The 48,974-nt window shown below is 70.5% G+C and carries 40 protein-coding genes and 1 pseudogene; 21 read left to right on the top strand and 20 right to left on the bottom strand.

Features of this window, described 5'->3' with window-relative positions:
* Nucleotides 1-156: 156 nt before the first annotated feature.
* The 3 genes from GAS53_RS57815 to GAS53_RS42925 all read right to left on the bottom strand — a co-directional run bounded on the left by GAS53_RS57815 (nt 157) and on the right by GAS53_RS42925 (nt 3,890).
* A complete protein-coding gene (locus tag GAS53_RS57815; protein ID WP_263974217.1) occupies nt 157-282 on the bottom strand; it encodes a hypothetical protein in 126 nt (41 codons plus the stop codon).
* A 186-nt stretch (nt 283-468) separates the two neighbouring features.
* Nucleotides 469-708, bottom strand: a complete 240-nt coding sequence (locus GAS53_RS42930; RefSeq protein ID WP_151483210.1) for a hypothetical protein — start codon at nt 706-708, stop codon at nt 469-471.
* Nucleotides 709-923: 215 nt separating this feature from the next.
* Nucleotides 924-3,890, bottom strand: a complete 2,967-nt coding sequence (locus tag GAS53_RS42925) for an AfsR/SARP family transcriptional regulator (protein ID WP_151483209.1) — start codon at nt 3,888-3,890, stop codon at nt 924-926.
* A 235-nt stretch (nt 3,891-4,125) separates the two neighbouring features.
* Between GAS53_RS42925 and GAS53_RS42920 the strand changes: the two genes are divergently transcribed.
* From GAS53_RS42920 to GAS53_RS42895, 6 genes are all read left to right on the top strand, one after another.
* Nucleotides 4,126-5,388, top strand: coding sequence for an amidohydrolase family protein (locus GAS53_RS42920; protein ID WP_151483208.1), 1,263 nt, complete (start codon nt 4,126-4,128; stop codon nt 5,386-5,388).
* Nucleotides 5,389-5,408: 20 nt separating this feature from the next.
* The gene (locus tag GAS53_RS42915; RefSeq protein ID WP_151483220.1) at nt 5,409-6,311 is read left to right on the top strand and encodes an LLM class F420-dependent oxidoreductase; all 903 of its coding nucleotides are present in this window, start codon (nt 5,409-5,411) and stop codon (nt 6,309-6,311) included.
* Nucleotides 6,312-6,426: 115 nt separating this feature from the next.
* Nucleotides 6,427-7,203 (top strand): SDR family NAD(P)-dependent oxidoreductase, encoded by a 777-nt coding sequence (locus tag GAS53_RS42910; RefSeq protein WP_151483207.1) that lies wholly within the window; start codon nt 6,427-6,429, stop codon nt 7,201-7,203.
* 108 nt (nt 7,204-7,311) lie between these two features.
* Nucleotides 7,312-8,430, top strand: a complete 1,119-nt coding sequence (locus GAS53_RS42905) for an LLM class flavin-dependent oxidoreductase (RefSeq protein ID WP_151483206.1) — start codon at nt 7,312-7,314, stop codon at nt 8,428-8,430.
* 133 nt (nt 8,431-8,563) lie between these two features.
* The gene (locus tag GAS53_RS42900; protein ID WP_151483205.1) at nt 8,564-10,294 is read left to right on the top strand and encodes an N-acyl-D-amino-acid deacylase family protein; all 1,731 of its coding nucleotides are present in this window, start codon (nt 8,564-8,566) and stop codon (nt 10,292-10,294) included.
* A gap of 19 nt (nt 10,295-10,313) precedes the next feature.
* Nucleotides 10,314-11,777: an aldehyde dehydrogenase family protein gene (locus GAS53_RS42895; protein WP_151483204.1), complete on the top strand. Its 1,464-nt coding sequence runs from the start codon at nt 10,314-10,316 to the stop codon at nt 11,775-11,777.
* A 44-nt stretch (nt 11,778-11,821) separates the two neighbouring features.
* Here the strand turns inward: GAS53_RS42895 and GAS53_RS42890 are convergent, their stop codons facing one another.
* Entirely contained in the window at nt 11,822-12,073 is a 252-nt protein-coding gene (locus GAS53_RS42890; protein WP_151483203.1) for a hypothetical protein, read from the bottom strand.
* Between the two features lie 69 nt (nt 12,074-12,142).
* Here GAS53_RS42890 and GAS53_RS42885 point away from each other — a divergent pair, with 69 nt between their 5' ends.
* The 5 genes from GAS53_RS42885 (at nt 12,143) to GAS53_RS42865 (ending at nt 17,173) form a co-directional block, all read left to right on the top strand.
* Nucleotides 12,143-12,526, top strand: a complete 384-nt coding sequence (locus GAS53_RS42885) for a hypothetical protein (RefSeq protein ID WP_151483202.1) — start codon at nt 12,143-12,145, stop codon at nt 12,524-12,526.
* Nucleotides 12,527-12,685: 159 nt separating this feature from the next.
* A complete protein-coding gene (locus GAS53_RS42880) occupies nt 12,686-13,459 on the top strand; it encodes an SDR family oxidoreductase (protein ID WP_151483201.1) in 774 nt (257 codons plus the stop codon).
* A 59-nt stretch (nt 13,460-13,518) separates the two neighbouring features.
* Entirely contained in the window at nt 13,519-14,418 is a 900-nt protein-coding gene (locus GAS53_RS42875; RefSeq protein ID WP_151483200.1) for an SDR family oxidoreductase, read from the top strand.
* A gap of 35 nt (nt 14,419-14,453) precedes the next feature.
* Nucleotides 14,454-15,272 carry a TetR/AcrR family transcriptional regulator gene (locus GAS53_RS42870; protein ID WP_151483199.1) on the top strand — a complete coding sequence of 273 codons (819 nt, stop codon included), beginning with the start codon at nt 14,454-14,456 and terminating at the stop codon, nt 15,270-15,272.
* A gap of 218 nt (nt 15,273-15,490) precedes the next feature.
* Entirely contained in the window at nt 15,491-17,173 is a 1,683-nt protein-coding gene (locus GAS53_RS42865) for a serine/threonine-protein kinase (RefSeq protein ID WP_151483198.1), read from the top strand.
* Between the two features lie 31 nt (nt 17,174-17,204).
* Here GAS53_RS42865 and GAS53_RS42860 read toward each other — a convergent pair whose 3' ends face one another.
* Nucleotides 17,205-17,600: a nitroreductase/quinone reductase family protein gene (locus tag GAS53_RS42860; RefSeq protein WP_151483219.1), complete on the bottom strand. Its 396-nt coding sequence runs from the start codon at nt 17,598-17,600 to the stop codon at nt 17,205-17,207.
* Nucleotides 17,601-17,784: 184 nt separating this feature from the next.
* On the opposite strand from GAS53_RS42860, the gene GAS53_RS42855 reads away from it, so the two are divergent.
* Nucleotides 17,785-19,296, top strand: a complete 1,512-nt coding sequence (locus GAS53_RS42855) for an alpha/beta hydrolase (RefSeq protein WP_151483197.1) — start codon at nt 17,785-17,787, stop codon at nt 19,294-19,296.
* A gap of 218 nt (nt 19,297-19,514) precedes the next feature.
* On the opposite strand, the gene GAS53_RS55590 is transcribed toward GAS53_RS42855, so the two are convergent.
* The 3 genes from GAS53_RS55590 to GAS53_RS42840 form a co-directional block, all read right to left on the bottom strand.
* Entirely contained in the window at nt 19,515-20,111 is a 597-nt protein-coding gene (locus GAS53_RS55590) for a hypothetical protein (RefSeq protein ID WP_192583523.1), read from the bottom strand.
* Nucleotides 20,112-20,435: 324 nt separating this feature from the next.
* Nucleotides 20,436-21,884: a CapA family protein gene (locus GAS53_RS42845; protein WP_151483195.1), complete on the bottom strand. Its 1,449-nt coding sequence runs from the start codon at nt 21,882-21,884 to the stop codon at nt 20,436-20,438.
* A gap of 124 nt (nt 21,885-22,008) precedes the next feature.
* Nucleotides 22,009-23,565 (bottom strand): CehA/McbA family metallohydrolase, encoded by a 1,557-nt coding sequence (locus GAS53_RS42840; protein WP_151483194.1) that lies wholly within the window; start codon nt 23,563-23,565, stop codon nt 22,009-22,011.
* A gap of 292 nt (nt 23,566-23,857) precedes the next feature.
* Here GAS53_RS42840 and GAS53_RS42835 point away from each other — a divergent pair, with 292 nt between their 5' ends.
* Both GAS53_RS42835 and GAS53_RS42830 read left to right on the top strand, forming a co-directional pair.
* Nucleotides 23,858-26,449, top strand: coding sequence for a bifunctional FO biosynthesis protein CofGH (locus tag GAS53_RS42835; RefSeq protein ID WP_151483193.1), 2,592 nt, complete (start codon nt 23,858-23,860; stop codon nt 26,447-26,449).
* Between the two features lie 128 nt (nt 26,450-26,577).
* Nucleotides 26,578-27,150: a hypothetical protein gene (locus GAS53_RS42830; RefSeq protein ID WP_151483192.1), complete on the top strand. Its 573-nt coding sequence runs from the start codon at nt 26,578-26,580 to the stop codon at nt 27,148-27,150.
* Nucleotides 27,151-27,184: 34 nt separating this feature from the next.
* Here GAS53_RS42830 and GAS53_RS42825 read toward each other — a convergent pair whose 3' ends face one another.
* Both GAS53_RS42825 and GAS53_RS42820 read right to left on the bottom strand, forming a co-directional pair.
* Complete coding sequence (locus tag GAS53_RS42825) at nt 27,185-27,937, bottom strand: SDR family oxidoreductase (protein ID WP_151483191.1); 753 nt, start codon at nt 27,935-27,937, stop codon at nt 27,185-27,187.
* Between the two features lie 104 nt (nt 27,938-28,041).
* Complete coding sequence (locus tag GAS53_RS42820) at nt 28,042-31,419, bottom strand: S8 family serine peptidase (protein ID WP_225859434.1); 3,378 nt, start codon at nt 31,417-31,419, stop codon at nt 28,042-28,044.
* A gap of 272 nt (nt 31,420-31,691) precedes the next feature.
* Here GAS53_RS42820 and GAS53_RS42815 point away from each other — a divergent pair, with 272 nt between their 5' ends.
* The 5 genes and pseudogenes from GAS53_RS42815 to GAS53_RS42795 all read left to right on the top strand — a co-directional run.
* Nucleotides 31,692-35,027, top strand: a complete 3,336-nt coding sequence (locus GAS53_RS42815) for a BREX system ATP-binding domain-containing protein (RefSeq protein WP_151483189.1) — start codon at nt 31,692-31,694, stop codon at nt 35,025-35,027.
* Nucleotides 35,024-35,194, top strand: a complete 171-nt coding sequence (locus tag GAS53_RS55585; protein ID WP_192583522.1) for a hypothetical protein — start codon at nt 35,024-35,026, stop codon at nt 35,192-35,194. Before GAS53_RS42815 ends, GAS53_RS55585 begins: the two co-directional genes overlap by 4 nt.
* Complete coding sequence (locus GAS53_RS42810; RefSeq protein WP_151483188.1) at nt 35,194-35,745, top strand: GNAT family N-acetyltransferase; 552 nt, start codon at nt 35,194-35,196, stop codon at nt 35,743-35,745. The genes GAS53_RS55585 and GAS53_RS42810 overlap by 1 nt, the downstream gene beginning before the upstream one ends.
* Before the next feature lie 442 nt (nt 35,746-36,187).
* Complete coding sequence (locus GAS53_RS42800; RefSeq protein ID WP_151483187.1) at nt 36,188-37,021, top strand: helix-turn-helix domain-containing protein; 834 nt, start codon at nt 36,188-36,190, stop codon at nt 37,019-37,021.
* Nucleotides 37,022-37,087: 66 nt separating this feature from the next.
* A pseudogene (locus GAS53_RS42795) lies at nt 37,088-37,387 on the top strand (hypothetical protein); the annotation flags it as partial.
* Nucleotides 37,388-37,443: 56 nt separating this feature from the next.
* On the opposite strand, the gene GAS53_RS42790 reads toward GAS53_RS42795, so the two are convergent.
* The 5 genes from GAS53_RS42790 to GAS53_RS42770 all read right to left on the bottom strand — a co-directional run bounded on the left by GAS53_RS42790 (nt 37,444) and on the right by GAS53_RS42770 (nt 41,504).
* Nucleotides 37,444-38,802 carry an outer membrane protein assembly factor BamB family protein gene (locus tag GAS53_RS42790; protein ID WP_151483186.1) on the bottom strand — a complete coding sequence of 453 codons (1,359 nt, stop codon included), beginning with the start codon at nt 38,800-38,802 and terminating at the stop codon, nt 37,444-37,446.
* Complete coding sequence (locus GAS53_RS42785; RefSeq protein ID WP_151483185.1) at nt 38,799-39,386, bottom strand: SigE family RNA polymerase sigma factor; 588 nt, start codon at nt 39,384-39,386, stop codon at nt 38,799-38,801. Before GAS53_RS42785 ends, GAS53_RS42790 begins: the two co-directional genes overlap by 4 nt.
* A 175-nt stretch (nt 39,387-39,561) precedes the next feature.
* A complete protein-coding gene (locus GAS53_RS42780; protein WP_151483184.1) occupies nt 39,562-39,987 on the bottom strand; it encodes a GntR family transcriptional regulator in 426 nt (141 codons plus the stop codon).
* Nucleotides 39,988-39,990: 3 nt separating this feature from the next.
* On the bottom strand, nt 39,991-40,506 hold the full coding sequence (locus GAS53_RS42775; RefSeq protein WP_151483183.1) for a DUF2165 domain-containing protein: 516 nt from the start codon (nt 40,504-40,506) through the stop codon (nt 39,991-39,993).
* Between the two features lie 146 nt (nt 40,507-40,652).
* Complete coding sequence (locus tag GAS53_RS42770) at nt 40,653-41,504, bottom strand: hypothetical protein (RefSeq protein ID WP_151483182.1); 852 nt, start codon at nt 41,502-41,504, stop codon at nt 40,653-40,655.
* Nucleotides 41,505-41,595: 91 nt separating this feature from the next.
* Between GAS53_RS42770 and GAS53_RS42765 the strand changes: the two genes are divergently transcribed.
* Together GAS53_RS42765 and GAS53_RS42760 are read left to right on the top strand one after the other, a co-directional pair.
* Nucleotides 41,596-42,381 (top strand): SDR family oxidoreductase, encoded by a 786-nt coding sequence (locus tag GAS53_RS42765; RefSeq protein WP_151483181.1) that lies wholly within the window; start codon nt 41,596-41,598, stop codon nt 42,379-42,381.
* 154 nt (nt 42,382-42,535) lie between these two features.
* Nucleotides 42,536-44,080 (top strand): sodium:solute symporter family protein, encoded by a 1,545-nt coding sequence (locus GAS53_RS42760; RefSeq protein WP_151483180.1) that lies wholly within the window; start codon nt 42,536-42,538, stop codon nt 44,078-44,080.
* Nucleotides 44,081-44,186: 106 nt separating this feature from the next.
* Here the strand turns inward: GAS53_RS42760 and GAS53_RS42755 are convergent, their stop codons facing one another.
* The 5 genes from GAS53_RS42755 to GAS53_RS42735 form a co-directional block, all read right to left on the bottom strand.
* Entirely contained in the window at nt 44,187-45,101 is a 915-nt protein-coding gene (locus GAS53_RS42755; RefSeq protein WP_151483179.1) for a CU044_5270 family protein, read from the bottom strand.
* Nucleotides 45,098-45,838 (bottom strand): RNA polymerase sigma factor, encoded by a 741-nt coding sequence (locus GAS53_RS42750; protein ID WP_151483178.1) that lies wholly within the window; start codon nt 45,836-45,838, stop codon nt 45,098-45,100. Before GAS53_RS42750 ends, GAS53_RS42755 begins: the two co-directional genes overlap by 4 nt.
* Before the next feature lie 68 nt (nt 45,839-45,906).
* On the bottom strand, nt 45,907-47,061 hold the full coding sequence (locus GAS53_RS42745) for an ADP-ribosylglycohydrolase family protein (protein WP_151483177.1): 1,155 nt from the start codon (nt 47,059-47,061) through the stop codon (nt 45,907-45,909).
* 302 nt (nt 47,062-47,363) lie between these two features.
* Complete coding sequence (locus GAS53_RS42740; protein ID WP_151483176.1) at nt 47,364-47,564, bottom strand: DUF397 domain-containing protein; 201 nt, start codon at nt 47,562-47,564, stop codon at nt 47,364-47,366.
* A gap of 250 nt (nt 47,565-47,814) precedes the next feature.
* Nucleotides 47,815-48,684, bottom strand: coding sequence for a helix-turn-helix domain-containing protein (locus tag GAS53_RS42735; protein ID WP_151483175.1), 870 nt, complete (start codon nt 48,682-48,684; stop codon nt 47,815-47,817).
* Nucleotides 48,685-48,974: the final 290 nt, after the last annotated feature.

Raw genomic sequence — 48,974 nt, 5'->3', positions numbered from 1 at the left:
GGGGGGGGCGATAGGCCTCTGCCGCAGGCTCGGGCATGGTCAGGGATGGCTCAGGCGGTGGTGCGGCGATCCTGAGTAGATCGTGCGGGAGTGGAGCATGCCGATGGGGGCCGAGCCGGGTGGGCTCGGCCCCCATCGGGGAAGTGAAGGGCTGCGTCAGGGCATGGGGTTGTCCAGCGGGGCCACCGGCATGGGGTTGTCGGCCAGTGCCGGGCTCGCGGCCGCTGCGGTGATGCCGAGCATCAGGGCGATCGTGGCGAGGATCTTCTTGGTGCGGGTCATTCCAGCTCCTGTGGGGGAGGGGACTTCCGGGCAAAAAGAGATTCCTGGCTACATGGGAGGAAGTGTTCGAGAGGGCCGCGAACGGTTCGCGTCACCGAATGACCCGAACCGGGCCCCGGACAGACCTCGGCCGCGGTGGCTCCCCCTCCGCGCCACCGCGGCCGATCCCCGTCGGGAGGAAAGTCTCTACTTGCCGCCGTCGAGGTCCAGGGCGGGCGGGGCGGGCATGCCGTTGTCCATCGTCCGGATGTCGTCCTTGGCGGGCTCGCTGGGCATGCCGTTGTCGAGCGGCTTGACGTCCGGGTCCTCGGCCGGCGGAGTCGGCATACCGTTGTCGAGCGTGGTGACGTCCGGGTCCTTGGCAGGCGGAGTCGGCATTCCGTTGTCCTGCGTGGTGAAGTCCGTGTCCTTCTTCTTGTCGTTCATGGGCGTGAGTCCTCCGTTGTGATGACGAGTGAGGAACGCCCGCCCAGAAACTCCCCCGAGGGCCGCTGGACGGGCGTTCGGAGCCGCACACTAACCGGTCGGGCTCCTGGTCAGACCGTCTGCCCCCCGACGCGACGGTGTGACAGGTATGAGAGTGCCCGGTGGAGATAAACGAATGCTGAACGTCCGCAACAGCCCGGTGTGAAGCACGTCGCTCACGCCGCAGTGGCGGGCGTGAGCAGCGCACGTACCTCCTGCGCCTGTGCGGCGCCGCCGTTCTGTTCGTAGAGGTTGATCGCCTCACGCCAGCAGGCCCGGGCCCGGTCCACCTGTCCCAGCCTGGTGAGCGCCCGGCCCAGGAGCGTCAGAACGGTGCCCTGCATCCGATCGCCGCCGATGCATCCGAGCGCGAGTGCCTGCTCGGCGTGCTGGGCAGCTTGCGCGGGGCGACGGGCGGCCAAGTGCACTTCGGCGATACGGAAGTTGGTCGTTCCCTCCCAGAGCCGCTGTCGGTGGTTGCCGAAGACGGACAAGGCGTCGGAGAACTGACTGAGGGCCTCGGTGTGACGGTCGGCCCTGGTCAGAGCGATGCCCAGGGTGAAGTGCCCGTTGGCGAGACGCAGGGTCTGGCCGATCTCGAGGTACGCGGTCAGGGCGCGCTGCGCGATCTCCACCGCCATGGTGATGTTCCCCATGCCCAGGTGAGCACGTGACAGGTTGCACAGGCTGAGCGCTTCGAGGGGCTTGTTGCCGATCGCGCCGTATCCCTCTATCGACCGCTCGAAGAACGTCTTGCCCTCCGCGTACTGTTCCTGGTGGAGGAAGGTGAGCCCCCGGTCGTTGGCCGCCCAGCTCATGGCCATGGCGTCCTGAGCGGAGGCGGCGAGTTCCATGGCGAGCTGAGCCTGCTCGGCGGCCTGTTGGATACGGCCGGAGACCAGCAGGGGGTGGGTGAGCGTCGTCCGTGCCCTGCCCTCCGCGTGAGCGTCCCCCGCGGCCCGAGTGGCATCGCACATCGCCCTGGCCGTCGTCTCGTACTGGTGGGAGTTGGCCCCCGACTCGGTGAGGTCCCTGGCGGCCCACAGCAGGTCCACCGCCCGCCGCAACCGATCCGTACCCGCCGACTGCCGCACGCAGGCCAGCAGAGGCGATGCCTCGGTGTACAGCCAGTCGAGGGCAGCGCTTCCTTCGCCGAACCGCAGCCCCGGATACTGCGTCGCCTCCAGGTGATCCACCAGCCGGTCCCCCGGCCGCTCGATCGCATAGATCCCCGAAGCCGTAGCCAGGTAGAAGTCGAGCAGTCGCGACATCGCCGCTGCCCGCTCGCTCGGCGGCTGTTCGTCCCTCTCCGCGCAAGCACGCGCGTAGAGCCGGACCAGGTCGTGGTAGCGATACCGACCGGGCGCCGCCGACTCCAGCAACGAGGTGTCGACGAGGGACTCCAGCAAGTCCTCCGTTTCCTCGACCGGCAGGTCCAGCACCGCCGCAGCTGCCGCCAGCGAGATGTCCGGCCCGTCCGCCAGCCCCAGCAGCCGGAAAGCCCGAGCCTGCGTCGGCTCCAACTGCCCATATCCCAGCTCGAAGGTGGCCTTCACCGCCAGGTCCCCGGCCTGAAGCTCGTCCAGTCGTCGTCGCTCGTCCGCCAGCTTCGCCGCGAGTACGGAAACCGTCCACGTACGACGAGCCGCCAACCGCGACGCGGCGATGCGGATCGCCAGCGGCAAGAAGCCGCACGCCGCCACCACGTCCAGCGCGGCCTCCCGCTCGGAGGCGACGCGCTCCGTGCCCACGATCTTCGTGAAGAGCTGCAAGGCCTCCTCGGGGGACATCACGTCCAGGTCCACCAAGTGGGCCCCGGCCAGGTCCACCATCCGTACCCGGGAGGTGATGAGCGCCGCGCAGCCCTCCGTCCCGGGCAGCAGCGGACGCACCTGCGCGGCATCGCGCGCGTTGTCCAGCAGCACCAGTACCCGGCGGCCGTCCAGCACTGACCGGAACAGCGCTGCCCGCTCCTCCAGCGAGTCCGGGATGGCGGAGTCGGCGGTCCCCAACGCCCGTAGGAACGCCCCCAGCACCGTCTCCGGCTCGGCCGCGCGCGCTCCGGCCCCTTGCAGGTCCACGTACAACTGCCCGTCAGGGAACGCGCCTCGGGCCTGGTGCGCCACATGCACCGCGAGGGTCGTCTTGCCCACGCCCCCGATCCCGGCCACCGCCGACACCGCCATGACGCGGCCCTCGGCGGAGGCCAGCACGTCGCCCAGTTCGGAGACAAAGGACGCACGGCCGGTGAAGTCAGGGACAGTGGCCGGGAGTTGGGCGGGACGGACGGGAGCGACGGCAGGCTCCGCCACCGGAGCCGACGGTTCCGCCAGCCCGGGGTCCGCCTGCAGAATCCGCTGCTGGAGTTCCTTCAGGCCCGGCCGCGGGTCCACCCCCAGCTCATCCGCCAGCAAGCGCCGCGTGTCCGCGTACACCGCCAGCGCCTCCGCCTGCCGGCCCGAGCGGTACAGGGCGAGCATCAGCAGTTCACGGAGTCGCTCCCGCAACGGATGTGCCGCTGTCAGAGCTGTGAGTTCGGAGACCGCCTCCGCGTGGCAGCCCTGTTCGAGGTCCATGTCCAGGCGGGACTCGATGAGCTGAAGGCGCCACTCCTCCAGGCGGGTGCGCTGCGTGTCCGCGTACGGGCCGGGGACGCTTGCCAGTACCTCCCCGTCCCACAGGCTCAGCGCCTTGTTCAGCATGGCGCGCGCGTGGCACAGGTCGCCGGTCGTCTTCGCCTTCTCCGCGTCCGCCGCCAACTCCTGGGCCAGGGCCAGGTCCAGGGAACCGCCCACGCCGGACCCGTCGGTGAGCCGGATGGCGTAGCCGCCCGACTCGCTGACCAGTACGCCGGGAGAGAGGACCTTCCGCAACCGCGAGGCATACGTCCGCACAGCCGCCAGCGCCTGCGACGGCGGCTCCTCGCCCCACAGCGCGTCGATCAGTTCGGACGCCGTCGCCGTGCGGCCCTCGCGGAGCAGCAGAGCCGCCAGCAGGGCGCGTTGTTGCGGAGATCCGGTGGGCAATGACTCCGCCCCGCGCCAGGCGCGCACCGGGCCGAGCACACTGAAGCGAAGCGCCGCCGATTCCTCGGGACGCCACTGCTCCGGCACCCGCTCGGAAGCTCGCGGTACACCGTCCATCGCTGTCCCCCTGCCGAAACGTCATGACAACCAGGCCAGTTTGCCTTGTTCATGGCGGATACGTCAGCCGTGGGAGACACCGATCACAGGCCGCCATGCCGAGGACCGCAAGCCCTCACAGGGCCCACACCCCGTCCTCGCAACCCCGCGACCCCTTTCCCGCATTCCAGGGACCGCTCGCCCGGCACCGACCAGGGAGCTGACGGACCGTCAGATCAGCGCTACCGTACAAAGCATGGAGACCTTTCCGAAGATCATCTCGGTGGACGACCACACGGTGGAGCCCCCCAGCGTCTGGCAGGACCGGCTCCCGTCGAAGTACCAGGACCGGGGGCCGCGGATCGTCCGCGCCCCGCTCAAGGAAATGACCTTCCTGGGCGGCAAGTTCGCTCCCGTCATGGGTGCGCAGGGGGACGAGGGGCCCATCGGTGACTGGTGGGTCTACGAGGACCTGCACCGCCCCCTCACCCGCCTCGACACCGCCGTCGGGTACGACAGGGACGAGATCAAGCTCGAGATCATCACGTACGAGCAGATGCGGCCGGGCTCGTACGACGTCCCGCAACGCCTCGCCGACATGGACGTCAACCACGTCCAGTCCGCCCTCTGCTTCCCCACCTTCCCCCGCTTCTGCGGCCAGACCTTCACCGAGGCCAAGGACCACGAACTGGGCCTCCTCTCCGTGCGCGCCTACAACGACTGGATGGTCGAGGAGTGGTGCGGGCCCGAGGCCCGGGGCCGGCTGATACCGCTCACCCTCATACCTCTGTGGGACGCGCGGCTGGCTGCGGAGGAGGTACGGCGCAACGCCTCCCGTGGGGTACGGGCCGTCGCCTTCTCCGAGATACCTCCGCATCTCGGACTGCCCTCCATCCATACGGACGACTGGGATCCGTTCCTCGCCGCCTGTGACGAGACCGGCACGGTCATCGCCATGCACATCGGGTCGAGCAGCCGCATGCCCTCCACCTCCGCCGACGCCCCGCCTGCCGTCGGCTCCACCATCACCTTCGCAAACTGCTGCTTCTCGATGGTCGACTGGCTGATGAGCGGCAAGTTCGAGCGCTTCCCGAATCTGAAAGTGATGTACGCGGAGGGGCAGATCGGGTGGATTCCCTACATCCTCGAGCGCGCGGACGTGGTGTGGGAGGAGAACCGGGGCTGGGGCGGCGTCGCCGACAAGGTCCACCGGCCGCCGTCCGAACTCTTCGCCGAGCACGTCTACGGCTGCTTCTTCGACGACGCCTTCGGGCTCCGCAACCTCGACTCCATAGGGGTCGGGAACGTGTTGTACGAGACCGACTATCCCCACTCCGACTCCACCTGGCCCAAGTCGCGGGAGGTCGGCGAGGCGCAGATGGGGCACCTGGACGCGGATGTCGTCGACCGGATCGTACGGCGGAACGCGATCGAGCTGCTCGGGCTGACGGCGGACGGGCTGTGGGCCGGGCTGGGCGGTGCGCCCGGTGGCGACGGTGAACAGGGCGGTGCCCGTTGAGCGCTTCCCTCCAGTACGGGATGCAGCTGCCCGTCCAGTCCCAGAGCACCCTCTACGCCGAGGCCTGGGAGGCGGACGCCGGTCCCGACGACCTCGTCGAGATCGCGCGTACCGCCGATCGTTCGGGCTTCGCGTACGTGGCGAGCTGCGACCACGTGGCCATCCCGCGCCGGCTCGCCGCCGCGATGAGCACGATCTGGTACGACCCGGTCGCCACGCTCGCCTTCCTGGCGGGGGTGACCGAGCGCGTACGGCTGCTCAGCCATGTCGCGGTGGTCGGACTGCGGCATCCCCTCCTCACCGCCAAGCAGTACGCGACCCTCGACCATCTCTCGGGCGGCCGGCTGATCCTCGGGGTCGGCGCCGGGCACGTACAGGAGGAGTTCGAGGCGCTGGGGGTGGACTTCGTGCGCCGTGGAGCCGTCCTCGACGAGTCCATCGACGCGTTGCGGGCAGCGCTCGGGCCGGATGAATTCCCCTCCCATCATGGAAAGTTGTACGACTTCGAAGGGCTCGGCCAGCGACCTCGGCCCGCGCAGGAGCGCGTTCCCCTCTGGGTCGGCGGCTCCTCGCCGGCCGCCGTGCGCCGGGCCGCGGTCAAGGGGGATGGCTGGCTGCCGCAGGGGGATCCGCGGGAGCGGCTGCCCGAGCAGATCGCGCGGATCGAACGGCTTCGCGAGGATGCGGGGGTCGACGAGCCCCTCACCGTGGGCGCCATCACCGAGCCCCTGTACGTGGGCGAGCCCGGCTGGGACGTCGGGCGACGCACCCTCACCGGCAGCCCCGAAGCGCTCGCCGAGTCGCTGCGGGCGTACCAAGCGATGGGGGTGGACCAGATCCAGGTGCGGTTCCGGAGCCGGAGCCGCGCCGAACTCACCGACCAGATGGAGGCGTTCGGGACCGAGGTGGCCGTCCTGCTGTAGGGGCCGGCGGCCGGTGACCCGGTCGGCGGACCTCGGTTGTTCCTGTGCGGCCCCGTTCATATCTGACGGTGTGTCAGATACTGTGATGGACTCCACGTCTGCGAAGGGAGTTCGCATGGGCAAGCTCGACGGACGGGTCGTTCTCGTCACCGGCGCCGCGCGCGGCCAGGGAGAACAGGAGGCGCGGCTCTTCGCGGCCGAGGGCGCCAAGGTCGTCGTCGCGGACGTGCTCGACGACCAGGGGGAGGGGCTGGCCAAGGAGCTGGGCGCGCTCTATGTCCATCTGGACGTGAGCCGGGAGGACGGCTGGGCGGCCGCGGTGGCCGCCGCGAAGGGTGCGTACGGGAAGGTCGACGGGCTGGTCAACAACGCCGGTGTCCTGCGCTTCAACGCCCTCGTCGACACTCCTCTCGACGAGTTCATGCACCTCGTGCAGGTCAACCAGGTCGGCGTCTTCCTCGGCATCAAGGCCCTCGCCCCCGAGATCGAGGCGGCCGGCGGCGGAACCATCGTCAACACCGCCTCGTACACCGGGGTCACCGGCATGGCGTACGTCGGCGCGTACAGCGCGACCAAGCACGCGATCGTCGGCCTCACGCGCGTGGCCGCGCTGGAGCTGGCACCCAAGGGGATCCGTGTCAACGCCGTCTGCCCCGGCGCCATCGACACCGCCATGAGCAACCCTGCGCTGCTCGACCCGGCGGCGGACGCCGAGGCGGCCTCGGAGGGCGTGGCGCGGCTGTACCGCAAGCTCGTGCCGATGGGCCGAATCGGGAAGCCCGAGGAGGTGGCGCGACTCGCGCTCTTCCTCTCCTCGGAGGACTCCTCCTACATCACCGGGCAGCCGTTCGTGATCGACGGGGGGTGGCTGGCGGGGGTGAGTGTGGTCTGACGTGGCGTCAGCTATTGACGCTCCAGGCGGGCGGTGGAACAGTCGGCCTCAGTGGATCTGACGGTATGTCAGATCTCGTATCCAGACTCTCGGGGACGGTGAACCTCCTTGGAATTCGGGCTCTTTGTACAGGGATACGTGGGCAAGCGGGCCGAGACCGATCCGCTCGCGGAACACAAGGCGCTGATGGAGGAGACCGAGTACGTCATCCAGGCGGACAAGTCCGGCTTCAAGTACGCCTGGGCGTCCGAGCACCACTTCCTGGAGGAGTACTCGCACCTCTCCGCGAACGACGTCTTCCTCGGGTACCTCGCGCACGCCACCGAGCGCATTCACCTCGGGTCCGGGATCTTCAACCCGCTCGCCCAGGTCAACCACCCCGTGAAGGTCGCCGAGAAGGTCGCCATGCTCGACCATCTCACCGAGAACCGCTTCGAGTTCGGCAGCGGACGCGGCGCCGGTTCGCACGAGATCCTCGGCTTCCTTCCCGGCATCACCGACATGAACTACACGAAGGAGATCTGGGAAGAGACCATCGCCGAGTTCCCGAAGATGTGGCTCCAGGACGAGTACGTCGGGTTCCAGGGCAAGCACTGGCAGCTCCCGCCGCGCAAGGTCCTGCCCAAGCCGCACGGGAAGTCGCACCCCGCCATGTGGTACGCCGCCGGGTCGCCGCCGTCGTACTCCATGGCCGCCCGCAAGGGGCTCGGAGTGCTCGGCTTCAGCGTGCAGAAGGTCTCCGACATGGAGTGGGTGCTCGAGCAGTACAAGACGGCGGTCGTCGAGGCGGAGCCGATCGGGGACTTCGTCAACGACAACGTGATGGTGACGACCACCGCGATCTGTGCGCCCACGCACGAAGAGGCGATACGGATCGCTGTGGGCGGTGGGCTGCACTATCTGCCCTCGCTCGTCTTCCGGTATCACGACACCTTCCCGCGGCCCGAGGGGTTCCCCGTGTGGCCGGAGACGCTGCCCGAGTACAACGAGGAGTTCGTCGAACTCCTCATCGCCGAGGAGCTGTTGATCTGCGGGGATCCGGACGAGGTGCTCACGCAGTGCAAGCGGTGGGAGCAGGCCGGGGCCGATCAGTTGTCGTTCGGGTTGCCGGTGGGGGTGCCGAAGGAGGAGACGCTGCAGACGATTCGGCTGATCGGGGAGCACGTGATTCCGAAGATCGATACGGATCCTGTGCATCGGACAACTCGGTTCCGGCAGGCCGTCTGAGGTTTGTCGGAGGCTGCGGGTTCGTTGTGGCTTGTCGCGCAGTTCCCCGCGCCCCTGAGGGGCGCCCCCAGTGCGGAGGCGGACAGCGCAGAGAGCCGGACACTGCAGAAAGCCAGAGAGGGGCGTAGGAAGCATGCTTGACCATCTGATCAAGGGCGCGACCGTCGTGGATGGGTCGGGTGCGCCCTCGTACACCGCTGACGTGGGGATACGTGACGGGCGTATCGCCGTGATCGGGAGCGTCACCGAGGCGGCGCGTACGAGTGAGGACGCGTCCGGGCTCGTACTCGCTCCTGGGTTCGTCGATCCGCACACCCACTACGACGCGCAGCTGTTCTGGGACCCGTATGCGACCCCGTCCCTGAACCACGGTGTGACGACCGTCGCCGGTGGCAACTGCGGTTTCACCCTCGCTCCGCTCAATCCGGAGCGGCCGGAAGACGCCGACTACACGCGGCGGATGATGTCCAAGGTCGAGGGGATGTCGCTGGTCGCGCTGGAGGAGGGGGCGCCCTGGAGCTGGCATTCCTTCGGGGAGTATCTGGATGCCCTGGAGGGGCGGATCGCGGTCAACGCGGGCTTCATGGTCGGGCATTGTGCGTTGCGGCGGTATGTGATGGGGCCGGATGCCGTGGGCGGGCAGCCGACCGAGGAGCAGTTGTCGCGGATGCTCGGGCTCCTCCATGAGGCGATGGGGGCCGGGGCCTGGGGGTTCTCCACCACGCAGTCGTCCACGCACTCCGACGGGGACGGAAAGCCGGTCGCCTCTCGGCATGCCGGGCCGGCCGAACTGCTGGCGCTTTCACAGGCGGTGGGCGAGCACGAGGGTACGCAGATCGAGGCGATCGTCGCGGGCTGCCTCGATCAGTTCAGCGACGACGAGATCGATCTTTTCGTGGAGATGAGCGCGGCGGCGGGGCGTCCGCTGAACTGGAACGTCCTGACGATCGACTCGTCCGTCCCCGAGCGCGTGCCGCGGCAGCTCGCGGCAAGTGAACGGGCCCGAAAGGCCGGTGGGCGGATCGTCGCGCTGACGATGCCGATCCTCACGCCGATGAACATGTCGCTCGGTACGTTCTGCGCGCTCAACCTCATCCCCGGGTGGGGCGAGGTGCTCGGCCTGCCCGTGCCCGAACGGATCGCGAAGCTGCGGGACCCCGGGGTCCGGGCCGAGATGCTGCGGCGGGCCGACTCGAAGGAGGCCGGTGTCTTCCGGCGGCTCGCCGACTTCGGGCGGTACGTCATCGGGGACACGTACAGCGCGGAGAACGAGGGGCTCACGGGGCGGGTCGTACGGGACATCGCGGCCGAGCGCGGCCAGGAGCCGTTCGAGTGCATCGTCGAGATCTGCGCCAACGACCGGATGCGTACGGTCCTCTGGCCCATGCCCACCGACAACGACCCCGACTCGTGGACGCTGCGCCAGGAGACGTGGCGGCACGAGGACGTGATGCTCGGCGGGTCGGACGCGGGCGCCCATCTGGACCGGATGTGCGGGGCTCCGTACACGACCCGGTTCATCGGCGACTGTTTGCGGGGCCGGAAGCTGGTGACCCTGGAGCAGGCGGTGAAGATGCTCACGGACGATCCGGCACAGCTCTTCGGACTCCGCGAGCGCGGACGTGTCGCGGAGGGTTTCCATGCGGACCTCGTGCTCTTCGACCCGGAACGGATCGACGCCGGCAAGGCCACCCTGGTGCACGACCTGCCGGGAGACAGTCCGCGGCTCGACTCCAAGGCGATCGGCGTGACGGCCGTGTGGGTCAACGGAGTCGAGGCGATCCGGGGCGATGCGGTGACCGGGGCCGTACCGGGGAAGGTGCTGCGCTCGGGTCGGGACACGCGGACGGTGAGCACCAAGTGATGTGCGACCTGGGGGTCAAGTGACGGACGGGCAGCGGCTGTTCATCGGCGGCTCGTGGGTGGAGCCGGACGGTGGCCACTACGAGGTGATCGACCCGGCGACCGAGGGTGTCGTCGGGCTGGCTCCGGAGGCCTCGCGGGATCAGGTGCACGCGGCTGCCGCCGCGGCCCGCGAGGCCTTCCGGGCATGGTCGCGCACGGCTCCCGAGGAGCGTGCCGCCGTCCTTCACCGGGCGGCCGAGGTGATCCGGCGCAACCTCGTCCCGTACGCCGAGCTGGCGCAGGCCGAGACCGGCGCCACGACCGGCACGGCGCGGGGGATGCAGGTGGGTGTCGGGGCGGCCCGTTTCGAGCGGTACGCGTGCGTGGAGCCCGTCGAGCAGGCGCTGCCCCCGCAGATCAACGAGGCGGGCCCGTTCGGCAAGGCCGCCGTGATGGGCGCCCTGGCCGTGCGCCAGCCGGTGGGCGTGGTCACCTGCATCACCTCGTACAACAACCCCTGGGCGAACCCGGCCGGGAAGATCGCCCCGGCGCTGGCCATGGGCAACACGGTCGTCGTGAAGCCTGCCCCGCAGGACCCGCTCTCCGTGTACCGGATGGCGGAGGCGCTGGAGGCGGCGGGCGCGCCGCCGGGTGTCGTGAACGTCGTCAGCGGTTCGCGCGCGGAGGTCGGGGAGGCCGCCGTCGACTCGGACGACGTGGACATGGTGAGCTTCACCGGCTCGACCGCCGTCGGGCGGCGTATCGCGGAGGTCTGCGGGCGCGGCATGAAACGGCAGCTGATGGAGCTGGGCGGGAAGGGCGCGGCGGTCGTCTTCGAGGACGCCGACCTGGAGTCGGCGGTCCGGGGGATCGGCACGACGTTCTCGTTCTACAGCGGGCAGATCTGTACGGCTCCGACGCGGGTGCTCGCTCAGCGGGCCGTGTACGACCGGCTTGTTGCCCAACTGGCGGCTTACATCGGCTATTTGAAGGTGGGCGACCCGCGCGCCGACGGTACGGTGGTCGGCCCGGTGATCTCCGCCGCCCACCGGGACCGGGTCGAGTCGTACGTCGAACTGGGCCGCAAGGAGGGCGCACGGGTGGTCGCGGGCGGTGAACGCCCCGCACACGGCCCCGAGTTCGAGCGGGGCTTCTACGTGGCACCCACCCTCCTCGCCGACTGCACCAACGACATGCGGGTGGTCCGCGAGGAGATCTTCGGCCCGGTCGTCGTGGTCCTCCCCTTCGACGACGAGGACCAGGCGGTCGACCTCGCCAACGACAGCGACTACGGCCTCATCGACTACGTCTGGTCCGGCGACGTGTCCCGCGCCTTCCGCGTCGCCCGGCAGCTCCGGGCGGGCGGCGTCGGCGTCAACACGGTCGGCCGCAACATGGAGGCCCCTTTCGGCGGCTTCAAGCAGAGCGGCGTGGGCCGGGACGTGGGTTCGTACGCCCTGCACGCGTACAGCGAACTGCAGTCGATCGTGTGGCCGGGCTGACGCCGCGGCCTCCGGCGTAGGACAGCCGACAGGCGTGCCCGCGCTTACCTGCCCGCCACCCGCGCCCAGCGCTCCAGGGCGGCGTCCTCACTCTCGGCATGCTCCCCGGCACTCTCGGCGGGCTCCCCGGCGGTGACCACGATCCCGGCCTCGGCCCGCACCCGCGCGGACTTCTCCAGTTCCTCGGCGAGCATCTGGCGGCGCAGTATCCGGGCGGTGTACGCGGAGGGGTTCCCCTTGGCCTTCACGAAGGCGGCCACGTCATCGGGCAGGCTCATCGTCATGGTGACCGTCATGTGGGCATCATGCCTTGGGTCGGGTGGGGCCGGCGTGACGGTCCCGGGGTGAGTGGGGAGGTTGCGGGGATGGGGCCTGCAGGGGAGTGGTACGTGCTCGTCGAGCACAACCGGGTCGGCAGCGAAGGCAAGTGGACTCTGCGTCAGAAGCTGCATGCGGAGGACGGGCGGGAGCACGCCCTGTCCATGGCACAGGAAGTGACGCTCTCGTGCACCGGGGACACCTTTCGCTCGCCGGCGGAGCTGGGCCGCAGTGTGTTCCGGATCTCCGAGACCAGCTGGCTCGTGGAGATCGGCCACTCGAGGTGGAGCGAGCTGTATGGGGATGTCGTCATCGACTCCGAGCACGTCCGGATCTCCGTCGCGGAGCTCGCGCACTTCACGGAGCCGCCGCCTGCCGAACCACAGCCCGCGAAGGTCGGTCGGCTGAGCAAGGTGTTCAAGCGCGACTGAAGGGTGCTTCGTAGCGGCGTTTCGTAGCGGCGTTCGCATCGCGCCCAGGGTTGGCGTAGCGATGTTACGGCTGGGGGTAGCGTCGCTATCGCATCGGTGTTAGCGTTGTTCTCGTCGGGATGGAAGCAGCGCTATCCCACCGAGACGAGGAGCACCGTCATGAGTGAGCAGTCCAGCACCGGTACCAGCACGAACACCGGCACCTCCGCCCGCGTCGCGATCGTCACCGGAGGATCCCGGGGGATCGGCCGGGAGACCGCGGAGCGCCTGGCGGGCGACGGGTTCGCCGTCGTCGTGAACTTCGCGGGCAACCAGGCCGAGGCCGACAAGACCGTCGCCGCGATCGCCGAGGCGGGCGGGCAGGCGCTCGCCTTCCGGGCCGACGTCGCCGACGAGACCGAGGTGGCGGCCCTCTTCGACGCCGCCGAGTCCACGTACGGCGGGGTCGACGTCGTCGTCCACGCCGCCGGAGTCATGACCCTGGCCCCGCTGGCCGAAACCGACCTCGACGCGCTGGACCGGATGCACCGCACCAACATCCGCGGCACCTTCGTCGTCGACCAGCAGGCCGCGCGCCGGCTGCGCGAGGGCGGCGCGATCATCAACTTCTCCAGCTCCGTGCTGGCGCTCGCCCTCCCCGGCTACAGCGGGTACGCCGCCTCCAAGGGCGCAGTCGAGGCCATGACCCTGATCCTGGCCCGCGAGATGCGCGGCCGGGACATCACCGTCAACGCCGTGGCCCCGGGCCCGACCGCCACCGCCCTGTTCCTGGACGGCAAGGACGAGGAAACCATCGCGCGGATGGCCGCCCAGCCGCCGCTGGAGCGCCTCGGCACCCCGAACGACATCGCCGAGGTCGTGTCCTTCCTGGCCGGTCCGGCCGGCCGCTGGGTCAACGGCCAGGTGGTCCGCGCCAACGGCGGCATCGCGTAAACCCCCTCTCCCTCCCCTCTCCCCCCTGTCTCTTCCGTTTCTCTCCAAGGAGTTCCGTCATGGGCAAGACGATCGTCATCACGGGCGCGGGTTCCGGTTTCGGCGCGCTCGCCGCACGGGCGCTGGCCGACGCGGGCCACACGGTCTACGCCGCGATGCGCGACACCAAGGGCCGTAACGCGGGCCGGGTCGCCGAGGCCGAGGCGTACGCCACCGAGCATCAAGTCGACCTGCGCACCGTCGAGTTGGACGTCCTCTCGCAGGAGTCCGCGGACGCCGCCGTCGCCACGATCCTGGCCGAAGCCGGTGCGCTGGACGTGGTCGTCCACAACGCGGGCCACATGGTGACCGGCCCGACCGAGGCCTTCACTCCGGAGGAACTGGCCGCGGTGTACGACACGAACGTGCTCGGCACCCAGCGGGTCAACCGCGCCGCCCTCCCGCACCTGCGCGCCCAGGAGCACGGCCTGGTGCTCTGGGTCGGCTCCAGCTCCACCAGGGGTGGCACCCCGCCCTACCTCGCGCCGTATTTCGCCGCGAAGGCCGGGATGGACGCGCTCGCCGTGTCGTACGCGGCCGAGCTGGCCCGTTTCAACATCGAGACGACCATCGTGGTGCCGGGCGCGTTCACGTCGGGCACGAACCACTTCGCGACCGGCGGACACCCCTCCGAGCAGACGGTGATCCCGGCGTACGAGGAGCGGTACGCGGGCCTGATGGACCAGGTCGGCCGACGCCTCGCCGCCCTCGCCCCGGCCGACGCCGACGTGTCCCTGGTCGCCGACGCGATCGTCGAGGTCGTCGACACCCCGCACGGCGAGCGGCCCTTCCGGGTCCACGTCGACCCGGCGAACGACGGGGCGGAAGAGGTCAGCCGGGTCGCGGACCGTATACGCGCCGAGTTCCTGACGCGCATAGGCCTGGACGACCTGCTCGCCCCGCAGAAGGCCACCGCGTGACCTCGCGCCGGATCGCTTCCGTTAGCGTCGCTTCCGTGAGTACGAAAGCGCGCATCCTCGAAGTGGCGGCGGTCCTGGTCGCCGAGTCCCCCGACGGGGACGTGTCGACCAGGGCCGTGTGCGAGGCGGCCGGCGTCGGCGCCCCGGCCCTCTACCGCCACTTCGGGGACAAGGAAGGTCTGCTGTCGGCGGTCGTCGACCACGGCTGGGAGAAGTACCTCGCGACCAAGCGCGACCGCGCCCCCGGCACGGACCCCGTCCAGGACCTGCGGGACGGCTGGGACACCCACGTCGAGTTCGCCCTGGCCAACCCGAACCTGTACCGCCTGATGAACTCCCCGGCGATGCGTACGCCCCCGGCGGCGGCCCTGGAGTCCCACCGCATCCTCACGTCGGACCTCCAACGGGCCGCCGAACAGGGCAAGTTGCGCTTCGCCCCGGAACTGGCGGCCCAGATCATCATGTCCGCCAACGTCGGCGTGGCTCTGATGCTGGTCTCCCGCCCGACGACGTTCACCGACAAGACGGTGTCCCGCCGGGTACGGGACGCGGTCCACGCCATGGTGTTCACGCCGGACGTGACGGCTCCGACGGAGGCACCCGGGGCAGCGACCTCCGAGGCAGCGACCTCCGGGGCAGCGACCTCCGGGGCAGCGGCACCCGGGCCAGCGGCACCCGGGGCAGCGGCATCCGGGGCAGCGGCATCCGGGGCGGAAGGGGAGGCCCTCGTCCCCGCCACGGCGGCCCGCCTGAACGCCCTCCTCCGCCAGTCCCCGGCACCGGTCCTCAGCCCGGCCGAGGACGCCCTGCTCACCGAGTGGCTGAACCGCCTCTCGAACGCGCCCCGGAGCTAGGCAGAGGCCCTCCCCGTTGGACCCGATGCCCTCCGCCGTAACCCCGTCTCGATCTCGAACAGGGTCACGAACCCCGCGCAGTCGTGCTTGACTTTCCAGTCCCGCGCGATCTTGGCGGGATGGCCAGACACGTCAGTCCAGCTCCCGAACCAACTCAAGGGACACGCTCCGGGCTGCCGTTGAGGGTCGGATCAGGGGATCAGGGGGGGACGAGGGCAATGAACAACGCGACTGAGGTGTTCCAGCCGCTGCAGGCGGACGATCCGCCCCTGGTGGCCGGCTACCGTCTTGCCGCCCGGCTCGGCGCGGGAGGCATGGGCCGGGTCTACCTGTCGCACACGCAGGGCGGCCGACCGGTGGCGATCAAGGTGATACGGCCGGAGCTCGCAGACGATCCGGCCTTCCGGCGAGGGTTCCGCCGGGAGATAAAGGCGGCCCAGCGGGTCCGGGGCGTGTACACCGCCGAGCTGATCGACGCCGACGCGGACGGCGTACCGCCCTGGCTGGCCACGCTGTACGTGCCCGGCCCCTCCCTGGCAGACGCCGTCGCCAGGCGCGGACCCCTGCCGGTGCCGGCGGTGCTGTGGCTGATGGCGGGGGTGGCCGAGGCCCTGCAGGCCATCCACGACGCGGGAATCGTGCACCGGGACCTGAAGCCGTCGAACGTGCTGCTGGCCGCCGACGGGCCGCGGGTGATCGACTTCGGCATCTCGCTGGCCTCCGGCATCACCTCGCACACAGCCACGGGAGCCGCGGTCGGCACGCCCCAGTTCATGGCTCCCGAGCAGGCGTCCGCAGGTGAGGTCACGGCGGCGACCGACGTCTTCGCGCTCGGCCAGACAGCGGCCTTCGCGGCGCTGGGCGAGCCGCTGTACGGGGACGGCAACTCGGTCGGCGTGCTGTACCGGATCGTGCACGAGAAACCTGACCTGTCCCCTCTGCCGGCGCAGCTCCGTCCGCTGATCGCCCGGTGCCTCGCCGCCGATCCGGAGGAACGGGCCACCCCCGCGGAGATCGTCGAGTGGTGCCGACAGCAGCTGGGCCGGGACGCCGACGCGGGCGCGGGGCCGGCCGTCTGGCGGGAGATCACGGGGCCGGAGGTGACGGTTCCGTCCCCGGTCGCCGCTCCCACCCCGGTGCACACGCTTCTTCCCACCTCGGTGCACACGCGGCCGTTGCTCGCACAGCCGCAGCTGCAGCCGACGTGGCGGGACGAGCCGCGGTCCCGCCGAAGACGTACCAGGCTGATCACGGCCGTCGTGACGGCGGCTGCGGTGCTGTTGGCGGGCTTGGCGTGGACGGTCATGGAGGTGTCGGACCGGCTTCGCGACCGGGAGGCGGCCGCGTCGTCGGCGTCCGGTCCTGAGGCGTCCGCACGGTCGTCGGCGTCCTCATCGGCATCCGCGCCGGGCTCGGGGGCAGGGTCAGGGTCGGGGACCGATGACCGGACACCAGATGCGTCGCGCCCCTCCTCGACCGCGCCGGGGCCGCCGAAAGCCGTCGCGTACCCCCCAGTGTGGCTGGACGCGGACAGCCCACTGGATATCACGGTGAACCCACTGGATATCGAGGAGCCCGACCGCAAGGAGCGGAAGGACCAGAAGGACCGCAAGGGGGACATCCGCTTCGTCTGCGATGACGAAGACTGTGCGCTGGAGAGCGACACCAGCCTGATCACCATGGTGTTCGGTGAGCCGGGTGCCTCCCTCGATTCGTGCCGCCTGCTCCTCACCGGCGCCGACAGCCACAGCCTCCCGCTGGCCGCGGCGGCGGCCGGCAGCGAGATCTGCGTCAAGCACCCCTCAGGAGACATCGCGCTGCTCGTGATCCAGGTGAAGTCGACCGCGCTGCCGGAGATCGGCTTTGTGACCGCGGACATGACGGTCTGGCGGGCGGCCTAGACAGTTTCGTCGGGGCCGGACCCGACCGCGCTCAGTCGGTCAGGTCGACCCGTACCGTCAGCAGATTCGTTCCGACCGCTCGCACCGCGGCGCTGTTCATCCGGGGCAGGGACTTGAGCCGGGCGCGGGCGTCGTCCTCGTGCAGCAGGTGGGCCGTGCCGTGGTGCCAACGGCCCTTGACGCGGACCCGGACGCTCGGGTCCGCCTGGATGTTCCGCACGTACTGCGACTTCTCGCCGTACTCGGAGACGATCCAGAACTCCTGTCCGATACGGCGACCGCCGACCGGGGTCCGGCGCGGCAGCCCGGACTTCCGCCCGGTGGTCTCCAGGAGCGTCTGGAACGGCAGCAGCTTCGTGACGGGGTTGCCGACCCGCTTCTGGAAGGTCGTGACGGCGCGGAACTTGAACTCGTGGTAGCGCGACATCTCAGTCATCGTTCCTCTTGAGGGCTTGGAGGAGGGTGCCGAAGGCGGCGGGGGTGGTCGAGAGTATGGCCTCCACGATGTCGAGCCTGCTCACCGGTGCCGACGCCATGTTCGGTTAACCGCCGTGCGGACAGGCCTGCTGGCCGGATGGGGCGGCCGGGGCGGGTCCGCGAAGCTCATTCACATGAAGCCGATTCATGTGATGAAGACCAAGCGGAAAGTCTCCCTGATAGCTGCCTCCGTCGTGGTTCTCGGTGTTACCGGACCACTCACGGCGGAGGCCTCAACCGCCGCCTCTTCCAAGCCCCTTGAGTGGGCGAAGTGCGAAGGGAGCGGGCTCGACCCCCGGCAGGAGTGCGCGACCGTCGAGGTGCCGATGGACTACTCCGACCCCGGCGGGAAGAAGATCGGCATCGCCATCTCCCGTATCCCCAGCGAGAAGCCGGCCGACCGCCGCGGCGCCTTACTGCTGATCGCAGGCGGGCCCGGCGGCGGCAGCCTCGACGAAATCTCCGGGAAGGGGCAGAAGCTGCCGCAGGAGGTGCGGAACGCGTACGACCTGATCGGGTTCGACCCCCGGGGCGTCGGCAGGTCCGCCCCGGTCAGCTGCGGTCTCGAGACGGAACACCTGGCCAGGTCCAAGTTCTTTCCCTGGCCCGCCCCGGACGGGTCGGTCACCGGAAACATGGCTGCCGCGCGACGGATGGCCGACGCCTGCGAGCGCAACGGCGGTGAGTTGGTGCGTCACATCAACAGTCGCGACAACGCCCGTGACATCGACCGGATCCGGGCAGCGCTGGGCGAGCGGAAGCTGTCCGCGTGGGGTCTCTCGTACGGCGCGTATCTCGGCGCGGTCTACAGCCAGTTGTTCCCGCACCGCACCGACCGCTTCGTGCTGGACAGCAACCTGGACGTCAATGGCGACGCCTACCAGGGCGGGGGTACCCGTGCCTTGTGGGCGGGGTTCGAGGCCGGCGTCGAAGACGTCTTTCCCGAGTTCGCCAAGTGGGCTTCGGCGCCCGGGAATCCGGACCGGCTGGCCGACACGGCCGACGAGGTGCGGCCGCTGGTCCTGCGGCTCGCCGCCCGGCTCGACCGTGAGCCGATCCCCTGGCCCGGCGCCAACCCGGCGGAGCTGAGCGGCAATGTGCTGCGCCAGGCCATGGTGGACGCCTTCTACGATCCCGACGGCTTCCCGGGGCTGGCCCAGTTGATCCTGGCCGCGCAGAAGGGCACCGTCCCGCCCGCTCCCGAGACGCCCCCCGAGCCGCTCCTGCAGAACGGCCTCTCCGTCGCCCTCGCCACCTTCTGCAACGACGGCGCATGGCCCAGGGAAACCGCCGTGTACCAGAAGGACGTTGACGAGAGCCGGACCAAGTACCCGCTGACCGCAGGGATGCCGAGGAACGCGACGGGCTGCGCCGCCTGGCCGTATCCGCTGAAGGAGAATCCCGTACGGATCACCGATCACGGTCCGTCCACGGTCCTGCTCGTCCAGAACGAGCGCGACCCGGCCGCCCCGCTCGGCGGCGCCCGCAAACTCCGCGCCGCCCTCGGCAAGCGCGCCGTCATGGTGACCGTCAACTCCACCGGGCACGACGCCTACCTCGGCAACGGCAACGCCTGCGGAGACCGAGCCGTCTCCCGCTATCTGGCCACGGGGGAACGGCCCGCCCGGGACACGTACTGCGCCTAGCAGCTTGACAGTGTGTCCGCGTACGGAGTGATGCTGGTGGGGTGACCGAATCGGGGCCCGGCAGGCGGGTGTTGCTGGTGGGCGCGGCCGGGGCCGCGGCTGCGGGCGGGCTCGGGCTGGTCGGTTGTACGGGCGGGGACGAGGAGTCCACGCCCACCCCCAGGTCGACGTCGACCGAGAGTGCTCAGAGCCCGCGCTCGCCCCGAGTGACCTCACCCTCACCGGATCCCGATCCCCTTCCGTCCGCGTCCCCGTGGCCCCTCCTCCGCACCGAGGTCGAGCCCCGCGCGAAAGAGGCGGCCGTACGGCTGCTGGAAGCCCTCGGCACGTGGACGCGCGGGCAGGACGGGGCCGGTCCCGCGGTGGAACGGGCCGAGGCGGCGGGCGTGCCCGACGCGTCCGCCGAGCGGCTGGTCGGCCAGGCCCGGCCCCTGCTCGACGCCGGGGCCGAGGCCACGGTCCGGGTCATCGCCGCGCAGTACGGAGGCCTGCTGGACGCCCGCGCCAGTGTCCTGGTCGCCCTCCGCCAGTGGGGGCGGGCGGCGGACGGGACCGTGGCGGACGGCGGGGCGACCGTCGACGTACGGCTCACGCGGGGCGGGTCCGGGTGGCAGGTCGGCGCCCTGTATCCGTCCCGCACCGCGCCGCCCCTCGATCGGCCCGGTGCGCTGATCGAGCGGGTTGTGGGGCACGAGCGGATTCGGCTGCCGCCTGCGGGTGAGGCCGACGTCCTTGCGGGCCGGCTGCGGCCCCGGCCGTTGCGGGGGTTGCTCACGCTGGCGGAGTCGTACGAGGTTGATGTGAGCGTTGTCCATACGGGGCATCCGCGGAACGTCTTCGGTACCGGGCGGCTCAGTGATCACACTCGGATGCGGGCGTTTGATGTGTGGGCCGTTGATGGGCGTGCGGTGATTGATCCTGCTACGCCTGATTCGCTGGTTGATGGGTTTATGCGGGCTGCAGTTCTGGCGGGGGCGTACAACGTGGGTGGGCCTCGGTTGCTCAGTGGGGGATCGTTTTTCTCGGATCGGGTTCATCGGGATCATCTGCATATTGCTTTTGACCGCGATACGTAGGGGACTTCCGGTCGATCGTGAACTGCGGGTGCGTTGGGGCTGGTCGCGCAGTTCCCCGCGCCCCTAGCGGGGCCAGACGTCGGCGAGGATCTCGCGTGACTCCCTGCTGCCCGCACCCAAGAAATGCGGCACGTACCGGTCCCCGATCTGGATCGGCAGCGGCCGTGCCGCCATCGGGCTCGCTCCCCAGAAGACCAGCTCCAGCACCACGCCCTGGCGTACCTCGGGGGAGAAGTCCATGTCGAAGACGAAGTTGCCGAGGGAGTGGGCCACCGGTCGGCCCTTGTACAGCTCCAGGTTCTGGACCCAGTGTGGGTGTGAGGCGATCACCGCGTCGGCGCCCGCGTCGATGAGGCGGTGGGCCACCGTGTGCTGGGCCGGGACCGGGCGGTGCGTGTACTGCCGGCCCCAGTGCGGGCAGACGACCACCACGTCGGCGCGGGTGTGCAGGGCGCGGACCGAGGCTTCCAGCGCGGCCAGGTCGGACGTGTTGAGCGGGCCGGTGCGGGGCGGCATTCGCAGGCGGACCGCGCCCGGGGTGGCGGGTCCGGCGGGCGGGGTCTCGCCGATCGCGTTGAAGGAGAGGATGCCGAAGCGCAGGGCTCCCACGCGGACGATCGCCGGTTCGCGGGCGGCGGCCAGGTCGTCGCCCGCTCCGGTCGTGGCGAAACCCGCGGCTCGCGCGCTGCGTACGGTGCGCCGCAGGGCCTCGGGGCCGAAGTCGCCGAGGTGGTTGTTGGCCAGGAGAAGGACGTCGAACCCCGCCTGGCGCAGGCCCGCGAGCGACGTGGGATCGGCGGCGAAGGAGTCGCCGCCCTGGGTGGGCGGGCCGGCCCGGGACAGGGTGCACTCCAGGTTCCCGACGGTCAGGTCGGCGGTCACGAGGCGGCGCGCGGTGCTGGTGAAGGGGAGCGACGGGTCGTCGGACCTGGCGATCTCCGCGCCCACCCGCCTGCCCAGCATGATGTCGCCGGTCCAGAGGGTCGTGGCGACCGGGCCGGGGTCCGTGTCGGCGGGGACCGTCACCGGGTAGCCGCGCGGGTCCGAAACCGGGTCGTGGCCGTCCACGGGCAGCGCCGACACTCCCGGGCCGAGCGCGTCCGCCCGCACCACGGCCACCGTGTCCGGGTCGCGCCGCACCGCCAGGACCGCGTCCGCGTCCGCGTTGGCATCGGCGGCAGGACCCTCCGCGTGCGGTCCTCGTACGACCCGCGCGGCGCCGCCCCTGCCACCCAACTGCTCCCAGGTCAGTCGCCGACCGGTCCGTACGTCCCCCACGAGCCGCCGGTCGGCGGACAGGCCCGCGGCCCGCGTCGGGTGGACGGCCAGGACGAGCGGCAGCCGTACGGGGCGGGGCGGCGAGGCGGTGGTGGCGGACCCGCCCGACGGCCGTGGCTCGTCCTTCGAACCGCCGTCGCACGCGGCGAGCGCCGTGGCGGCGGCCCCGGCGGCCCCGAGGGCCAGCACCTCCCGCCGGGAGCAGGGCCGGGACCAGGACCGCGCTCTCGCCACCTTCGGCCTCCCTCCTCCTGCGCCCCGTAAGGGGCGCGGGCCTGTATCGATATGCGGCTCCGCCACGTGGGCGCTACCAACCCCCACCGGCCCGCGGGTCGATCACCGTGCCTCCAGCGGAGCGCTACCGCCCCAGGAAGATCGGGTTGGTGAACGCGGCCAGTGCCCCCGGCAACGGACCGGCCGCCGCCTCGTGCCGTACTTCCGCCCGTACGTATGCCGCGTACTGCGCCGTCGTACGCCACTCCACCGTCCCGGAGCCCGACACCGGGATCACCGAGCTCGTGTGCAGCACGCCCTGGTCCGTGACGAAGCGGACCGTGCAGCGGGGCGTGCCCGTGGTCTCGAGGCGGACCGTGACCGGGGCGTCGCGGTCCACCCTCAACCGGCCGCCGATACCCGCGTGTTCGCCCTTCGGGCCGGTGGCCGAGAATGACAGCGACACCGTCTTCGACTCCGCCACGTAGGACCGGCCCGCGCGGATGCCCTCCTGGATCGCCTCGCGGGTCAGGTCGTCGGCGAGGACGACGGTCTGCGGGGTGCCGACGGGGTCGGGGTGGCGGTGGGCGTCGCTGTTGCCCATCGCCGGGATCCAGTCCCGGCCCCTGCCGTCGCCGCCCTCCCCGCCGTTCCGTCCCTCCCGGACAGAAGCGACGAGCATGCTGTCCCAGTCGGCCAGCGACATCTCGTCGTCGGGCCCGAACGGGCCGTTCCACACCTCGACCGCGTCCGCCTCGCCGAAGCCGAACTTCCAGTTGCAGCCGATGCAGGTGGCGTGCGGGTGGGCGGGGACGACCAGGCCGCCGGAGCGGCGGATCTCCCTCGCGTACTTGCCGAAACGGTTCTCGCGCGCCCGGTAGCGCCAGTCCACGAACGTGCCGGGGTCCGTGCCGAGGGCCACCACGTGACCGTTGCGCGTCGTGACCTCCTCGCCCAGCATGATCAGCAGGTCGTCGCCGGCCTCCGAGGCCCAGTGCGGGTGCGCCGCATGCGTGTTGTGCTCGGACGTGTTGATGAAGTCCAGCCCGGCGGCGCGGGCCAGCGCCGCGATCTCCGCCGGTGTGCGGCGGCCGTCCGAGTACCAGGAGTGCAGGTGGCAGTCGCCCCGGTACCAGGCCCGGCCGCGGCCCTTCGCGCGCGAGGGCGGGTAGACCGGCTCCACGACGGCACCCGGCTCGCCGTACGTCAGCGTGATGGTGATCTCGTACGGGAGTCCCTGCGGGGCCACCGTGTAGGGGCCGAGCGCGATGTACCAGGTGCCCTCGCGGACCGGGCCCGGGATGTAACCCGGTGTCGCGTCGTCCGCGCGGATGAAGAACTCCGTGCGCGCCCCGCCCGACCAGCCCCGGAAGCCCTTGCCGCCCAGCTCCGTGCCGCGCTGGTCGAAGATGCCGATGTCGAGCGCGTTGCCCGCGGTGCCCGCCGGTACGGAGGGCTTCTCGTAGGTGTACGCGACCTTGATCTCCCGCACGCCGGAGGGGACTTCGACGGGCAGGTACACGAAGTCCGGCGAACCGGTGGGCAGGGTGCCGCGTACGGTCCGGGTCTCGGAGTTGTCACCGTCGGCCGCGTCGGCCGTGTCGGCGCCGCTGGTGAAGGTCACGCTTCCCAAGGTAAGCGCGGCGGCGGCTCCCGTCACGAACAGGGCGCGTCTGCCGATGCCGTGGTCGTCCTCGCACATGTCTGCTGCTCCCGGGTCTCGTGAGTGGCATGGGCGGTGCAGGGGTGATGCAGGAGTGGTTCAGGGGTGGCACGAACAACCCTGGTATTCAGCCGTGAACTGCGGTGCAAGGGAAGGGAATCGGCGTCTTTCGCCCGGTCGGCGGAGCGGCGACCCGACGTTTTCCCCCGGTTGCTCCCTATCGCATGGTGTATGCAAGCAAGTGCGGGGGCCGGGCGCCCGGCAAAGCGGAACTGTGGCCCCCGCCACACTCACCGGCGAGGTCCGTCGCCCCGTACGTAAGCTCGGAGGAATGACGAGCAGCGCCGAGAACGCACGCCCCGAGGCACCCACCGCCAACGCGATGCGCCGCGCCCTCAAACGCGCCCGCGACGGCGTCGCCCTCGATGTCACCGAGGCCGCAGTCCTGCTCCAGGCACGCGGCGCCGACCTGGACGACCTGGCCGCTTCCGCCGCCCGGGTGCGCGACGCGGGCCTGGAGACGGCGGGTCGCCCCGGCGTCATCACGTACTCGAAGAGCGTCTTCATCCCGCTCACCCGGCTGTGCCGGGACAAGTGCCACTACTGCACCTTCGTCACGGTCCCGGGCAAGCTGCGCCGGGCCGGCCACGGGATGTTCATGTCCCCGGACGAGGTCCTCGACATCGCCCGCAAGGGCGCCGAACTGGGCTGCAAGGAAGCCCTGATCACCCTCGGCGACAAGCCCGAGGACCGCTGGCCGGAGGCGCGGGAATGGCTGGACGCGCACGGTTACGACGACACGATCGCGTACGTACGGGCCATCTCGATCCGCATCCTGGAGGAGACGGGCCTGCTGCCCCACCTCAATCCCGGGGTGATGTCCTGGACCGACTTCCAGCGGCTCAAGCCCGTCGCGCCGAGCATGGGCATGATGCTGGAGACGACCGCCGAACGGCTCTGGTCCGAGCCGGGCGGTCCGCACTACGGCTCCCCGGACAAGGAGCCGGCGGTGCGGCTGCGCGTGCTCGAGGACGCCGGGCGCTCCTCCGTGCCCTTCACCAGCGGGATCCTCATCGGCATCGGGGAGACGTACGAGGAGCGCGCGGACTCGCTCTTCGCGCTGCGCCGCGTGTCGCGGGCCTACCACGGCATCCAGGAGCTGATCATCCAGAACTTCCGCGCCAAGCCGGACACGGCGATGCGCGGGATGCCGGACGCCGAGCTGGACGAACTGGTCGCCACGGTCGCCGTGGCCCGGCACATCATGGGCCCCTCGGCCTGCCTCCAGGCGCCGCCCAATCTGGTCGACTCCGAGTACGGGCGGCTGATCGGCGCCGGCATCGACGACTGGGGCGGGGTGTCGCCGCTGACCATCGACCACGTCAACCCCGAGCGCCCCTGGCCGCAGATCGACCTCCTGCGCGAGCAGTCGGCCGAGGCGGGCTTCGAACTGCGTGAACGGCTGTGCGTGTACCCGGAGTTCGTGCAGCGCGGCGAGCCGTGGCTGGACCCGCGGCTGCTCCCGCACGTACGGGCGCTCGCCGACCCGTCGTCGGGGCTCGCCGTGCCGGACGCGGTCGTGGAGGGCCATCCGTGGCAGGAGCCCGAGGAGGCCTTCACGGCGTCCGGGCGTACGGATCTGCACGCGTCGATCGACACCGAGGGACGCACCGGCGACCGGCGCGAGGACTACGACCACGTCTACGGCGACTGGGACGCCCTGAGGGAGGCGGCGGCGCCCGGCATGGTGCCGTCGCGGATCGACACGGACGTACGGGCCGCGCTGGCGACGGCCGCCGACGACCCGACCCGCCTGACCGACGACGAGGCGCTGGCGCTGCTGCACGCGGACGGTGCCGCGCTGGACGCGCTCTGCCGCATCGCGGACGACGTCCGCAAGTCGGTGGTCGGCGACGAGGTCACGTACATCGTCACGCGCAACATCAACTTCACCAACGTCTGCTACACCGGCTGCCGTTTCTGCGCCTTCGCACAGCGCCGGACGGACGCCGACGCGTACACGCTCTCCCTGGACCAGGTCGCCGACCGCGCCCAACAGGCCTGGGACGTGGGGGCGGTCGAGGTCTGCATGCAGGGCGGAATCCATCCCGACCTCCCGGGCACCGCCTACTTCGACATCGCGAAGGCGGTGAAGGAGCGGGTGCCCGGGATGCACGTCCACGCCTTCTCGCCGATGGAGGTCGTGAACGGCGCGACCCGTACGGGCATGTCCATCCGCGAGTGGCTGACGGCCGCGAAGGAGGCGGGCCTCGGCTCCATCCCCGGCACAGCGGCGGAGATCCTGGACGACGAGGTCCGCTGGGTCCTCACCAAGGGCAAGCTGCCGACGGCGACCTGGATCGAGGTCGTGACGACCGCGCACGAGCTGGGCATCCGCTCGTCCTCGACGATGATGTACGGGCACGTCGACCAGCCCAGGCACTGGCTCGGCCACTTCCGCACCCTGTCCCGGATCCAGCAACAGACCGGCGGTTTCACGGAGTTCGTGACGCTGCCGTTCATCCACACGAACGCGCCGGTGTATCTGGCGGGGATCGCCCGCCCGGGCCCGACGACGCGGGACAACCGCGCGGTGGTGGCGATGGCGAGGCTGCTCCTCCACCCCCACATCCCCAACATCCAGACGAGTTGGGTGAAGTTGGGGACGGAGGGTGCGGCCGAGATGCTCCGGTCCGGTGCCAACGACCTCGGTGGCACGCTGATGGAGGAGACCATCTCCCGCATGGCGGGCTCGTCGTACGGCTCGTACAAGTCCGTCAAGGACCTGATCGCGGTGGCGGAGGCGGCGGGGCGGCCGTCCCGGCCCCGTACGACGCTGTACGGGGAGGTGCCGGAGGAGCGGCAGCGGGCAGCGGCGGTGTCGGACGGGCATCTGCCGGAATTGCTGCCGGTCCTGGAATGACGCATGGAGTGACGCAGGGAGTGACGCGTGGAGTGACGTCGGTACCGGGGTCACGGGAATCGCCGAGGAACCCGTCGGAGTAAGATGATCCGACCCTCCGACGGGGTGAATCAGAGCTGAGGAGATGCGTGCCCGTGCCTGCCCGACGGCTTCCCTCGTGGGCCTGGGTCACCGGTCTGACCGCGGCGGCTCTGGTGATGGTGGCCGTACTGGCCGTAAGGGCCGAACGGGGGCCGCAGCCGACGGCCTCGGCCCGCCCGGAGCCCTCCGCGTCGGCCAGCGCCAAGCCCTCCGCCTCGCCCGAGGAGTCCAAGCCGGCCGCGGTACCGGACGGCTCCGGCACGGGACGGCGCATCGTCTACTCCCTCGACCAGCGCCGGGTGTGGCTGGTCGACGCGAGCGACGCGTCCCGGCGCAGCTTCACGGTGTGGCCGGGGACGGTGAGCCCGTCGCCGGGCACGTACACGGTCGGGACCCGGCGCGAGGCCGCCACGGGCACGGACGGAGTGGAGATCGAGCACATCGTCTACTTCACCGTCGAGTCCGGCGTCAACATCGCCTTCTCCAACGCCGTGGACGGCTCCTCCCCACCGCCGCCCGCGTCGGGCGTGCAGACGGGCGGGATCCGCATGCGCATGGCCGACGGGGACGCGGTCTGGGAGTTCGGAACGGCGGGGACGACGGTCGCCGTCGTGGACTGACGGGCTACCGGGCGGCGGGGTGGGCCGGGGCCGCTCATCCTCCCTGTAGGGCGTTCTGGGCGAGCCACTCGTCGAAGGTCTGGGTGCCCCGGGCTCCCGGTCCGGTCGGCAGCTGGCCGCCACCGGCCATGGCCCTGCCCGTGGCGCCGGGGAACCTCACCGGCACCAGCAGCCGCCGCCGGCCCTGGGCCCGCAGCAGCCGGCGCGCCATGTCGACGAGCTCCTCGACGCGCGGTCCGGCGAGCTCCGGTGCCATGCCCTGCGGCGGCGCGAGGACGAGCGCCACGAGATGCTGGGCGACCTCGCGGGCCGCGACCGGCTGGATCCGCATCCGGGGCACCACCGCGAGCGGCCCGGGCACCTGGCCGAGGACCTGCTGCGCGAACTCGTGGAACTGCGTGGCCCGCAGCACCGTCCACGGCACCGGTCCGGCCTTCACCACCTCCTCCTGGCGCAGCTTCCCCTGGTAGTAGCCGAAGCCGACCCGCTCGATGCCGACGATCGACAACACCACGTGGTGCCGTACGCCGACCCGGGCGCCGGCGCCCAGCAGGTTGTGGGCGCTGCTCTCGAAGAACGAGATCGACTTCTTGGCGCTGGTGGTCTGCAGGTTGCTCACGTCGACGACCGCCTCCACGCCCGCCATGGCGGCGTCGAGTCCCGCGCCCGACACGAGATCCACACCCCGCGACCTGGCCAGCACCACCGGCTCATGCCCGGCCGCCGCCAGTTCCTCGACCACGAACCGTCCGACCAGCCCGGTTCCGCCCGCTACCGCGATCCGCATGCCGGACCGCCTCCTTCTTCCGTCTCGTTCCCGTACGTCCTGTACGCATATGTCCTGTACCCGTACGTCATGATGAGTCTCCTCGGTCGAAGGAGTGGTGCGTCCTACTTGCCGAAGTACGCGTCGTACACCGACACCGACGACTTGTTGCCCTGCTTGTCGGTGAGGTTGGCGCGGAACGAGACGGACTTGTCCACGGCCGGGTTCTTGACCGTGATGCGGCCGTTCCTGACGGGGGCCTGCTGCCAGGTGGCGCCCCGGTCGTACGAGACGTACACGGCCAGCGACTTGAGGTTGCCGTCCGCCGCCGCGCCCTGGACGGTCACCGGGACGGACGTCTTCCTGCCGGCGGGGGCGTGGCTCGTCAGGTCGGTCTTCGCGTCGAAGCGGGCGGTGGAGACGGGGAGCCGGGTTCGGTCCGTGGTCTTCCCGGAGCGGAACGTCCAGCTCGCGTCGATGCGGCTGGAGGCGGCGCCGAGAGCGGGGCCCCGGCGGACGGAGGTCGTCAGGCGGTAGTCGGCGGCGTCGGACGGGACCGTGAAGCCGTCGCCGTTGCCACCGAGGTCGTCGGAGTTCTCCGTGAGCTTGGTGCCGTCGCGGTACAGGGTCGTGCGGACGGACTCGTACCTGGTCCAGCCTGTGTGGTTGTCGCCGTCCGCGTGCAGGGGCAGGTCGCCGGAGATCGTGTCGCCGTCGCGGAAGACGCCCTCCGTCAGGGCGATGCGCGGGCCGAGTACGCCCGTGTTGAACCGCGTCTCGTATGTGACGCCGCCCTTGAAGGCGCGTGGCTCGTCGAGGGCGTGGTACGACTCGGTGGGCGCGGAGCCGTCCTCGTCCGGGGTGCCGTACTGCTGGAAGTAGAGGTCCCACTTGGCGTTGTCGAGCGCGGAGAGGTGGAGCGTGCGGGTGCGCGGGAGCTTCTGCGGGTCGGTGATCGGGGAGATGCCGCCGAGTTCCGGGAAGTAGCCGGCCGCGTTCAGGCCGCCCTGCTTGTCCGCCGCCGACGTGCCCATGCCGGCCTTCACCGTGGCGAGGTCGGCGGGGCCGAGGTGCCTGCGGTAACCGGTCGCGAGCTTTCGTGTGTTGCCGCCGAGCATCACGTCGTACTCGGTGTCCGCGCCCTTGCTCCAGACGCCGATCCACTGCTGGTTCAGCGCACCGGTGGTGACCTCCGGACCGAGGTGCGCCGTGCGCAGACCGTCGAACGAGTCGACGTGCACGCCCGTCTCGATGTTGTAACCCTCACCCGCATACCAGTACCTCGGCGCCACGAACAACGGCTCGGCCGCGCTGTCCGGCACCGTGATGTCGACCGGCTTCGCCGTGCGCGCGTCGGCCGTCACCGTCATGTCGCCGGCGACCTCCAGCTTCGGCTGGACCAGCCAGTCCGTGCCCGCGCGGGAGTCCTCTGGGTCCTCGGAGATGGTGGTGTCGAAGAGATAGGTCCCCTTGGGCAGACGGAGCTCGACGGTGCCCGAGACGTCGTACGGCTCGTGGTAGCGGGCCTCGCCGGGGACCGCGATGGACTGCAGGAAGGACGAGTAGTCCGGCGTGGGTCGCCCGTCCCGGCCGACGAACTCGAACGTCACGTCGTACGCCTCGGCCTCCCGCTGCACCACCGCCGCCGTGCGCACGCTCTGACCGCCGCCGGTCGCGGTCACGTACGCGGAGTACGAGCCGTCCAGCGTCCCGCCCAGCTTCGTGTTCGCGGTCAGGTCCACCGACGCCTTCCCGCCCGCCGGGACGGTCAGCTTCCTCGCCCCGAGCGTGAAGAAGCCCTCGGGGGCGGGCTCGCCCTCCGGGCCGGCGGCCGTCACGGCGAGGTCGAGCGTGACGTCGGTCGTACCGAGATTCCGGTACGTGACCTCCTCGGCGATCGGAGTGTCGTCGGTGTGCGGCCACTGCTGGACGCCGAGGTTCACGGACACCGGGTCGGCGATCACGGTCTGTTCCACGGCCTTGTCCACGGCGATGCGGCCCGAACCCTGCTGGTACGGCGTGTAGTCGCCGCCGATCGTCGAGGCGGTCAGCGCGCCCTTGAGCTCGGCGTACGTCCACTCCGGGTGCCGCTGCTTCAGGATCGCTGCAGCGCCCGCCGCGTGCGGGGCCGCCATCGACGTACCGGAGATCGTCAGATAGCCATCCGGATTCTGGCCGACCTCCTGCTCGATGACGCTGCCGGGCACCGCGGCGGCCGTGATGTCGACGCCGGGTGCGGTGACGTCCGGCTTGATGCCGCCGTCGCCGAGGCGCGGGCCCCGGCTGGAGAGGTCGGCGAGCCGGTCGTCGTCGTCCACGGCGCCCACGGTGAGCGCGGCGTCCGCGCTGCCGGGGGAGCCGATGGTCTCCTCGCCGGACTCGCCTTCGTTGCCCGCCGACACGGCGAAGAGGATGCCCTTCTCGGCGGAGAGCTTGTCGATCGCTGCTTCCAGGGGGTCGATTCCGGGGGTGTCGGGGCCGCCCAGGCTGAGGTTCACCACGTCGGCGTCCTGCTCGGCGGCCCACTCGATGCCCGCGAGGATGCCCGAGTCGTCGCCGGAACCCTCGTCGTCGAGCACCTTGCCGTTGAGGAGCGCGGCGCCGGGCGCGACTCCCTTGTAGGCGCCGGCGGACCCCGCGGGAGACGCAGCGCCCGTACCGGCGGCGATGGACGCGACGTGCGTGCCGTGGCCGAAGCGGTCGGTCGCGTCGGGGGAGGGGGTGAAGTTCTTGGCGGCGACCACCTGGTCCTTGAGGTCCGGGTGGGTCGCGTCGACGCCCGTGTCGAGGACGGCGATCCTGACGCCCTTGCCGTCGTAACCGGATGCCCACGCCTTGTCCGTGCCGATCTGGGGGACGGACTTGTCGAGGGCGGCCTTTCGGACACCGTCCAGCCAGATGTGGGCGATGCCGGAGGCGGTCCGCGCGGTGCCGCCGGGTGTGTCGGTGACCGCGGCCCACAGGCCGGCGGGGTCCTGAGTGGCGACTGCCTCGGCGTTCAGGGACTCCAGCGTGCGGCGGACCTCGGTGTCGCGCGCGTCGCGCACGTCCGCCTTCGCGGCCCTGGCCGCGCCCTGGTAGCCGACGATCACCTTCATGCCCTGCTTGTGGGAGGCGCGGACCGCCTTCCTGCTCAGTTCGGTGATGTCGAAGAGCCGCCGGTCCAGCGTTCCGGTGGCGATCAGGCGCTGCGCGTCGGCGGGGACGACCAGGGTGTGGCCGTCCTCCCGGATCGTGCGGATCGCGATGTGCTCGCGGCCTTCGGCGCGCTCGACGCCGGTGACCCGGCCCTTCGTGTCGACGGCGACGCGGTCGCCGGTGATGAGCGTGACGCGCTGCGCGCTCTGCGCCTGAGAGGGACCAACGCCCGCGCCCGTGCCCGTGCCCTTGTCCTGCTCAGTGGTGGTCCCCGCCGACGCCGGGCCGGTCATGCCCGCCGTCAGCGCCACCGCGGCCGCGACGGCGACCGTGGTGACGTATGCCCTCTTCACTTGTCTGTTCACGTCTCCCCCTGGAGATGACAGTTCCCGGCGAACTCGGGTCGCGGGGACGGAAGTTGGTGCCACTTCTGGGACGTGAGGGGCCAGGCGGAGAGTTGAGTTCCGGGGGAAAGGTCCATCGCGCGTACTGGCCGCCGCCGGCCGCGTAGTCCTCGTGCCGGAGGCTGCCGCGGCCCCGTCCATCGGAAGACGGACGATCAAAAGGACCACGAGTTGAGCGACACTGGGAGCCGGGTTCGACCGGGAGTGTCGGGAAGCGGCAGGGAGGCGGGCGGGTGGCGCAGGCAGTGCCGTCGCGGCAGGAGCTGATCCAGCAGGGCAACCGCGCCGGATTCGTGGGCCGGGACACCGAACGGGCCGCGTTCCTCCAGAACTTCGACATCCCGGTCGGGGACCCCCGACAGCGCTTCCGCTTCCATGTGCACGGCACCGCGGGCGTCGGGAAGACCTTCCTGGTACAGGAGTTGCGGCAACTCGCGCGCGAACGCGGGGCGCTGACGGCGTACGTCGACGAGGGCGCCGGAAGCGTGCCCGAGGCGCTGGCGGAGATATGCGGTCAGTTCGCGGACCAGGGGCGGCGGTTGAAGGACCTGGAGCGGCGGCTGGCCGCGTACCGGGACCGGCGGCACGAGGCGGAGGCGGCCGCGCTCGCCGCGCTCGCACCGGAGCCGGGGGCGCCGCCGGCTCCGTCGGCCGGCAGCAGGGCCGCGGTGGAGCTGGGCATCGCCGTGGCGGAGGCCACGGTGCCGGGCGGCGGCCTCATCGGCAGGGCCCTGCCCGCGGACCAGCTCGCTCAGGGCGCGGACCGGCTGCGGGCCGGCCTCAGCGCCCGCTTCCGCAACGCCGACGACATCGAGCTGGTGACGTCACCGGAGAAGGTGCTCACCCCGGTCCTGCTCCGCGAACTGCGCGCGGCCGCCTCCGCCGCCGAGTGGATCGTCCTGTTCTTCGACACGTACGAGCGGACCGGGGCGTATCTCGACCCGTGGCTGCACGAGATGGTCACGCGCGGCACGGCGGAGAGCGGACTGCCCGCCACCGTCGTCGTGGTCACCGCCGGGCAGCGGCCCCTGGACCCCGCCCGCTGGAGCGGCCTGGACTCCGTGACGGACGTGCCGCTCGCGCCGTTCACCGAGGCCGAGGCGCGCCGGCTGCTCGCCGCGAAGGGAGTCGTGGCCGAGCCGGTCGTCGAGGAGGTGCTGCGCCTCACGGGCGGCCTGCCCGTCCTCGTGTCGACACTCGCGAAGGAACGCCCCGGCGACCCGGGCGCCGTGGGCGACCCGAGCGCCACCGCCGTGGAACGGTTCCTGAAGTCGGAACCGGCCGTCCGTCGCAAGGTCGCCGGGATCTGCTCGCTGCCCCGGTGGCTGGACGCGGACGTGTTCCGGGTGCTGGTCATCGACCGCCCGGACGACGAACTGGACGCGCTCTACGAGTGGTTGACGGGGCTTCCGTTCGTCGGTGAGCGCGGGGAGCGGGTGCGGTACCACGACGTCGTACGGGCGCCGATGCTGCGGCTGGAGCGCCGCAGGTCCCCGCGCGAGTGGGCCGCGCGGCACCGGCGGCTGGCCGAGGCGTTCGCCGAATGGCGCGCCGAGGTCGGGGCCGGCCGGGAGACCGAGGAGCTGTGGGAGGACGAGGAGTGGCGCGGGCTGCTCCTGGAGGAGACGTACCACCGGCTCTGCGCCCGGCCGCCCGCGGCGCTCGCCGAGGCGCTGGGGTCCCTGGTCGAGGCATGCCGTGAGGACGGGGTCGTCGGCCGCCGCTGGGCGCGGATGCTTCAGGACGCGGGCGACGCGACGGGCAACCCGGCCCTCGGGGAGTGGGGCCGGGAGCTGGGCGAGGCGCTCGCGGACGACGAGTCCGGGACGGTCAGGGCGATGGACCTGCTCCTGGCCCGTCCCGGCCTCGACCCGGCCGGGCGGGCGGGGGCGCACGCGCTGCGGGGCCGGGAACTGCGCAACGGCGGGGAGTACGGGCGGGCCCTGGAAGAGTTCGACCGGGCGATCGAACTCGATCCGGAGCTGGCATGGGCGCACTACGGCCGTGGTCTCACCTGCCAGCTGATGGACGACTTCCCGGCGGCGCTTGCGGCGCTCGACCGGGCGGACGAACTGGCCCCGGACACCGACTGGATCATCGCCGAGCGCGCGGAGACCTATCGGCTGGCGGGCCGTTTCGAGGAGGCCGTCACCGATTTCAGCCGGGCCGTCGCGCTCGACCCGACCTATGCCACGGCTCTGACCGGGCGAGCCGTGTGCCGGCACAGCCTCGGGCAGTACGACGCGGCCCTCGCCGACTTCAACCGGTCGCTGAGCATCGACGAGGACAACCTGTGGACGCTGGTGCGCCGGGCTCGACTGCGCCGCACCAGGGGGGAGTTGGACGAGGCGTTCGCCGATTTCGACCGGGCGGTCGAGCTCGGTCCCGACCAGGCCTGGGTCGCGTCGGAACGGGGTGACGCCTATCGGGTCACCGAGCGGTTCGAGGAGGCCGTCGCCGAGCTGGGCCGGGCCGTCACCCTCGATCCCGACTACGCCTCGGCCCTGGCGAGCCGTGGAGCGTCCCTCCACGGACTGGGCCGGAACGAGGAGGCGCTGGCCGACCTCGACCGGGCCATCGAGCTGAAGACCGACTACACCTGGGCGTTGGTGATGCGGGCCGGGGTGAAGGACGACCTGGGTGACCGGGCGGGCATGGTGGAGGATCTGCGGCGATCCGTGGCGGCGCAGCCGGACGTCGACTGGATCAGTCACGAACTGGGCATCGCGTACCGGAAAGTGGGCCGGTACGAGGAGGCGATCGCCGTCTTCCGCCGTGTACTGGAACGGAGCCCGGACGACCACCACGTGCTGGCCAGTCTCGGCGGGACCTACCGCTCCCTGAAGGACTACAAGGAGGCCCTCCGATATCTGGATCGCGCCCTGGAGGTGAGCCCGGACCACGCCTGGGCATACAAGGAACGCGCGCGGGTCGGTCTGGCGACGGTTCGGATCGAGCAGGCTCTGGCCGACCTGGACCGGTGCGTCGCCCTGGAGTTGGACGCGCACTGGGCGCGCCGCACGGCCATCGGGCTGCTGATGAACTGCGACCGCTGGGATGAGGCGTCCGCGCGTCTGGCCGACGCGGACCGCGCGGCGGCCCCTGACGACGACCTGGACGACCTGCGCGTCGAGATGCATCGGCATGCCGGTCGGTGGGCGGAGGCCCGACGGCTCGCCGAGCGGGTACGCGAGACGGAGCCGCTCGTCGGCGCCTTCCAACTGGCGGTGACCGTCAGCAGATCCGAGGGGCTGCGCGCCGCGGAACCTCTCTGGCGCGAGCTGGCCCGGCTGGTCCACGAGGACGGCGAACCGGGCGCGGAGCTGAGCGCGTTGGAGCATGCGCAGAGCCGCTGCTTCATCGGCTGCGCCCTGTCCGACTGGGCCGAAGCCGACGCGGGCCTGACCGAGGTCCTGGCCCTGACCCCCGACTGGGAGGACCTGGCGAACCTGACCGCGATCCTCACCGACGTACTGGACAGCCCGGGCACCGACCGGGCCCGCGTCGCGCCCTACCTGGCGGAGGTCACGGCGGCCCGGGACACCATCCGGGCGCGTTACGCGGAATGACCGGCGAACGCGACGAACGGGGCTCACGAGGCACGGGTGTCGAGTCGAGCCGTGTGACCCGCCGCGTCACCGAGGTACGCGACCTGCTGTGCACCGTCGACGCGACCAGCGCCCGTGACGCCGCCGAGCAACTGACCGAGTACACCCAGCAGAAGGGAACCGCCTGATGGCCGAGGTGACGTACGAGCGGCACGACGGGCCGGAAGCGGCCGGGCAACTCGACGCCTTCCTCCCGGCGTACGAAGAGGTCTACATCGAGCCGCCGTACTGCGAAGGCCCCCGAGACGTCGCCGACTTCATCGACCACTACCAGGCCCAGACCCAGCGGCCCGGCTTCCGCCTCGTACTCGCCCGTGACGGCGGCGAAGTCATCGGATTCGCCTTCGGCTACTACCTCGCGCCGGACACCCGCTGGTGGAAGAACCTTCAGGACGTCAAGCTCCCGGACGACTTCACTTGCGAGACCGGCGAGCGGACGTTCGTCATCATCGAACTCGCCGTACGCAAGCCGTGGCGCCGCCGGGGCATCGCCGCCGCCCTGCACGCACGGCTTCTTGAGGGCCTGGACGTCGAGCGGGTCACCCTCACGATGCGACCCGAGCTCGAAGCCGCCCCGGCACAAGCCGCCTACGCGGCGTGGGGCTACCGCAAAATCGGTGTCTCCCACCCGTGGGAGGACGCCCCCCTCTACAACTGCATGGTCCACGAGATCCGGTGAAGCGGAGCAGGATGTATCGAGGTGACCGACGCCCGGGGCGACCGGGTCCCATGTATCCCCGACCCGGGTCCGGAATACGCGGAATCGGGTCGAGGACTTCGGCTCGTGGCGGCGTACGCGGACCGCTGGGGTGTCGACGAGGCACCGGCACGCTGCAAGGCGGTCTGGGCCGAACTAGCGCCGGGTCGCGTGGAGCAGTGACCCGGCCGGGCCCGACGCCAAAGAGAAGGAACCGGGGAAAGAACCAAACCCACCCAACCCAGCCCGTCATCCACCGCACCCCTGGTCACTCGGTCGGGTGATCAGATCCAATTCAGCTGGCGCATCGGCGAATTGGTGAGGCAGCGTCAGCCCCGACAGACAACCGCACACGTGAAACGGCCCCCGCCGGGACGGCAATCCCGAACGAGGGCCTCACCACCTAGGAAGCTGAACCTTCCCGATGACTGAGCAGCACTTTAGCGCGCAGGCGCGCACCCGGACCGGCCGTTCCCACGAAGGAGTGGGCCACGTCGACGAACGCCACGACGAGCAGTTCACCGTGGTCGGAAATCACCTCGCCCAGCATTCCGAGCTGTCCTTGACGGCCATCGGTCTGGCGGTCCACATCCAGTCGCTGCGCAGCGGCACGCTCGTCGGAATCAAGGCCCTGGCGGCGAAGTTCCCCGAGGGGGAGACCCGGATCGCCTCCGCCCTGCGGGAGTTGGAGACGCACGGCTACCTGGCCCGCACCAAGGAGCGTCTTCCATCGGGGCGAATCGTGACGCGCACGATCTCGTACAACAAGCCCCGTAGGTGTACGGCAACCCTTCCACCGCCGAGGCCCCACCGCGAACCGCCCCCGCCTGCCCGCTCCGCCGCACCCGCGACTACCGCGCCGCAGACCCACGATCTCCCCACCCACCGCACCGCCCGCGACGTCCTCGCAGGCCTCCGCACCCACGACCCCCGGCTCCACCTCAGCGAGCACGACGTACGCCGTCTCGCCCCGGCCGTGGCCGCCTGGCTGGAGCGAGGCGTCGCTCCCGACGACGTACGGCGAACCCTCTCGGCAGGCCTGCCACGGGAGGGAGTACGCCGCCCGGCGGGCTTCCTGGCCCACCGCCTCACCGCCCTTCTGCCTCCACCGTTGCCCGCCACCCTGCCGGAGCCGGCCCGCCCCGACCCCCTCCAGAACTGCGACGGCTGCGACCGGGCGTTCCGGGCCCCGGTGCCAGGCCGCTGCCGGGACTGCCGCCCGGCCCGCTCGGCCCGTTCGACCCGAGCGGCGGCGTAGGAGATGCCGGAGACGCCGGAGGCGGGTCACGCGACCGGCGACGGCCCGTACGGGCCGCTGATCCCCATGCCTGAGCTCACCCCTGACGCGCTGCGGACGGCAGTCGCCCGTCTCGCGCCCAGTCGGATTCCGGCGCTCACCCAGCACCTCTTCGAAGCCACGACGAACGCGCAGCAGACCCAGAGCCTCGCGCCGTTGCGGGCCTTCGTGCACTCGTGGGCCGTGTTCGTCGCGATCGAACGGCACCCGCAGCGGGCCGCCCGTCTCCGCGAACTGGAGCGGATCGTGGACGCGGGCGAGGAGGAGCCGGCCGAAGCCATCGCCGAGATCCACAGAATCCGGGCGGCGGCCGAGGCAGCCATCGGCCGGAGCGGGGGTGCCGCCCCGGCCTGGGGCCCTTCGTGTCAGTCGGGCACTTCGTATCAGTCGCCGATCCGCGGCAGAAGGGAGACGAGCTTGCTGCCGTTCCCGGCGACCAGCACGTCCTCGTAGAGCAGGAGTTGGGGCGTGTCCCAGAAGTTGGGCCCCGGCTCCGGCCTGCTGGTGCCGACATGACCGCGCCAGACCTGCTCACCCGTGCGCAGGTCGAGGCCGGACAGATCGCCGGTCGGGCTGAGGAAGTACACGACCCCCTGCCTCTCCGACACCACGGGCGACGCGAGGCCCGTCAGCTTGTCCTTGTCGGGCATCTTGACGCCCACCGGGCCGGTCCACAGGGTCTTTCCCGTGGTCAGCGAGTAGACCGAGGCCTCGCCCTTCCAGGACACGGTGATCAAACGATCACCGATGACAGCCGAGCCGGCCGCCAGCTCTCCCGGGACCTGATAGGAGTGCGAGGACTGCCCCCCGGTGCTGGTGATGGTAGTCAGCCGCAGGTCCTTGCCGGGCGCGGCCTTCGCTCCGATCAGGATCATCCCGTCCCCCGAGGTCCCGACGAACCGCTGCCCGCCAGGGACAGTGGTGATCTTCTGGGCACTTCCGGTGGCGGGATCGAGACGGAAGACGTCGGTGTCGCCCGGCTCCTCGACGTCCCGCGTGCACAGGAGATGGGGCACACCACTCAGCACCACCCGTTCACACACGATGCCCTTGCCCCAGGTGTAGCGCCACTTCTCCTTGCCGGTCAGCGGATCGAGGGCCGACATCGTGCGAAGCGACGGGGTGTTCGCCAGCACCGCGCCGTCGATGAGCATGGCGGCCTGGTCGGTGCGGTCGTCCTGCGGCATCTCGACCGTCCACAGCACCTTGCCGGTGTCGGCGTTCACCGCCATCAGATCGGTACCGCCCGCGTAGTCCCCGTCCGGCTCCTTCTCCGCGGTGTGATTGCGGTAGGCATAGACCACGCCGTCGCGCACGGCGAACGGGTGGTCGATCCCGTCGCCTTCGCGGTTGACCTTGACGGTCCACAGCCGCTCGCCGGTGTTGGCGTCGAGCTTCGCGACGTCGTACTTGGACCCGCTGCAGTACAGCGCGGAACCGTCCACCAGGCAGCCCCGCTCGCTGACGCCCGAGGCGCCGCTCTGCCACGGCTTCCAGCCCTCCGGCGACGCCGCCGGCCGCGACGGCCGGTCCGGCTCGGCCGCACCGCCGCCCCCGAAGCCGAACACCGCCCCCACGCTGATCGCGGCGACGGCCACCGCCGCACCCGCGGCCTGCGAGAAACGGCGCCGGCTGCGCCGCCGCACCACCTTCTCGGCCAGGTCCCCGGGCGCCCGCACCCCATCCAGGGCGACCGCGTGCAGCGTCTCCCGGACCTTCTCCTCCACCTGCTCCGTCGTCATCCCCGGACCCCCTTCGGCGTATAGCTGAGCGGCTGCACCTGTTCCGCGGGTTCTGCGGGTCCCGCAGGTTCCGCTGGTTCCGCGGGCCCTTCAGGCCCGAGCTCCGGCACGAGCACCCGGAGCTTGGCGAGCGATCGGTACGCCGTACTGCGCACCGTGCCGACCGGGCACCGGAGCAGCGCCGCCACCTCGGCCTCCGGCAGGTCCTCGAAGTAGCGCAGCACGACCACGGCCCGCTGCCGCTTCGTCAGCCGGCCGAGCGCCGCCCACAGCGCGATCCGCAGTTCGGAGTCCGACCCGGCGTCGGCGTTGCTGCCGGACTCGGGCAGTACGGGCACCGTCGTCTCGGCGCGGTGCCTGCGCAGCCGCCAGCGGCTGACCTGCTGGCGGTAGATGACCTGGCGGACATACGCCTCGGGCTGCTCGATGTGCGCCCAGCGTCCGTAGACCTTCATCAGCGCAATCTGCAGCAGATCCTCCGCGGCATGCCGGTCCCCGCCGGTGAGCAGCACCGCGAGCTGCAGCAGTGCGGTGGACCGCATCGCTACGAACTCCCGGAACTCGTCGTGACTCGAGGCCTCCATCGACCCTCCCCTTCTTGGCAACCATCACGACGCGATGAGCCACCCGCAGCTATCCCTCAGCCGGCGAGATTGTGTGTTCACACCAAGTTGGCGACACAGCGGAACGACATAAACGACATAGCTGGGCGCCCCGGTCTGTCACCGGGGCGCCCAGCTGTTCCGGAGCCGTGGTTCGTCAGCCTTGGTGTGACGGCGGCGGTTCCATCGCCTCGACGCGTGCCACCAGGTCGCTGTACAGGGCTTCCAGCCTTCTCACACGGTTGGCGAGGTCCTCTTGCTGTTCCTGTTCGCCTGCCGTCCGGTCGTCGCCGGGATCGAGGAAGTACGTGTCCCGGTATTCATCGTGCAGTTGCAGAAGCTCAGCCCTGCGAAGCTCCCGGATCGCGCTGTGAATGTCGTCCTCCGGTACTCCGTAAAGGTCCCGTACCTCGGAAACCGTCGGCAATATGTCGCCGCGGACGTAGCGGTGCTCCGCCAGACCGTCCCGAATGTGGCGGACGAATTCCTCGCAGGCTTGTTCCGTGTCGCTCGTCGTCGGCCCGGGCAGGTGGATCGTCTTCAGCTTCAGGTACGAAGGCCTCTCGTACTTCCTCTCCGGCATTGCTCACGGCCTCCCACCGTTGCTTGCGGCGGCCCCCGCCCGCTCCATCGGAAGGTGGATGACCAGGAGCACGGCCGCGCTCAGCAAGAAGACCCGCATCGCCGCGTCGAGGCCGTTCCAGTCCTCCGACTGCCACATGGCGAACCACTCGCCGCCGATGGCGAGGAAACCGGCGCCGAAGAGCAGCATCAGCATCAGCAGCCCGATGGTGGAGGTCCGCCGGGCACGGAGGTGGTCGTGGCGCAGCCACTGGTACGTGCCCAGGATCAGGACGAGCGCGGCGATCGTCTCCCACGCGATGATCGCGATGTACGCGGCGTCCTGGAGTCCCTCGGACTCGATGGCCCGCCACATCAGGTCGTCGTCCTTGAAGGTGGTGTCCATGGCCAGGACGTGCTGGACGAACTGCTGGTTGGTACCGAAGTCGGTGATGTTCCCGAACGCGACGAGCGTGATGTAGAGCGCGACCGTGCCGGTGAGCAGGGTCGCGGTGATCGGAAGCGCGCGTGCTGCGGCCATCCTCAAGTCCCCTCTCGCATATGTCTGTTGCTCAACCACGAGGGGGCGTGGGTGTATGCCGCTGCCCGGCCCTCAACTTCGTCGGCCCTCAACTTCGCCGACTCTCACCGAAGGCGGTCCACCTCTCACCCAAGGCGGTCCACCCCTCACCGAAGGCGGTCCACATACTTGTCCGTCCCCGGCACCGTGGGAATGAACGGCGCCACCAACTCGACCCGCCCCAGGCCCGTTTCGGCCACCGGAGTGTCCAGCCCGGTGAAGTACTGCTCCCAGCACTCCCGCGGGTTCGCCTCCAAGAACCACAACAGCGTCAGCCGCGTATCGACCCCCTCGACCTGCTTCACGTACGACATGCGGTCGCCGGGGAGCGGGGTCGGGCGGAAGACCGTGACCATGGCGGCGGGGGAGCCGGCGAGGCGCTTGGGGAGGTGGCGGGAGCGCAGCCACTCCAGCAACTCGGCCCGCTGCTCCGGCGATTCGGCGTCGATGACCTCCACCACCAGGCCCGCGTACGGGTGGTCGAGCGCGTGGAAGTCGCGCGGCCCGGCTGCCCCGTCCCGGTACACCGTCGCCTCGTGGTCCTGGAACGCCGTGAAGACGTGCGTACGGTCCTGGTAGACCCGGCCGTCCCTGTTCAGCCGCTTGTTGATGCCGACCGTCCACTTCATGTGGTCGTCGTAGCGGCCGTCCGTGACCCAGTACGTCGTGATGTAGCAGCCGGCGGTGACCGGCTGGGCGACCGCCGACTTCTCGGGATAGCGCAGGAGTTGGAGATCCCTGGTCGCGACCCAGCGGCGGCCCGCGTACATCCACGGCATCGCCATCGCGCCCGCGTAGTAGTGGTCGTCCTCGTACCAGCGGTTGTACGCGTACTCGTGGCCCGGATGCGGCTCGACCATGGTGATCAGGGCATGACCGGGACGGACGCCGTACGGGCCGACGGCGGCCAGTTCCGCGTACACCTCGCTGCGGGTGTCGACCGGTGTGGCATCGGGCATGGCGTTCCCCTTCCTCCCTCTTCCTTCCTCCTCCGGACGGACCTACTCTGACGGACCGTCAGATCAACCGCCAGAGCTGGGAGGCCCCCAGATGTCACTGCTCCAGGGCAAGACCGTCATCGTGTCGGGGGTCGGCGCCGGGCTCGGTCACCAGGTCGCCGCGGCCGTCGTACGCGACGGGGGGAACGCCGTGCTCGGGGCGCGCACGGAGGCGAATCTCGCCAAGGCCGCCGCCGAACTCGACCCGGACGGCGCGCACACGGCGTACCGGGCGACCGACATCACCGACGAGAGCCAGTGCGAGGCGCTCGCCGCGCTGGCGCGCGAGCGGTTCGGGCGGATCGACGCCGTGGTCCAAGTGGCCGCCTGGGACAGCTACTTCGGTGGTATCGAGGACGCCGACTTCGAGACCTGGCAGGGCGTGATCGACGTGAACCTGCTCGGCACCCTGCGGATGACCCGCGCCTGTCTGCCCGCTCTGAAGGAGCGCGGCGGGTCCGTGGTCTTCATCGGGACGCAGTCGTCCGTCGCCGCCCCGTCCCAGGTGCGGCAGGCGGCGTACGCGGCTTCGAAGGGGGCGCTGACGAGCGCGATGTACTCGCTGGCGCGGGAGCTCGGGCCGCACCGGATCCGGGTGAACACCGTGCTGCCGGGCTGGATGTGGGGGCCGCCCGTGGAGGCGTACGTGCAGTTCACCGCGTACACCGAGGGGGTGCCGGAGGTCGAGGTACTGGAGCGGCTGAGCTCCCGTATGGCGCTGCCCGAGCTGGCCACGGACGGAGACGTGGCCGACGCCGCGGTATTCCTGGCGTCGGACCGGGCGCGGTCGATCACCGGGCAGTCCTTGCTGGTCAACGCGGGGGAGTTGATGCGCTAGACCATTTCTGGCCGTATCCGGTTCATGTTCAGAAACATGAACCGAGGTCAGTAAGCCGAACTATTTTACTCCCTCTTGACTGTACGGGCCGTTGTCGCCGCCATGTCAGCGAACTGACGATGAGCGGGCGCTTCACGACCCTGGGAGGGGGCACATGAACGGTCTCGACTGGGCCGTGCTCATCGGCTACTTCGGTGTGATGGTGGCGATCGGTGTCTGGTCCCACAAACGGGTCGACAACGTCAGCGACTTCTTCACGGCCGGCGGCAAGATGCCGTGGTGGCTGTCCGGCATCTCCCACCACATGTCCGGCTACAGCGCCGTGATGTTCACGGGCTACGCCGCCATCGCCTATACGTACGGCGTCACTTCCTATGTCACCTGGTCCTTCCCCATCGCCATCGGCATCGCGATCGGCGCGAAGCTGTTCGCGCCCCGCCTCAACCGGGTGCGGTCACGGCTGCACGTGTCCTCTCCGCTCGAGTACCTGAAGAACCGTTACAACCTGCCCACCCAACAGGCGTTGGCATGGTCGGGCGTGCTGCTGAAGATCGTGGACGTGGGTGCCAAATGGGCCGCCATCGCGACCCTGCTGTCCGTCTTCACCGGTGTCTCGCTCAACATGGGCATCCTCATCACCGGCGCGGTGACGGCCGTCTACTGCACGGTCGGCGGGCTGTGGGCCGACGCGCTCACCGAACTCGGCCAGTTCATCATCCAGTTCATCGCCGGCATCGCGATGCTGATCGCCGTCATGGTCGAACTGAACGGCTTCGGCACGCTGTGGAGCGTCTGGGACGAGCCCGCGCTCGACGGCCACACCAAACCGCTGGCCGGCCCGTACATGATGGTCTTCCTGATCGCGTACCTCTTCATCAAGACCTTCGAGTACAACGGCGGCATGTGGAACCAGGCCCAGCGCTACATGGCCACGGACTCCGCGAAGTCCGCCACGCGCTCGGGCGCCCTGTCCGCCGCGCTCTGGCTGATCTGGCCGCTCGTGCTCTTCTTCCCCATGTGGGTCGCGCCGCTGATCATCAAGACGGACGTGCCGGCGGACTCGTACGCGCTGATGGCCGAGAAGCTGCTGCCGCACGGGCTGTTGGGCCTGGTCATCGTCGGGTTCTTCTCCCACACGATGGCGATGTGCTCCTCCGACGCCAACGCGATCGCCGCCGTCGTCACCCGCGACATCATGCCCGCCGTCTCCCGCAAGGTGCGCGAGTGGGACACCCGGATGGGGCTGCTGGCCGCGCGCTGGGCCACGCTGCTCTTCCTCGGTCTGTCGATGGCCATCGCGACGCAGGTCAACTCCGACTTCTTCGGCGACATCATCACCGTCGTCATCAAGTGGGTCGCCGGTCTGATGGGTCCGATCGCGATCCCGCTGATGCTGGGCCTGCTGCCCTGGTTCCGCAAGAGCGGTCCGACGGCCGCGCTGATCAGCTGGGGCGTCGGCCTCGTCACCTTCTGGCTGGTCAACTACCCGATCCACTGGAACGTCGACGGTGGCGTCCCGCTCCAGTACCAGGTGTCGATCCCGCTCGCGGTGTCGCTCGTCCTGTACATCCTCATCGGATATGTGAAGCCGGAGGACTCGCCGGAACGGGACGCGCTCATCGAGAAGATCAACAACGATGACCCCGGCTCGACGGCCGCGGCGGTCCCGGCTCCCGCGGCGGCGTCGGGCATGGAGTGAGTGTGGAGTGAGCATGGAGTGAGTTCCGCCCGGCAGCCGGGCGCACGTGGTGAGGGCGACCGTTCTGGTGGGAGCGGTCGCCCTCGTGCCTCGTGCTGATGGAGCGTCAACTCTTCGGTGTGTCACCGATCTTGTCGACGACTCCGACTGCCAGGAGCGCCTCCTCGTCGGAGCCCAGGTAGTTGAGGGACTTCTTGTCGAAGACCCACACATCGGTGTCGTCGCGTTCCTTGAAACTCAGGCCGATGCCCGGGCGGCCGGCGAAGTCCTCGGCGTTCTCGACCACCCTGACGCCCGGGATCTTCGCGGCGGCGCGGTAGAGGGCCGCGTCCAGCTCGGGCAGGAGCGTGGCGTCGTCGAGCATGTCGCCGATCGTCTCCAGCGCAGCACCTTCCCGGGTCGGCCCCTGGCCCTCGGTGTCCGCGTAGATCTTCTCGAGCAGCCGGTCGGGGTCGGTGGGCAGTGCCTCCAGCTCGCGGTACGTGGTGACGTTCGGGTCGGGTGACAGCGTCATGTCCTCCGGGACGCCCTTGGGGGTCCGGTGGCCCGGGAGGGTCGGGCCCGACAGCACCGTGATCCGGGCCAGTCCTGCGCGCTTGCCGTCGACGGCGGTCCAGTTCGAGCGGCGGAAGATCTGGGTGCCTCTGTCCTCCATTTCCATGGAGCCCTGGGTGCGGATGTAGACGTACTGGTCGTCGCGGACAGGCACGGACTTCTTCGCGGCGGCGATCGTGGCGATGCGGTTCAGGAGGTCGACGGCCTCCTGGTCGGTGGTGGGGGTGTCGGATCCCGCGGTGCCGATGACGACCGCGGTGACGGCGGTCGCGGCGGCGAGGGGCAGGGCGATCATGGCGAACCGGCGGCGGAAGGCCGGCTTCTGTGCCGCGGCGGGCCCCGTGACGTCCACGGTGAGCTCTTGCATCATGTGGTCCTTCAGCAGGTCATGGCGGTCGCTCGGCAGGACCGGGTCACCCGGGCTCGGCAGCAGCCTGGCCAGTTCCTCACGCTCTTCGGGCTTCATCGGTACTTCTTCTCCTGTGTCGACCGGGCCGCTTCGGGGCGGCTGCTGGGGACCTGTCCGGTACGGGGGAGGGGTCTCGGTTTTCCTTCCCGTCCTTCGTCGGGAGCGGGCTGCTCCGGGCTCGGCCCGCCTCGGGCCAACTCCGCCTCCGCCAGGCGCCGCAGCCGCTGCCGGGCACGGGAGAGCCGGGACCGTACGGTGCTGGCCGGCACTCCGAGGGCCTCGCCGGCGGCCGCGTAACTCAGCTCCGACCAGACGCACAGCGCGAACACCTCGCGCTCGGGTCTGCGCAGCCGTTTCAGCGCGGCGCGGGCCGCGGCGACCCGCTCGGAGTCCTCCAGGCGTCCGACGAGCTCGTCCGCGAAGTCCGGCACGGTGTCGTGGTCCGCCGTGCTGTCGTGGAGGCGGCCGAGCGCGGCACTGTGCCGCCGTGCGGCGCGCCGCGTGTTCCGCAGCACGTTGGTGGCGATGCCGTAGAGCCAGGGCCGCAGGCCGTCGCCCTCGGACGGTTCGGGGTCGGCCGGGGCGCCCTTTTCGGGGGCTCCGGCGTCGGGTCTCAGCCTCTCCCGCAGGCGCCATGCCTCCAGGAAGGTCAGGGAGACCACGTCCTCCGCGGCGCTGCGGTCTCCGGTCAGGCGGGCGACGTGGCGGTAGACGGCCCGCGCGTGCGCGGTGAACAGCTCGGCGAACGCCTCCGGGTCACCGGCCCGTATCCGGGCGCGTAGGGAAAGTTCCACAACCGGCCCTGTCCGCTCGGCGACCCGCGTCCCTGTGGCGTCGGTCACATGACTGTCAGGGGCGGTGGTCAGCCCGCCGGGACCGGTGTGGCGCCCGGCAGCGCCGCGTACGCCCGCGGATAGCGGGCCAGCCAGCCCGGGGACGAGCCCGCCGGGCCGTGCAGGGCTGGGCCCTGGGTCATCTCCATCGCGAAGTCGTCCGCGAGGACGAGCATCGTGGGACGGCCCTCCAGCTCGGCGAGCCAGGCCGGCGGAAGGGCCGTCTCGCCGTGCAGGGCGCCGAGCAGGGCGCCCGTGAGTGCGCCGGCGGCGGCCGACGCGCCGCGGTGGTTCACCGAGAGGCACAGGCCGTGGCGGGTGTCCTCACCGACCAGCGCGCAGTAGACGGCCACTGAGAGCAGCCCTTCCGCCGTGCCGTCCCCGGCCAGGTCCTCGATGCGGGCCGGCGTCGGCATGCCCTGCCGTACGGCCCCCAGCGCCTGCTGCAGCGCGTCCGCGACCGGTTGGTGCCCAGGGCGCGCGGCGAGCAACTGCAGCGCCCGCTGGACGGCGGTGTCGAGGGTCTCGCCGCGTGCGAGACCGTGCACGATGACGGCGTACGCCCCCGCCGACAGGTAGGCCGAGGGGTGTCCGTGCGTCTGCGCCGCGCACTCCACCGCGAGCTGCATCACCAGCTGCGGCTCCCAGCCGACGAGCAGCCCGAAGGGCGCGGAACGGACCGCGGCCTCGACGCCCCGCTCCTCGGGGTTCTTGGGCATGTCCAGCGTGCCCATCGTCTCGTCGCCGAGGCCGATCAGACAGGCGCGCGCGGGGTCACGGCGCGCGTACAGCCACTCCTCGCGCGCCAGCCACCCGTCCTCCTTGCGCCGCTCGTCAGGACCCCAGTCGCGCTGTGTGGAGGCCCACCGCAGATACGCCCGGTGCAGATCCGTCGGCGGATGCCAGGCACCCGTGTCCCGGCGCACCTGGGCCCGTATCAGCCCGTCCATCGAGAACAGGGTCAGCTGGGTGAGGTGGGAGACGGCCCCGCGTCTGCCGTACCCGGAGGCCAGATCGGTGAGCCCCTCGGCGCCGTGCTCCTCACGGATCTCGTCCATCGTGAGGCCTCCGACGGGCGACCCCAGGGCGTCCCCGACGGCCGCGCCGAGCAGCGTGCCACGCACCCGGCTGCGGAAATCCTGCTGTTCGGCACGCCCCCAGACGGCACCGGCTGTCGCACCCACCGAGGCCTCCTACAGATCCCGATCCGATCCCGCGCCGATTCCGTCGGTACGGCCGACAGTCCAGCACTGTAATCGAACGGGAACGGTCGGTAGAAGGTCGGAACGGTATGCGAACAGTGGGGCAACTGATCACATTGGGAGGTCTTGAAGGGCGCCAAATCCGGAAAAGACCGAGCCCCCTCGGCCGGGACGGCGGGCCAGTCGAGAGGGCTCTTGCGTGGGGCTTGTGCAGTTGTTGATGTAGTTGTTGACGCAGTTGTCGATGCTCTTGGTGCTCGTCCTGCGTGAGGCATCCGTTGAGGTCAGACGGTGCCCCGGCTCACCTCTGACACGAAGGCGTTCCACGACTCGGCCGGGAAGGCGAGCGTGGGGCCCTCGGGGACCTTGGAGTCGCGGACGGCGAGCGCCGTCAGGACGGGGGACTTGACCTCGACGCATGCGCCGTTTCCTTGGGAATACGAAGACTTCGTCCACGTATCCGTGGCGCCTTGCTTGATTGCCATGTTCGCTCCGGTAGCCAGATGCTGAGTTGCTGTCACCGCGCTGCGGGATCGCTGCGGAACCCACGGTTCGGTTTGCGCCAAAGGTTCTTGCTCCTTGGCGTGATCGACGCTACTCGCCAACATCGGCGTACGAAGCGACTATTCACTCGACCGGATGGCATATACCAGCAGAGTCTTCCGTCGGGATACGGCGAGGGTGTATTGTCCGGCACCTTCTCGCCGGGGCGGCAAAAATCAGCCCCAAATCGCCTCAGGACATCGCCTCGGTTGCGTAGTCCTTCGCGACGTCCGCGATGAACTCCCGGGACTGGTCCGCGTTCAGCGCCTGCGCCCGCAGGTGCTCGTACATGACGCTGTACTTCTGGACGTCGTTCGCCTTCTCCAGGTACAGGTCGCTGGTGACGCCCTCGATGTAGACCACGCTCGAGTCGGCGGCGTCCGGGAACTCCAGGATCGCGTACTGCCCGCTCACCCCGGGATGCGCGCCCATGGTGAACGGGATCACCTGCACCGTCACATGCGGCACGTGGGACATCTCGACGAGATGCTCCAACTGCTCGATCATCACCTGCTTGTTGCCGACGGTCCTGCGCAGCGCGGCCTCGTCGAGCACGGCCCACAGCCGCAGCGGGTTCTCCTGGTCGGAGATACGTTCCTGTCGGCGCAGCCGTACCTGCACGCGCTTGTCGATGTCGCCGGCGGCCGCCTCCGGGAGCGCGCCCTGGATCAGCGACTCGGCGTACGGACGGGTCTGCAGCAGGCCCGGGACGACCAGCGGGTCGTACACGCGCAGGCTCGCCGCGTCCGTCTCCAGACCGATGTAGACGCTGTACGGGATGTCGCCGAAGGAGTGCCACCAGCCCTGCTGGCGCGAGTCCTTGGCCATCTGCATCAGCGAGTCGACGATGCGGTGGTCCTCGACCTCGTAGACCCCGCACAGATCGCGGACGTCGCGCTGGCTGATGCTGCGCCGCCCGTTCTCCAGACGGCTGATCTTCGACTGCGAGACGAGCAGCCGCTCGGCCACCTCTTCGGCGGTCATGCCCTTGAGCTCCCGGAGCCGGCGCAGCTCCTGGCCCAACCGGCGTCGCCTGACGGTGGGATTGACATTGGACGCCACGGGACGTGCACCTCCGGCTGCGTGCTGTCTGTACTTTGCGTATCTGCTGTTGAGCAGATTGCCACCAAGGTGCTTACTACCGCTGGAAAACAGCGGATATGCCGTGCGTACACGCCACTTGTCGCCACCTCGCGCCACCTGGCGTGGAACAGTGGTGAGGAGTGTGATGAATTCGCGTGGCGATACGCAGAGTGGGGCGATGCCTGTGGTGATACGCGGCGCAAGCAGTGATATGCGGTGATACGCGGCGCATGCGGTGATGCGCGGCGCATGCGGTGATGCGCGGCCCA

Source organism: Streptomyces albicerus, assembly GCF_008905045.1.
In the GTDB taxonomy this organism is placed as follows: domain Bacteria; phylum Actinomycetota; class Actinomycetes; order Streptomycetales; family Streptomycetaceae; genus Streptomyces; species Streptomyces albicerus.
This window is presented reverse-complemented; position numbering and strand designations above follow the sequence as displayed.

Bases quoted from the DNA above. Each gene is read 5' to 3' on its own strand.
- GAS53_RS42925 (WP_151483209.1), bottom strand. From the start codon at position 3,890: ATGGACGGTGTACCGCGAGCTTCCGAGCGGGTGCCGGAGCAGTGGCGT.
- GAS53_RS42765 (WP_151483181.1), top strand. From the start codon at position 41,596: ATGTCACTGCTCCAGGGCAAGACCGTCATCGTGTCGGGGGTCGGCGCC.
- GAS53_RS42740 (WP_151483176.1), bottom strand. From the start codon at position 47,564: ATGGCAATCAAGCAAGGCGCCACGGATACGTGGACGAAGTCTTCGTAT.
- GAS53_RS42770 (WP_151483182.1), bottom strand. From the start codon at position 41,504: ATGCCCGATGCCACACCGGTCGACACCCGCAGCGAGGTGTACGCGGAA.
- GAS53_RS42900 (WP_151483205.1), top strand. From the start codon at position 8,564: ATGCTTGACCATCTGATCAAGGGCGCGACCGTCGTGGATGGGTCGGGT.
- GAS53_RS42915 (WP_151483220.1), top strand. From the start codon at position 5,409: ATGCAGCTGCCCGTCCAGTCCCAGAGCACCCTCTACGCCGAGGCCTGG.
- GAS53_RS42780 (WP_151483184.1), bottom strand. From the start codon at position 39,987: ATGCCGGAGAGGAAGTACGAGAGGCCTTCGTACCTGAAGCTGAAGACG.
- GAS53_RS42790 (WP_151483186.1), bottom strand. From the start codon at position 38,802: ATGACGACGGAGCAGGTGGAGGAGAAGGTCCGGGAGACGCTGCACGCG.
- GAS53_RS42930 (WP_151483210.1), bottom strand. From the start codon at position 708: ATGAACGACAAGAAGAAGGACACGGACTTCACCACGCAGGACAACGGA.
- GAS53_RS55585 (WP_192583522.1), top strand. From the start codon at position 35,024: ATGACCGGCGAACGCGACGAACGGGGCTCACGAGGCACGGGTGTCGAG.
- GAS53_RS42860 (WP_151483219.1), bottom strand. From the start codon at position 17,600: ATGTCGCGCTACCACGAGTTCAAGTTCCGCGCCGTCACGACCTTCCAG.
- GAS53_RS42810 (WP_151483188.1), top strand. From the start codon at position 35,194: ATGGCCGAGGTGACGTACGAGCGGCACGACGGGCCGGAAGCGGCCGGG.
- GAS53_RS42835 (WP_151483193.1), top strand. From the start codon at position 23,858: ATGACGAGCAGCGCCGAGAACGCACGCCCCGAGGCACCCACCGCCAAC.
- GAS53_RS55590 (WP_192583523.1), bottom strand. From the start codon at position 20,111: ATGGACAACGCTCACATCAACCTCGTACGACTCCGCCAGCGTGAGCAA.
- GAS53_RS42885 (WP_151483202.1), top strand. From the start codon at position 12,143: ATGGGGCCTGCAGGGGAGTGGTACGTGCTCGTCGAGCACAACCGGGTC.
- GAS53_RS42825 (WP_151483191.1), bottom strand. From the start codon at position 27,937: ATGCGGATCGCGGTAGCGGGCGGAACCGGGCTGGTCGGACGGTTCGTG.
- GAS53_RS42760 (WP_151483180.1), top strand. From the start codon at position 42,536: ATGAACGGTCTCGACTGGGCCGTGCTCATCGGCTACTTCGGTGTGATG.
- GAS53_RS42800 (WP_151483187.1), top strand. From the start codon at position 36,188: ATGACTGAGCAGCACTTTAGCGCGCAGGCGCGCACCCGGACCGGCCGT.
- GAS53_RS42855 (WP_151483197.1), top strand. From the start codon at position 17,785: ATGAAGCCGATTCATGTGATGAAGACCAAGCGGAAAGTCTCCCTGATA.
- GAS53_RS42785 (WP_151483185.1), bottom strand. From the start codon at position 39,386: ATGGAGGCCTCGAGTCACGACGAGTTCCGGGAGTTCGTAGCGATGCGG.
- GAS53_RS42865 (WP_151483198.1), top strand. From the start codon at position 15,491: ATGAACAACGCGACTGAGGTGTTCCAGCCGCTGCAGGCGGACGATCCG.
- GAS53_RS42775 (WP_151483183.1), bottom strand. From the start codon at position 40,506: ATGGCCGCAGCACGCGCGCTTCCGATCACCGCGACCCTGCTCACCGGC.
- GAS53_RS57815 (WP_263974217.1), bottom strand. From the start codon at position 282: ATGACCCGCACCAAGAAGATCCTCGCCACGATCGCCCTGATGCTCGGC.
- GAS53_RS42875 (WP_151483200.1), top strand. From the start codon at position 13,519: ATGGGCAAGACGATCGTCATCACGGGCGCGGGTTCCGGTTTCGGCGCG.
- GAS53_RS42840 (WP_151483194.1), bottom strand. From the start codon at position 23,565: ATGTGCGAGGACGACCACGGCATCGGCAGACGCGCCCTGTTCGTGACG.
- GAS53_RS42890 (WP_151483203.1), bottom strand. From the start codon at position 12,073: ATGACGGTCACCATGACGATGAGCCTGCCCGATGACGTGGCCGCCTTC.
- GAS53_RS42910 (WP_151483207.1), top strand. From the start codon at position 6,427: ATGGGCAAGCTCGACGGACGGGTCGTTCTCGTCACCGGCGCCGCGCGC.
- GAS53_RS42920 (WP_151483208.1), top strand. From the start codon at position 4,126: ATGGAGACCTTTCCGAAGATCATCTCGGTGGACGACCACACGGTGGAG.
- GAS53_RS42755 (WP_151483179.1), bottom strand. From the start codon at position 45,101: ATGAAGCCCGAAGAGCGTGAGGAACTGGCCAGGCTGCTGCCGAGCCCG.
- GAS53_RS42880 (WP_151483201.1), top strand. From the start codon at position 12,686: ATGAGTGAGCAGTCCAGCACCGGTACCAGCACGAACACCGGCACCTCC.